The 55,570-nt window shown below is 42.9% G+C and carries 67 protein-coding genes, 3 tRNA genes and 1 riboswitch (2 of these 71 running past the window's edge); of the genes, 31 read left to right on the top strand and 39 right to left on the bottom strand.

The genetic code is table 11. From position 1 onward, the window contains the following. The 7 genes from AC58P7_RS07630 to AC58P7_RS07600 all read right to left on the bottom strand — a co-directional run. Positions 1–323, bottom strand: the start of a protein-coding gene (locus AC58P7_RS07630; protein WP_497341414.1) for a nickel pincer cofactor-dependent isomerase, group 22. It extends 949 nt beyond the left edge of the window; the window shows 323 of its 1,272 coding nt (coding positions 1–323); the start codon lies at positions 321–323; its stop codon lies beyond the left edge, outside the window. Between the two features lie 18 nt (positions 324–341). Continuing rightward, on the bottom strand, positions 342–1,346 hold the full coding sequence (locus AC58P7_RS07625) for a LacI family DNA-binding transcriptional regulator (protein WP_497341412.1): 1,005 nt from the start codon (positions 1,344–1,346) through the stop codon (positions 342–344). 99 nt (positions 1,347–1,445) lie between these two features. Continuing rightward, complete coding sequence (locus tag AC58P7_RS07620; RefSeq protein WP_497341410.1) at positions 1,446–2,750, bottom strand: 6-phospho-beta-glucosidase; 1,305 nt, start codon at positions 2,748–2,750, stop codon at positions 1,446–1,448. 18 nt (positions 2,751–2,768) lie between these two features. Continuing rightward, the gene (locus AC58P7_RS07615; RefSeq protein WP_497341408.1) at positions 2,769–3,752 is read right to left on the bottom strand and encodes an N-acetylglucosamine kinase; all 984 of its coding nucleotides are present in this window, start codon (positions 3,750–3,752) and stop codon (positions 2,769–2,771) included. Continuing rightward, positions 3,749–4,747: a LacI family DNA-binding transcriptional regulator gene (locus tag AC58P7_RS07610; RefSeq protein WP_497341406.1), complete on the bottom strand. Its 999-nt coding sequence runs from the start codon at positions 4,745–4,747 to the stop codon at positions 3,749–3,751. The genes AC58P7_RS07615 and AC58P7_RS07610 overlap by 4 nt, the downstream gene beginning before the upstream one ends. A gap of 175 nt (positions 4,748–4,922) precedes the next feature. Further along, on the bottom strand, positions 4,923–5,519 hold the full coding sequence (locus AC58P7_RS07605) for a YkzI domain-containing protein (RefSeq protein WP_497341404.1): 597 nt from the start codon (positions 5,517–5,519) through the stop codon (positions 4,923–4,925). A 191-nt stretch (positions 5,520–5,710) separates the two neighbouring features. Then, entirely contained in the window at positions 5,711–5,941 is a 231-nt protein-coding gene (locus tag AC58P7_RS07600) for a DUF6953 family protein (RefSeq protein ID WP_497341402.1), read from the bottom strand. 188 nt (positions 5,942–6,129) lie between these two features. Between AC58P7_RS07600 and AC58P7_RS07595 the strand changes: the two genes are divergently transcribed. Further along, positions 6,130–6,249: a YjcZ family sporulation protein gene (locus AC58P7_RS07595; RefSeq protein WP_497341400.1), complete on the top strand. Its 120-nt coding sequence runs from the start codon at positions 6,130–6,132 to the stop codon at positions 6,247–6,249. Between the two features lie 57 nt (positions 6,250–6,306). Here the strand turns inward: AC58P7_RS07595 and AC58P7_RS07590 are convergent, their stop codons facing one another. From AC58P7_RS07590 to AC58P7_RS07580, 3 genes are read right to left on the bottom strand one after another with little or no spacing between them, the layout of a single operon-like run. Continuing rightward, positions 6,307–7,461, bottom strand: a complete 1,155-nt coding sequence (locus AC58P7_RS07590; protein WP_497341398.1) for an ABC transporter permease — start codon at positions 7,459–7,461, stop codon at positions 6,307–6,309. Continuing rightward, a complete protein-coding gene (locus AC58P7_RS07585; RefSeq protein ID WP_497341396.1) occupies positions 7,454–8,641 on the bottom strand; it encodes an ABC transporter permease in 1,188 nt (395 codons plus the stop codon). The genes AC58P7_RS07590 and AC58P7_RS07585 overlap by 8 nt, the downstream gene beginning before the upstream one ends. A 12-nt stretch (positions 8,642–8,653) precedes the next feature. Further along, positions 8,654–9,589 (bottom strand): ABC transporter ATP-binding protein, encoded by a 936-nt coding sequence (locus tag AC58P7_RS07580; protein WP_497341394.1) that lies wholly within the window; start codon positions 9,587–9,589, stop codon positions 8,654–8,656. Positions 9,590–9,777: 188 nt separating this feature from the next. Here AC58P7_RS07580 and AC58P7_RS07575 point away from each other — a divergent pair, with 188 nt between their 5' ends. Together AC58P7_RS07575 and AC58P7_RS07570 are read left to right on the top strand one after the other, a co-directional pair. Next, a complete protein-coding gene (locus tag AC58P7_RS07575; protein ID WP_497341392.1) occupies positions 9,778–10,914 on the top strand; it encodes a sensor histidine kinase in 1,137 nt (378 codons plus the stop codon). Between the two features lie 16 nt (positions 10,915–10,930). Then, the gene (locus AC58P7_RS07570) at positions 10,931–11,593 is read left to right on the top strand and encodes a response regulator transcription factor (protein WP_497341390.1); all 663 of its coding nucleotides are present in this window, start codon (positions 10,931–10,933) and stop codon (positions 11,591–11,593) included. 4 nt (positions 11,594–11,597) lie between these two features. On the opposite strand, the gene AC58P7_RS07565 is transcribed toward AC58P7_RS07570, so the two are convergent. Then, positions 11,598–12,443 (bottom strand): stalk domain-containing protein, encoded by an 846-nt coding sequence (locus AC58P7_RS07565; RefSeq protein WP_497341388.1) that lies wholly within the window; start codon positions 12,441–12,443, stop codon positions 11,598–11,600. Positions 12,444–12,638: 195 nt separating this feature from the next. Here AC58P7_RS07565 and AC58P7_RS07560 point away from each other — a divergent pair, with 195 nt between their 5' ends. The 5 genes from AC58P7_RS07560 (at position 12,639) to AC58P7_RS07540 (ending at position 16,709) form a co-directional block, all read left to right on the top strand. Then, the gene (locus AC58P7_RS07560) at positions 12,639–13,277 is read left to right on the top strand and encodes a DUF1054 domain-containing protein (protein WP_497341386.1); all 639 of its coding nucleotides are present in this window, start codon (positions 12,639–12,641) and stop codon (positions 13,275–13,277) included. Positions 13,278–13,387: 110 nt separating this feature from the next. Next, entirely contained in the window at positions 13,388–14,065 is a 678-nt protein-coding gene (locus AC58P7_RS07555; protein WP_497341384.1) for a hypothetical protein, read from the top strand. A 174-nt stretch (positions 14,066–14,239) separates the two neighbouring features. Beyond that, complete coding sequence (locus AC58P7_RS07550; protein WP_497341382.1) at positions 14,240–14,968, top strand: ABC transporter ATP-binding protein; 729 nt, start codon at positions 14,240–14,242, stop codon at positions 14,966–14,968. Next, positions 14,965–16,011, top strand: a complete 1,047-nt coding sequence (locus AC58P7_RS07545) for an ABC transporter permease (RefSeq protein WP_497341380.1) — start codon at positions 14,965–14,967, stop codon at positions 16,009–16,011. The genes AC58P7_RS07550 and AC58P7_RS07545 overlap by 4 nt, the downstream gene beginning before the upstream one ends. Positions 16,012–16,049: 38 nt before the next feature. After that, positions 16,050–16,709 (top strand): TetR/AcrR family transcriptional regulator, encoded by a 660-nt coding sequence (locus AC58P7_RS07540; RefSeq protein WP_497341378.1) that lies wholly within the window; start codon positions 16,050–16,052, stop codon positions 16,707–16,709. Positions 16,710–16,782: 73 nt separating this feature from the next. Here the strand turns inward: AC58P7_RS07540 and AC58P7_RS07535 are convergent, their stop codons facing one another. Further along, on the bottom strand, positions 16,783–17,952 hold the full coding sequence (locus AC58P7_RS07535) for an MFS transporter (RefSeq protein WP_497341376.1): 1,170 nt from the start codon (positions 17,950–17,952) through the stop codon (positions 16,783–16,785). A 33-nt stretch (positions 17,953–17,985) separates the two neighbouring features. Then, the gene (locus tag AC58P7_RS07530) at positions 17,986–19,251 is read right to left on the bottom strand and encodes an MFS transporter (protein ID WP_497341374.1); all 1,266 of its coding nucleotides are present in this window, start codon (positions 19,249–19,251) and stop codon (positions 17,986–17,988) included. 171 nt (positions 19,252–19,422) lie between these two features. On the opposite strand from AC58P7_RS07530, the gene AC58P7_RS07525 reads away from it, so the two are divergent. Both AC58P7_RS07525 and AC58P7_RS07520 read left to right on the top strand, forming a co-directional pair. Then, positions 19,423–20,892, top strand: coding sequence for an aminotransferase class I/II-fold pyridoxal phosphate-dependent enzyme (locus AC58P7_RS07525; RefSeq protein ID WP_497341372.1), 1,470 nt, complete (start codon positions 19,423–19,425; stop codon positions 20,890–20,892). A gap of 85 nt (positions 20,893–20,977) precedes the next feature. Beyond that, positions 20,978–21,397, top strand: a complete 420-nt coding sequence (locus AC58P7_RS07520; protein ID WP_497341370.1) for a DUF1885 family protein — start codon at positions 20,978–20,980, stop codon at positions 21,395–21,397. A gap of 61 nt (positions 21,398–21,458) precedes the next feature. On the opposite strand, the gene AC58P7_RS07515 is transcribed toward AC58P7_RS07520, so the two are convergent. The 3 genes from AC58P7_RS07515 to AC58P7_RS07505 all read right to left on the bottom strand — a co-directional run bounded on the left by AC58P7_RS07515 (position 21,459) and on the right by AC58P7_RS07505 (position 23,461). Next, on the bottom strand, positions 21,459–21,773 hold the full coding sequence (locus AC58P7_RS07515) for a DUF1292 domain-containing protein (protein WP_056612546.1): 315 nt from the start codon (positions 21,771–21,773) through the stop codon (positions 21,459–21,461). 90 nt (positions 21,774–21,863) lie between these two features. Continuing rightward, positions 21,864–22,481, bottom strand: a complete 618-nt coding sequence (locus tag AC58P7_RS07510) for a stalk domain-containing protein (RefSeq protein WP_497341368.1) — start codon at positions 22,479–22,481, stop codon at positions 21,864–21,866. An 80-nt stretch (positions 22,482–22,561) separates the two neighbouring features. Then, positions 22,562–23,461, bottom strand: a complete 900-nt coding sequence (locus AC58P7_RS07505) for an alpha/beta hydrolase (RefSeq protein WP_497341366.1) — start codon at positions 23,459–23,461, stop codon at positions 22,562–22,564. 136 nt (positions 23,462–23,597) lie between these two features. On the opposite strand from AC58P7_RS07505, the gene AC58P7_RS07500 reads away from it, so the two are divergent. Together AC58P7_RS07500 and AC58P7_RS07495 are read left to right on the top strand one after the other, a co-directional pair. Next, on the top strand, positions 23,598–24,350 hold the full coding sequence (locus tag AC58P7_RS07500) for an MBL fold metallo-hydrolase (RefSeq protein ID WP_497341364.1): 753 nt from the start codon (positions 23,598–23,600) through the stop codon (positions 24,348–24,350). A 117-nt stretch (positions 24,351–24,467) separates the two neighbouring features. After that, positions 24,468–26,132 (top strand): ATP-binding protein, encoded by a 1,665-nt coding sequence (locus tag AC58P7_RS07495; RefSeq protein WP_497341362.1) that lies wholly within the window; start codon positions 24,468–24,470, stop codon positions 26,130–26,132. Here AC58P7_RS07495 and AC58P7_RS07490 read toward each other — a convergent pair. Continuing rightward, positions 26,129–26,605 (bottom strand): GNAT family N-acetyltransferase, encoded by a 477-nt coding sequence (locus tag AC58P7_RS07490; RefSeq protein WP_497341570.1) that lies wholly within the window; start codon positions 26,603–26,605, stop codon positions 26,129–26,131. The two genes, AC58P7_RS07495 and AC58P7_RS07490, sit on opposite strands and share 4 nt — an antisense overlap. Positions 26,606–26,645: 40 nt before the next feature. After that, entirely contained in the window at positions 26,646–27,155 is a 510-nt protein-coding gene (locus tag AC58P7_RS07485) for a divergent PAP2 family protein (protein WP_497341360.1), read from the bottom strand. Positions 27,156–27,202: 47 nt separating this feature from the next. On the opposite strand from AC58P7_RS07485, the gene AC58P7_RS07480 reads away from it, so the two are divergent. Then, positions 27,203–27,631, top strand: coding sequence for a CBS domain-containing protein (locus tag AC58P7_RS07480; protein ID WP_497341358.1), 429 nt, complete (start codon positions 27,203–27,205; stop codon positions 27,629–27,631). Positions 27,632–27,701: 70 nt separating this feature from the next. Here the strand turns inward: AC58P7_RS07480 and AC58P7_RS07475 are convergent, their stop codons facing one another. From AC58P7_RS07475 to AC58P7_RS07465, 3 genes are all read right to left on the bottom strand, one after another. Then, positions 27,702–28,217, bottom strand: a complete 516-nt coding sequence (locus AC58P7_RS07475; RefSeq protein ID WP_497341356.1) for a hypothetical protein — start codon at positions 28,215–28,217, stop codon at positions 27,702–27,704. Positions 28,218–28,239: 22 nt separating this feature from the next. Further along, complete coding sequence (locus AC58P7_RS07470) at positions 28,240–28,791, bottom strand: superoxide dismutase family protein (RefSeq protein ID WP_497341354.1); 552 nt, start codon at positions 28,789–28,791, stop codon at positions 28,240–28,242. A gap of 174 nt (positions 28,792–28,965) precedes the next feature. Next, a complete protein-coding gene (locus tag AC58P7_RS07465; protein WP_497341352.1) occupies positions 28,966–29,292 on the bottom strand; it encodes a hypothetical protein in 327 nt (108 codons plus the stop codon). Positions 29,293–29,580: 288 nt separating this feature from the next. Here AC58P7_RS07465 and AC58P7_RS07460 point away from each other — a divergent pair, with 288 nt between their 5' ends. From AC58P7_RS07460 to AC58P7_RS07450, 3 genes are all read left to right on the top strand, one after another. Then, positions 29,581–29,742: a hypothetical protein gene (locus tag AC58P7_RS07460; protein WP_497341350.1), complete on the top strand. Its 162-nt coding sequence runs from the start codon at positions 29,581–29,583 to the stop codon at positions 29,740–29,742. Positions 29,743–29,903: 161 nt separating this feature from the next. Next, on the top strand, positions 29,904–30,113 hold the full coding sequence (locus tag AC58P7_RS07455; RefSeq protein WP_497341348.1) for an alpha/beta-type small acid-soluble spore protein: 210 nt from the start codon (positions 29,904–29,906) through the stop codon (positions 30,111–30,113). Positions 30,114–30,313: 200 nt separating this feature from the next. Continuing rightward, the gene (locus tag AC58P7_RS07450; protein ID WP_497341346.1) at positions 30,314–30,604 is read left to right on the top strand and encodes a hypothetical protein; all 291 of its coding nucleotides are present in this window, start codon (positions 30,314–30,316) and stop codon (positions 30,602–30,604) included. Positions 30,605–30,661: 57 nt separating this feature from the next. Here the strand turns inward: AC58P7_RS07450 and AC58P7_RS07445 are convergent, their stop codons facing one another. Further along, positions 30,662–30,856, bottom strand: a complete 195-nt coding sequence (locus AC58P7_RS07445; protein ID WP_028558119.1) for a hypothetical protein — start codon at positions 30,854–30,856, stop codon at positions 30,662–30,664. Positions 30,857–31,103: 247 nt separating this feature from the next. On the opposite strand from AC58P7_RS07445, the gene AC58P7_RS07440 reads away from it, so the two are divergent. After that, a tRNA-Val gene (locus AC58P7_RS07440) sits at positions 31,104–31,176 on the top strand. 168 nt (positions 31,177–31,344) lie between these two features. On the opposite strand, the gene AC58P7_RS07435 is transcribed toward AC58P7_RS07440, so the two are convergent. Continuing rightward, positions 31,345–32,472 (bottom strand): tyrosine-type recombinase/integrase, encoded by a 1,128-nt coding sequence (locus AC58P7_RS07435; protein ID WP_497341568.1) that lies wholly within the window; start codon positions 32,470–32,472, stop codon positions 31,345–31,347. A gap of 119 nt (positions 32,473–32,591) precedes the next feature. Here AC58P7_RS07435 and AC58P7_RS07430 point away from each other — a divergent pair, with 119 nt between their 5' ends. The 3 genes from AC58P7_RS07430 to AC58P7_RS07420 all read left to right on the top strand — a co-directional run bounded on the left by AC58P7_RS07430 (position 32,592) and on the right by AC58P7_RS07420 (position 34,522). After that, positions 32,592–33,146 (top strand): helix-turn-helix transcriptional regulator, encoded by a 555-nt coding sequence (locus tag AC58P7_RS07430; protein WP_497341344.1) that lies wholly within the window; start codon positions 32,592–32,594, stop codon positions 33,144–33,146. Positions 33,147–33,189: 43 nt separating this feature from the next. Continuing rightward, positions 33,190–33,399, top strand: a complete 210-nt coding sequence (locus tag AC58P7_RS07425; protein WP_497341342.1) for a helix-turn-helix domain-containing protein — start codon at positions 33,190–33,192, stop codon at positions 33,397–33,399. A gap of 133 nt (positions 33,400–33,532) precedes the next feature. Beyond that, complete coding sequence (locus tag AC58P7_RS07420; protein WP_497341340.1) at positions 33,533–34,522, top strand: hypothetical protein; 990 nt, start codon at positions 33,533–33,535, stop codon at positions 34,520–34,522. A gap of 646 nt (positions 34,523–35,168) precedes the next feature. On the opposite strand, the gene AC58P7_RS07415 is transcribed toward AC58P7_RS07420, so the two are convergent. Then, entirely contained in the window at positions 35,169–35,507 is a 339-nt protein-coding gene (locus AC58P7_RS07415) for a hypothetical protein (protein WP_497341338.1), read from the bottom strand. Positions 35,508–35,557: 50 nt separating this feature from the next. Then, complete coding sequence (locus AC58P7_RS07410) at positions 35,558–36,124, bottom strand: recombinase family protein (protein WP_497341336.1); 567 nt, start codon at positions 36,122–36,124, stop codon at positions 35,558–35,560. Positions 36,125–36,458: 334 nt separating this feature from the next. Between AC58P7_RS07410 and AC58P7_RS07405 the strand changes: the two genes are divergently transcribed. After that, positions 36,459–37,922 carry a tyrosine-type recombinase/integrase gene (locus AC58P7_RS07405; protein WP_497341334.1) on the top strand — a complete coding sequence of 488 codons (1,464 nt, stop codon included), beginning with the start codon at positions 36,459–36,461 and terminating at the stop codon, positions 37,920–37,922. Positions 37,923–38,114: 192 nt separating this feature from the next. Here AC58P7_RS07405 and AC58P7_RS07400 read toward each other — a convergent pair whose 3' ends face one another. Continuing rightward, positions 38,115–38,372: a helix-turn-helix domain-containing protein gene (locus AC58P7_RS07400; RefSeq protein ID WP_497341332.1), complete on the bottom strand. Its 258-nt coding sequence runs from the start codon at positions 38,370–38,372 to the stop codon at positions 38,115–38,117. A 211-nt stretch (positions 38,373–38,583) separates the two neighbouring features. On the opposite strand from AC58P7_RS07400, the gene AC58P7_RS07395 reads away from it, so the two are divergent. From AC58P7_RS07395 to AC58P7_RS07385, 3 genes are all read left to right on the top strand, one after another. Continuing rightward, positions 38,584–39,444 (top strand): hypothetical protein, encoded by an 861-nt coding sequence (locus tag AC58P7_RS07395; RefSeq protein WP_497341330.1) that lies wholly within the window; start codon positions 38,584–38,586, stop codon positions 39,442–39,444. Between the two features lie 611 nt (positions 39,445–40,055). Beyond that, complete coding sequence (locus AC58P7_RS07390) at positions 40,056–40,352, top strand: hypothetical protein (RefSeq protein WP_497341328.1); 297 nt, start codon at positions 40,056–40,058, stop codon at positions 40,350–40,352. Positions 40,353–40,371: 19 nt separating this feature from the next. Beyond that, positions 40,372–40,830, top strand: a complete 459-nt coding sequence (locus tag AC58P7_RS07385; RefSeq protein ID WP_497341326.1) for a type II toxin-antitoxin system VapC family toxin — start codon at positions 40,372–40,374, stop codon at positions 40,828–40,830. Positions 40,831–41,049: 219 nt separating this feature from the next. Here the strand turns inward: AC58P7_RS07385 and AC58P7_RS07380 are convergent, their stop codons facing one another. Beyond that, positions 41,050–41,883 carry an alpha/beta hydrolase family protein gene (locus tag AC58P7_RS07380; protein ID WP_497341324.1) on the bottom strand — a complete coding sequence of 278 codons (834 nt, stop codon included), beginning with the start codon at positions 41,881–41,883 and terminating at the stop codon, positions 41,050–41,052. A gap of 160 nt (positions 41,884–42,043) precedes the next feature. On the opposite strand from AC58P7_RS07380, the gene AC58P7_RS07375 reads away from it, so the two are divergent. Beyond that, positions 42,044–43,183, top strand: a complete 1,140-nt coding sequence (locus AC58P7_RS07375; RefSeq protein WP_497341322.1) for a hypothetical protein — start codon at positions 42,044–42,046, stop codon at positions 43,181–43,183. A 44-nt stretch (positions 43,184–43,227) separates the two neighbouring features. Here AC58P7_RS07375 and AC58P7_RS07370 read toward each other — a convergent pair whose 3' ends face one another. Together AC58P7_RS07370 and AC58P7_RS07365 are read right to left on the bottom strand one after the other, a co-directional pair. After that, complete coding sequence (locus AC58P7_RS07370; RefSeq protein ID WP_497341320.1) at positions 43,228–43,971, bottom strand: DUF1906 domain-containing protein; 744 nt, start codon at positions 43,969–43,971, stop codon at positions 43,228–43,230. A 140-nt stretch (positions 43,972–44,111) separates the two neighbouring features. Beyond that, entirely contained in the window at positions 44,112–44,390 is a 279-nt protein-coding gene (locus AC58P7_RS07365; RefSeq protein WP_497341319.1) for a DUF2277 domain-containing protein, read from the bottom strand. 302 nt (positions 44,391–44,692) lie between these two features. On the opposite strand from AC58P7_RS07365, the gene AC58P7_RS07360 reads away from it, so the two are divergent. Next, positions 44,693–45,031, top strand: a complete 339-nt coding sequence (locus tag AC58P7_RS07360; protein WP_497341317.1) for a L,D-transpeptidase — start codon at positions 44,693–44,695, stop codon at positions 45,029–45,031. A 269-nt stretch (positions 45,032–45,300) separates the two neighbouring features. On the opposite strand, the gene AC58P7_RS07355 is transcribed toward AC58P7_RS07360, so the two are convergent. Continuing rightward, a complete protein-coding gene (locus AC58P7_RS07355) occupies positions 45,301–45,963 on the bottom strand; it encodes a FusB/FusC family EF-G-binding protein (protein WP_497341315.1) in 663 nt (220 codons plus the stop codon). 481 nt (positions 45,964–46,444) lie between these two features. Here AC58P7_RS07355 and AC58P7_RS07350 point away from each other — a divergent pair, with 481 nt between their 5' ends. Both AC58P7_RS07350 and AC58P7_RS07345 read left to right on the top strand, forming a co-directional pair. Beyond that, the gene (locus tag AC58P7_RS07350; protein WP_497341313.1) at positions 46,445–46,900 is read left to right on the top strand and encodes a hypothetical protein; all 456 of its coding nucleotides are present in this window, start codon (positions 46,445–46,447) and stop codon (positions 46,898–46,900) included. After that, complete coding sequence (locus AC58P7_RS07345; protein WP_497341311.1) at positions 46,897–47,415, top strand: hypothetical protein; 519 nt, start codon at positions 46,897–46,899, stop codon at positions 47,413–47,415. The genes AC58P7_RS07350 and AC58P7_RS07345 overlap by 4 nt, the downstream gene beginning before the upstream one ends. Before the next feature lie 180 nt (positions 47,416–47,595). Here AC58P7_RS07345 and AC58P7_RS07340 read toward each other — a convergent pair. From AC58P7_RS07340 to AC58P7_RS07330, 3 genes are all read right to left on the bottom strand, one after another. Further along, positions 47,596–47,669 (bottom strand) — tRNA-Ile (locus AC58P7_RS07340). Positions 47,670–47,680: 11 nt separating this feature from the next. After that, positions 47,681–47,757 (bottom strand) — tRNA-Met (locus tag AC58P7_RS07335). A gap of 89 nt (positions 47,758–47,846) precedes the next feature. Then, on the bottom strand, positions 47,847–48,011 hold the full coding sequence (locus tag AC58P7_RS07330) for a hypothetical protein (protein WP_167356966.1): 165 nt from the start codon (positions 48,009–48,011) through the stop codon (positions 47,847–47,849). A gap of 228 nt (positions 48,012–48,239) precedes the next feature. Here AC58P7_RS07330 and AC58P7_RS07325 point away from each other — a divergent pair, with 228 nt between their 5' ends. Together AC58P7_RS07325 and AC58P7_RS07320 are read left to right on the top strand one after the other, a co-directional pair. After that, the gene (locus AC58P7_RS07325) at positions 48,240–49,634 is read left to right on the top strand and encodes a dipeptidase (protein ID WP_497341309.1); all 1,395 of its coding nucleotides are present in this window, start codon (positions 48,240–48,242) and stop codon (positions 49,632–49,634) included. Between the two features lie 35 nt (positions 49,635–49,669). After that, complete coding sequence (locus tag AC58P7_RS07320) at positions 49,670–50,173, top strand: GNAT family N-acetyltransferase (protein ID WP_497341307.1); 504 nt, start codon at positions 49,670–49,672, stop codon at positions 50,171–50,173. A 134-nt stretch (positions 50,174–50,307) separates the two neighbouring features. On the opposite strand, the gene AC58P7_RS07315 is transcribed toward AC58P7_RS07320, so the two are convergent. Next, positions 50,308–50,700 carry a RidA family protein gene (locus AC58P7_RS07315; RefSeq protein WP_497341305.1) on the bottom strand — a complete coding sequence of 131 codons (393 nt, stop codon included), beginning with the start codon at positions 50,698–50,700 and terminating at the stop codon, positions 50,308–50,310. A 22-nt stretch (positions 50,701–50,722) separates the two neighbouring features. Continuing rightward, positions 50,723–51,607 carry a 4-hydroxy-tetrahydrodipicolinate synthase gene (dapA, locus tag AC58P7_RS07310; RefSeq protein ID WP_497341303.1) on the bottom strand — a complete coding sequence of 295 codons (885 nt, stop codon included), beginning with the start codon at positions 51,605–51,607 and terminating at the stop codon, positions 50,723–50,725. Between the two features lie 112 nt (positions 51,608–51,719). Here dapA and AC58P7_RS07305 point away from each other — a divergent pair, with 112 nt between their 5' ends. Beyond that, positions 51,720–52,595, top strand: coding sequence for a LysR family transcriptional regulator (locus tag AC58P7_RS07305; RefSeq protein WP_497341301.1), 876 nt, complete (start codon positions 51,720–51,722; stop codon positions 52,593–52,595). Between the two features lie 46 nt (positions 52,596–52,641). On the opposite strand, the gene AC58P7_RS07300 is transcribed toward AC58P7_RS07305, so the two are convergent. The 4 genes from AC58P7_RS07300 to carB form a co-directional block, all read right to left on the bottom strand. Then, the gene (locus tag AC58P7_RS07300; protein ID WP_497341299.1) at positions 52,642–52,842 is read right to left on the bottom strand and encodes a putative motility protein; all 201 of its coding nucleotides are present in this window, start codon (positions 52,840–52,842) and stop codon (positions 52,642–52,644) included. 20 nt (positions 52,843–52,862) lie between these two features. Beyond that, a riboswitch (cyclic di-GMP riboswitch) is annotated at positions 52,863–52,949 on the bottom strand. Positions 52,950–53,033: 84 nt separating this feature from the next. After that, positions 53,034–53,675 carry an orotate phosphoribosyltransferase gene (gene pyrE / locus AC58P7_RS07295; RefSeq protein ID WP_497341297.1) on the bottom strand — a complete coding sequence of 214 codons (642 nt, stop codon included), beginning with the start codon at positions 53,673–53,675 and terminating at the stop codon, positions 53,034–53,036. Between the two features lie 47 nt (positions 53,676–53,722). Further along, complete coding sequence (gene pyrF / locus AC58P7_RS07290; protein WP_497341566.1) at positions 53,723–54,412, bottom strand: orotidine-5'-phosphate decarboxylase; 690 nt, start codon at positions 54,410–54,412, stop codon at positions 53,723–53,725. A 54-nt stretch (positions 54,413–54,466) separates the two neighbouring features. Then, positions 54,467–55,570 carry the end of a carbamoyl-phosphate synthase large subunit gene (gene carB, locus AC58P7_RS07285; protein WP_497341295.1) on the bottom strand. The gene runs 2,106 nt beyond the window's last position, so the window shows 1,104 of its 3,210 coding nt (coding positions 2,107–3,210); the start codon falls outside the window, past its right edge; the stop codon is at positions 54,467–54,469.

The raw sequence follows: 55,570 nt of genomic DNA, 5'->3' as shown, positions 1-55,570 counted from the left end.
AAGTGTTGAAGCACCTCGGTTTGGCCTTCTGCCGTTGCGCCGCCATGGCTTCCCATGCACGGTACGATGAAAGGATGTGCACCTCTTGCCTTGATGGCATCCAAGGTTGTTTTTGTGAAGCCTGCGATATTAGCAATCCCTCTGCTTCCTACAGCAACTGCTACTTGCTGTCCAGGAAGGATGCTCGGCATAACGCCGCTGCTTTCCAGCTTATCCGCGAGTTCCTGCAAGGGATTTTCCAAGATGGAACGATCAAACTTCTGGCGAATTTTGACCATTTGCGGAATCGGAATATCATTTAACAACTCTCTTAGAATGCTCATCGACTTCTCCCACTTTCCTTATGCATGTAATGGTTGCACAGATTCACGAACGATCAGCTCTGTTCGTAACAGCAACTGCTCGGTTTCATTTAATTTGTTTTCTATATTACCTAGGAGACGCAGTGCGCCTTCTTTGCTAATTTGCTCAATGGGTCTACGAACCGTCGTTAATGCCGGGGTTACATACGCAGCAAAAACCGTATCGTCAAAGCCAACGACAGATATGTCTTGAGGGACCTTTAAACCCGCTTCAAACACCGCTTTAATCGCTCCTAATGCCATCTCATCGTTACAACAGAAAACAGCTGTCGGTCTCTCTGAGAGGGCCAAGAATTGCTGCATCGCTTTATGACCGCTTTCCAAATCGTACAGACCAGGCATACGATATTCCGGCGGAACCGAAATACGATAATGCCCCATCGCTCGTTCAAAACCATCCTTACGATTTTGTGCGGATTTGAATCCTTTACGTCCTTCGATCAAGGCAATCCGCTGATGCCCTTGATTGACGAGAAAAGCTCCTGCATGGAAGGCACCTTGCTCTTCGTCGGAAAGGACATTCAACACACCTGCGGTGTCTACTGGCCGATTCAATACAACGAGCGGAATTCCTTTCGCTGCAATATGCTCGATAATCGGTTGATCGTCATCGCTTTGACTGACAATGATAATACCGTCAAAGCTTTTCTTCGTAATGGAATGAAAGCTCGTGTAATCATCAATCCCTTTGACAATCAGCTGGTAGCGATCTCTAATTACGGAGTTGACGCCGCGAATCGCTTCGTAAAAGAAGCCCGCGGAAGTTCCATTGCTTAGTGTGGTAAAGAATAGCCCCAAGTTATACGAACGATCGAGCACCAAACTCTTCGCACTATAATTCGGTGTATAATCTAGCTCTTCTGCGATGATACGAATTCGCTCCTTGGTCTCCTCTTGGATGAGCGGACTGTTGTTCAGAGCTCTGGAAACCGTCGTGTGCGATACACCCGCTAGTTTCGCAATATCCTTAATGGTTACGCTCATGCCTTCACCTCTATCAGAAGCATATCACATCTATGCACACGTTAACAATAGTCTTTTTACTGCACAAAAAAGCTCCCCTTTCAGGGAGCTCGCCATGTATTATTCGTTGAAAAATGCCGGCAAATACGGACGATTCTGCTCTAACATCTCATCCATCAACGTCTTCGCTACGCCCACTGACGGCACTAAAGGATGATGGACGAGAGCCTGAAGAACCAAATCTCGACTTCCCGTGACAGCTGCTTCGATGGTCAAGCGCTCGTAAGATTTAACCGCGTGCATGAGTCCCTTCACATGTTCAGGAACCTTGGTCAATCCCATTGGCACTGGACCTTGGCCCGTAACCACACAATTGACCTCGATGCAAGCATCGTTGGGCAGGAAATCAATGATGCCGTTATTGCTGACATTCAGGGTCTGAATGTCTCGTCTGTCATTATAGAGCGAGATCATGAGATTCACTGCTGCTTCCGAATAATAAGCACCGCCGCGCTTTTCTAGTTGCTTTGGTTTCTCCTGCAAATCTGGATCTTGATACAATTTGAATAGCTCATCTTCAACTCGTTTTACCACTTCGGCTCGCGTTCCATTTTCTTTCATTGACGCCAACTGCTCCTCGAGCATCACGTCTGTCATATAGAAATATTTCAGATAGTACGAAGGCAGGGCTTGAAGAGAGCGCAGGAAATCCGCATCCCATTCGCTCGCGGGAACGTTTTTACCGCTGTATTCTTCTCTTTTATCCAGGAGTTCACTTAGTTTGTCCTCGCCATTTATCTCAGCACGCGTCACCCAATGAAGATGATTTAAGCCCACAAACTCGGTATAAATCTGCTCAGGTGCTACGTTATATTTATTCATCAACCATTTGTGCAACCCAATCGGGGCGTTACATAGCCCTATACTTTTTACGGTAGAGTATTTATGAATCGCTTCGGTCACCATACCCGCTGGATTCGTAAAATTCAACAACCAGGCATTCGGACTGAGCTCTTCGATATCTTTACAGATGTCCAATAAGACAGGAATCGTCCGCAATGCTTTCATCATCCCACCAGGACCCGTCGTTTCCTGACCAATCACACCATATTTATTCGGAATATGCTCATCCCATTTGCGAGCTTCCAATAAGCCTACTCGCATTTGTGTACTTACGAAGTCCGCATCTTTAATCGCTTCACGGCGATTTAAGGTTAAGTATACCTCGATTGGCAAGCCTGACTTTTCGATCATTCTTTTCGCGAGGTTACCAACGATTTCCAACTTATGTTTACCCGCTTCAACGTCAACAAACCAAAGCTCTTTGACAGGAAGCTGCTCGTAAGTCTTAATGAATCCTTCCACGATTTCCGGGGTATAGGATGAACCTCCACCGATAATTGCAATTTTTAGTGCACCTTTCATAACACTCACTTCCCGACTCTAGTTTGTAGGTATGGTCTCGTAATTTGAAACTATTTTAAGATTATCGTAAGCTTCTTGGCTTAGGGTTTGTCCCTCTGCTTCCATTGCCATCCAAACAGCGCCCACAACCGGTTCTAAGCTTAATTTAACAACTGTTGCCTTTGGCGCAGCATCCTTAACAGCTTGTTCGATGTATTTATGAATGAAGATACCTTCGCCTCTTGTTACCACACTGCCTGCAAGAACAACATCGAATTGTTCATCTTTCATGCCAAGCCGCCCAATCACTGCAGTCGCAGACTTGCCCAATTCTTCCCCTTGAAATTGCAGAATTCGAAGTGCCACTTCATCATCTTGCTTAGCGGCTACAAATAGAAGCTTTGTTAGATGCAGCGGAATCGGCTTCTCGTGATCCATGAAATCATTAAACATGTCATCCACTGTAGAATATCCAAGCTCCTTAAGCACGAGATCAGTTAGTATTGTGGGGCGCTCGCGTCCATCCCAAGCACGAATGACAGAACGGAACGCCTCGACAGCCAATGTCCCTCCTCCGCCAAAATCGCCGAATGGATAGGTAAAGCCCCCACATTGATAAAAGTCCCCTTCTCGATTCTTCCCAGCGCTATTCGTGCCGCTTCCACATATCAATACAACACCGAAAGGCTGTGATGTACCTGCACGAAGCGCAATCATCGTATCGCAGTCGATTGCATACTTAGCAAATCCAAGTTCCTTGATTAAGGGGCGAAGCACCTCATAATCGATAGGTCGATCTGCGCCTGCTAATCCGAAAAAAGCAAATGAAATGTCTTCACGTGTTAAACTTGCCGCTTGCAAGGCCATTTCGACTGAGCTGGTAATATTGCTTCGCGCACGATCTACACCTAATTGGTGATTGCCATTGCCACTATGCCCTTTGCCAACAATACGTCCCTCTGCATCAGTTACTAGGGTATATGTTTTGCTGCCGCCAGCATCTACGCCTAAATAATACGTCATCTATGATGTCTCCTTGCTGTAGATTGTCTAATAACAAGCTCTGGCGTCAATTTAATCGTTTGATGCGTCTCCGTGAGTCCGTCAATCCAACGCATTAATTCATCTACGGCAGAACGCCCAAGTTCGTTAGCTGGTTGACGGACAGTTGTTAAATGCGGACGGAATTCCGAGGCAAAAATTTGATCATCGAATCCTACGATTGAAATATCTTTTGGTATTTGGTAGCCTACCATTTTACAAGCATCCATCAAGCCAAGTGCAATAAAATCGTCGGCCGCGAATACAGCTGTAGGCATTTTCTCGCCACGGATCCATCCCTCTGCAATATCATAGCCGGAGGATATGCTAAACTCAGCTTGCTGAATCCACAAGTCGTTCAAGCCCGCCTCCTGCATCGCGTAAATGTAACCTCGTTCCCGTTCAGCACTACTTAAGTAAGGCTTCGGACCTCGAATGTGAGCAATTTCCGTATGTCCAAGCTCAATCAAATGCTTGGTTGCCTCATAGCCCCCTTGGAAGTTATCCACAATTACCGATGAGACAGAATCATGCGTATGCTGATTATCAAGCAAAACAAAGGGGATTTGCTTTTTACGCAATTCATTCACATAAGCATCCTCATTCGTTGGAGACACTACGATTAATCCATCAACGCGATCCTCTTGAAATAACGACTTCTCGAAAGAGGCGAACACATCCGTTGAGATCGATAAAGCTAAGAAATAGCCTCTCTCTGCCAGTTGATCGTTCATTTCCTTCACAACGGCATCAAAGAACGAATCATTGAGCGTTGAGATCGCCACGCCGATGATACCGGTCTTCCCTCTAGCTAAGCTGCGGGCAGCGGCATTAGGCTGATAATCCAGATCTTTCATCGCCTGCAGAACCTTCTGTCTGTTCCCTTCTCTCACTGTACCTGCTTGATTAATCACGCGCGAGACAGTGACAACAGAAAGACCGCTTTTCTTTGCTACATCAAAAATACTTACTTTCATGTATTCAGCTCCTGTGATTCTCGCAAAAGTTTAAGCGCTTTAACTTTTATAAATAAATTATAATCGAAGCTCCTAGAATACACAAGTCTCGATTTCCATGCCCCTATAAACACACAAAAGAGAGTCCCGTATACGTTCATACAGGCTCTCTTCTATCCCAGCACACTATTCATTCTCACATCTCCAATAGAAGCATTTCTTGTCTCATCTCAATCAATTTGACTTTACTTTCCATCGCCGCCTTCGTATCTCCGGATGCGAGTGCATCTTGCAGGGTAGCTAGTTCATAATCAAGCTCCATGCGCAGAATAGGGATGCGCTCATCCGTCCTCTTCGATCTTAGTGCTTGCATGACTTCTTCTACGGTCACAGCAGGCTCCTTCTGATACAGCACCTTATGCTCGATTCCGCTAATCTCCACCATACGGATAATTTCTCCGAACATAATATTCTCAATGAGAATTTGCCGATCCTTAAATCTTTTTACAACCGCATGACCTCGTGTATCGCCGATCAGCTTCTCCATCATTTCAGCGAGCTTCTCATCCTTAAATGAGTAATTCCCAACAATCTTATACTTCTCGCCAATTCGTTCGAATTTCAGCTTAATCAACTTGCGTCCAGTCCGAATTGAAATAATAAATTGAAGTTCACTTTCATTCCAGTACAGAGAATATCCTTCTTGAATGAGTGCTTTAATGAAGTTCCGGATTAGCCGGCGATCAAATCGTAACTCTAGGTTGCAATACTCCACTTCATGACTCTTACTCACGGCAATCCCCTCCATAATTGGTGCATAATCATTTATTTAAATATTCAGACAACTTATGTTCTTACAGTTATCTTATTATGAATTCTATGTTTTAGCAACTTGGATTATGGATATTTTTTAAAAAGAAAACGCACAAAAAAGCCGATGCCTGTTTGCCATCAGCTACAGCCCACGTTCAAACGAATCTATGATTAATGCCAGCCCCAGAAAAATCCATCGCGTTCCCAAGCTGCTCTACCGCCATGTAATTTTTTGAAGATTTTCTTAACCTCTTTGGAAATGGCTTGATTTCCATTGTCATTGACATAAATAAATGATTCCCCAAAATGTTTAAGAATATAGTCAACGGCATCCTTCTGATACAAAATACCCGCCGATTTCAACTGATTGATCATCCACTCTGCAACCTCGTTAGCTGTCATCTTATTACCATGCTCCCTTCTCTGTCCATTTCCTCATTGTACCACATATCCTTATAAAATCCGCACCTGACTAAGGGCATTCGCACAATCACCTATAATGTCCCGTATAGCCCATGCCTTCCCACACTTAAAGCCATATGCTATCTGGAAAGCCGATGAACAGGTCTTAGAAAGAGAGGGTGAATCAAATGGGTTATGGCGTAGCAGGTGTTGGCGGTGCTTGTGGAGTTGGTGTTGGACATTCTTCTGCAGCAATCTTGGTTCTTTTCATCTTACTGGTTATTATAACTAGCGCTTTCGTTATTTAATACTCATCCGATACGAAAGGGCAGCCCATTCAGCTTGGGCTGCCCTTTTAGTTGAATTTAACTTATATCACCCTCCGCAGGCTTGAGAATGACTGATCCAACACTCATTAGAATCAGTGCGAACAACGAAAGCACCCCCATATTCATCCACATATGGGACAGTGGTTGACCTGACGCCATGCGCACTATCGCATCAATCGCCCACTTTTGCGGAACAAAGTTGGCGAGCTTCTGCATCCATTCCGGCATCAAGCTAACAGGCCAGAAGCATCCCCCCAGCATGCATGTCGGGGTAACAATGAGCGAGTTAATCACGTTCAAATTGGTCGCATTTTTGACCAAACTCGCGACAGCACTTGCAATCCCCATACTTGCAAGCAAGAAGAATTCTAAGATGACAAACTGGGAAACGAATGGTAGACCGTACTCATACCCCGTGACATACCTCGTAATCAAGAGGATAACAAGCACTTGAAGCGTTCCTACAACAAAGCTTCCCAAGAAATTTCCAAGTACGATTTCAAAGGCACGAACAGGTGCCGTGTATGTTCTTGCCAACGTACGAAGTCTTCGATCTTCCATAATGAGGGAAACGGAGTGATTGATTAATCCCATCATAAAGATCAGCATGAATCCAACAACGAGATGACTGTTAGGATTCGTATACAAATTCATGTCCGTGATTTCAAGCTTCACTTGATGCTTTTGAATTTGTGCGATTGTATGCTCGACTGCATGTCGTAAATCAGCCTCTTTCAGTCCTTGTTTACTATATAAGGCAATCGTATTTTGGTAGCCCGATAAGATATCATCTAGATTCAATTTGAGCGTAATTGTCGCTTCATTCTTATTCAGTTGATACATATCAACCTGCGGCAAAGAGCCCGTCAGTAACGCCTCACTAAAGCCTGCAGGAATGATGAATCCGGCATTGACTTTCTGCTTAATAATATCGTTTTTGAGCTCAGCTTCAGATTCGGTCACTTGCAACCGATAATCCGGAAGCGCACGAAGTTCTTGCTCCACTTGTGTGCCAATTGTTCCTTGGTCCAAATTCAGATAGGCAATGTCGACTCGGTTCTCGCTTTGTTTACCAAGGACACCAATGATCAACGAGACCGCTGCAGCAGGAATCACCAAATACATGAGGAACCCTTTTCTTTGAAAGAGTGAACGGCGCAGCATGTTGAGCGCGATCGTTAAACTATTCATGATATCCCCCTTTTCGGTAAATAAGTAGAGCCATAAGCAACATACCCACACTGATACAGCCTAGAATTAAAAGATGATGCCCTATAATCGCGGAATCACTTCCCAGCATGAGATGAAACATACTTTGCATCCCCCAATAATTCAGTGTAAATGAGCCGAGTTGCTTCAGAAAACCGTCCGGTAGCGGTGTGAAGCCTCCACTTAAGAAGGTCATGATCAGAATAACCATTTGAAAGGTTGTCGAGATCGTTTTATCCGATTTGGAAATGAGCATAACTACGATCGCTAAGCTCATAGAAGCGACGATGATACATAAACAAATAAGAAATAGCATCAGTAAGTGCGATCCCCAATCAACACCGTAGAATAGCATCGTAGCTCCTACAATGACCGCAGCCTGGCCGATGGAGATCAAGATATTACCGATAATTTTACCCAGAATAATTTGGTATTCCTGAAGAGGCATCGCGTTTAAACGGGATAACGTGTGATTCTCCTTTTCACGCTGTAAGCTATTTGCCGCCATCATCCCCGAATATAATAAAAACATGATTAACATCGACGCCGCGTAGTATTGCATGGCTGTATAATTGGCATTTGATGCTATCAGTTGGCCGATATGAACAAAGGAAGAGCTTGCAGCAGCCGTTTGAGCGGCCACTCCGGTTTCTTGCTTCTTCGTTTCTTCCAAAGCTCCCGCACTTGCTGTAAGTTGAAAAGCTTGGTTCTGATTCACTTTGTCTAAGAAAGATCGAAATACCATTTGAGCCGTTAGATTTTGCAAATAATCATGACCTAATATCATTTCCCATTGGGCTGAATTTCCTGCCATTACCTGAGCGCTGAAATCGCTTGGGATCAATAAAGCAAATTCCGAATCACCGTCTTTTAACCGTTGAACAGCTTCAACACGTGATGAAATAACATTCGTTCGAAGGAGCTTATTCATCTCTGGCGCTGCTAAGAAGCTTTGAAAGCTATCACGGAGGACCCCCGTATCCAATTGAACGATATCTACCTCCACTGGTTTTAACGTTTTATCCTCTATCTTGAACGCGTCTGAGAGCGCCGAACCCAAAATGAAAATTAACAGGAGCGGCATTACAAACTGAATCAGTAATACGTAGCGCATCCGAAGCTTTCTCAGAATTTCATACTTGGCAATGGTCCACATTGGCATGCTGATCTCCTCCTAATCTCTCAAGGTTCTTCCGGTCAAAGACAGGAACAATGCCTCTAGATCAGGCTCCACCTGCGTGAGCGTTTGAATCTTCACATGATGCTTAGACAGAATGAAGAGAATATCTTGTAAATAACTTTGCGATGCCCCCACGATAAGTTCCAGAGTCTGTTCACTTACAGTCACCTGATTTATCCACGGATGCTCTCTTAACTCTTTGACCGCTTGGTCAGCGAGGTTCGTTACTTGAAGTACAACTTTATTGTCTTGTGCAACCTTACTGCGCAGCTCCTCTTGCGTGCCGCAAGCGATGAGATGACCGTGGTCCATAATGCCAACTCTCGTCGAAATTGCCGATACTTCCTCCATATAATGGGAGGTATAAATGATCGTCGAACCCATGCGATTCAATTCTCGTACCGATTCCAGAATATGATTACGTGATTGAGGATCAATCCCGACCGTAGGTTCATCCATGATAATGAGCTTCGGGTGATGCATGATCGCGCAGGCGATATTTAGTCTTCGCTTCATGCCACCGGAGAAGGAGCTTGGTTTATCATTTGCACGATCCAGCAATCCAACAAAGGACAGTGACTCCTCAACTCTTTCCTTTAGCAGCTTGCCTCTCAATCCATACAACTTAGCGAAAAATGTTACATTCTCCCTTGCGGTGAGGTTTTCGAATATCGCTAATTCTTGGGGCACCAACCCCAGATTACGTTTGACTTCCAAGGGATCCTTTGCAACCGATCTGCCCTCCACAAGGACCTCACCCTGATCGATTTTCAGCAACCCGCTCAACATTTTGATTGTTGTGCTTTTCCCCGCTCCATTAGGCCCTAACAGACCGAAAACTTCCCCTTCTCGAATCGTCAGATTCAAATGATCGACAGAAATGCGATCGTCATATTTCTTAACCACATTTTTCAATTGAACAAAGCTCATCCGTTCCTCTCCCTCTCTCCAATGCACTTATTACCGTAATTGTACGCATTTGCAAACACTATGACAGGTAGAAGAAGTCATTTTGCAAGGTGACTAAAGTCATTTTCTTTCACCTACACGTGTTAAGCACCTTAAAACGTATGCTATACTTTCTTAAACAACTGCCAGATAAAGGATGGGAACCACGCTTGACACGACAACTCATTCTCACTCGCAATATACTCATTCTCATCCCCGCGATCGCCTCCATGTATTTGGAAACCTACACATCGAATGAGACCTACGTACTTTTCGTTCTCCTGTTCCTTGCAATGACAGAATGGCGACGAACACGCTTCTCTAACACGATGTGGCTTCTTCTTTTAGAAATCGGATGCACGGGTTGGATGAGCTATCATTATCATGGAATATGGTTTATTTCTTTCTTTTCAACACTCATGACTTTTCTAATAAACAAACATCAGCAGTTGGAAATCCGTGTACTGATCTTACAGCTTCTTGTACTGAATCTGTCTTTATACAGTCAGCCCTACAGCACTTACATCATTGCTAATGTGATCTTTGTCGCGTTCGCTTTAGTCCTTTTTCAACTACAGCGGACAAAGCAAACGAAAGAGGATGTCGAGCTTCTCTATGATCAGCTCCGGAAACAGCACTATGCGTTGGATGATGCCCGCCTCCAATTAATGGATTATGCCCGAAAGGTAGAGAACATCGCTCAAACGGAAGAACGCAACCGCATTTCACATGATCTACATGATGATTTGGGGCATAAGCTCATTCGTCTCAAAATGATGATGGAAGCCTCACTCTCGATCCTTCCAACTCAGCCAAGGAAAGGAATCGAAATGTTAGGAACTGTTCGTGACCAGCTTGGGGAAAGTATGGAACTCCTCCGTTCAACTGTGCGGCGATTGAAGCCTAATGAACTTGCCTTGCAAAGTTATTCCTTACATAAGTTGATTGATGGTCTTACGCGAGAGAACGGCATTCACATTGAGATCGATATCCAAGGAATGCCATATGATCTGTACCCCAGCCTTGAGTTCATTCTCTATCGCAATGCACAGGAAGCCATATCGAATGCGATTCGACACGGTGCTGCGACTCACATTTATATCACTTTATTGTACTCGCCTAATCAAGTGACAATGGATATTGCGAACAATGGGCAAAGACCAACCGGACCGACGTCGAAGGGTTTAGGACTTTCTGGCATGGAAGAACGAAGTAAGGTTATCGGGGGTCAACTTTATATAACCATTGAGAATCAATACACGATTACCACGGTATTGCCAACATTTCGCCATAAAGATGCTAACTAGAGAGGATTGACTGTTGATGATTCATGTACTTATAACGGACGATGATCCTTTTATTCGTGAAAGCTTGCAATTAATTATTGGACTTGATCCTGAAATAACCGTCGTCGGTACCTGCACAAACGGAGATGAAGCCCTCTCTTTTATTCAAAATGGGGCGCATGTAGATGTAGTTCTCATGGATATTCGAATGCCGCAATGTGATGGTGTCCAAGGTACGAAACAGATCAAAGAAGCGTTTCCCGATATCGCGATACTGATTCTGACAACCTTTGATGATGATGCGTATATCATTCAAGCTTTGCGAAATGGAGCAAGTGGTTATTTATTAAAAAATATTTCTCCAGATCGTATTATCCAAGGTATCAAGACGATTAAGCAAGGAAATTTGCTGATTCATCCCGAAATTGCGAAGAAACTGACCACTTTCATTCAAGCTGCGCCTGCCCAGTCTGAACCTTCTTCCAATCCACTTACGGGTTATGGTTTAACTACTAATGAATTAACGGTTATTACGAAAATCTCCGAGGGCTTATCGAATAAAGAAATCGCCCAGGAACTATTCCTGAGCGAAGGTACAGTGAAGAACTATATAACTGAAATTTTAGGTAAACTAAATCTACGTGATCGAACGCAAATTGCTATTTTATATTTGAAAAGCCAAACAAGGTCGGGCAATTAGTTGCTTACTTCCCAGCCTGGATATCTTCTTTGGAAGAGCTTCCTACCGAGTAATCCAACGTCGAATCGGTTTTGGTAGTTTGATTTAACTTGATGGTCGTTCGATAGAAATGGCCATTATCAGAGAGCAAATAGCTGTATGTATTTTCTTCCGTCAATTTATCTAGGATAATGGGACTCGAAGTAAAAATGACATCATTAATTTTCAAATAGCGGAATTGCTCCACAAACTCTTTCAATACTTTCAGCTTAATCGGATCTTTCTCCCCAGTTACAACGAGTGGTTCGAAATTCGAATAAGACATTTGCGGGGGCTCGTTCCCCCAAGCATTCTTCAATTCTGCCTCGCTCACATACAATTGCCCTGTATACTTCTCCTTCGCTTTCCGCAAGCCTTCCGTACGAATGCCCATCCGCTCAATATCAACTAACCGATAATACGTTTGATCCGCCATATTGATCAGCACGGGATAGGTAGCCCCGCGATAATCCATAAATTGCGCATACGGAAATTGCAAAACAATTTCGGAATAGTTCGTTTGATTACCCTCCGTTGGCTGCGTTGGATTCACCCTGGAATTCACATAGATGGTTTTGGTGCTCTCCGTCCAATTAACAATTGCGCCCAGATAACCAGCCAGTTCTTTCACAGGCAAATAGCTCGAATTATTATAAATCAATGGCGGATTTGCAAGCTGAACGGCTTGTCCATTGACGACGACCTTATAATCACTTCGAAGATACGCGTCGACACGCTGCAGCACATCTTGTGCATACACACCTGCGCCAAAGCAAGTCCCCATTAGTGTCCCGATGATTGCAACTTTTGACCATTTCGGCATCTTCTTCATTCGTTGTCCTCCTGTACCTTACATAGTTCGCTGTATGAAACATTCGACAAATCCCTGAATTCCCCTGCTTCATCCGACAAAATCAGCTTTATGACCTATGGAACCATGTCAACGAAACTCGCAATCAATTGCGGGAAGGGATAATATGCTTTAGAATAGTTGAAAAACAAGCATGTGAAATGAGGACCTCCTACAATGAGTTTTACTGGATTTACACAACACGATTTCGATACCTTCGCCATCGAAGGCTTAGACGGACGTATGGCAGCCATTCGCGAGCGAATTCAACCTAAATTTAAAGCGTTGGGCGATCGGTTAGCCGCAGAATTATCCGTGCAAGCTGGAACTGAAATGTTCCTTCATATTGCCAAGCATTTGCGTCGTAAAATCAATCCACCTGTTGACACTTGGATGGCTATTTGCCCTAATAAACGCGGCTACAAGCAGGTGCCTCACTTCCAAGTTGGACTCTTCGATGATCGTGTATTTATATGGCTTGCACTTATTTACGAGCTTCCGAACAAAGGCAATATCGCAACGACCTATATGAACAATTTAAAAAAGATTCGAAGTGAAATCCCTGCTGATTTCCTACTCTCTTTTGATCATATGAAAAAAGAGGCTACCCCCGTGTCTACGCTCGGCACAAAGGGCTGGAACGAAGCTCTTATTCGCTTCCGTGATGTCAAAAAAGCCGAGCTTCTCATCGGCAGAAATCTCAGCTTCGATGACCCTGTTTTGACAAATCCCGCTGAGTTGGAGCTCTTAATCGAACAGACCTTCCAAAAGCTGCTTCCTCTGTACAAGCTTGCTGTGGATACCCCATCGCTCTAATTCAGCAAAAATTTATATTAAATTAAGGTTAATTTCAACTAAAATGAGGCTTTCCTGCACAGACTATGTCCTGTAATTCCCAATAAACAGGAAAGGAGGCCTCGAAACGAATGAAAACAACAAACATGCGAAAGCTACTTATCAGCTCTATCGCTCTATCTTGTATCTTGGGAGGAAGTCTTACTGCTTTCGCCCAAAACCCGGATTCCGACGAGCAGCCAACTTTACAATTACAAGCTGACGAGAAAGGACATGACGGTCAACACAAGCGTAAGTGGCCGATCATTGAAGAGTCCGCCACAGTTATCGGTGTGGACAAAGAAGTCCTCTTCAAATCACTGAAGAGCGGTAAAAGCATTGTTGAAGCTGCCGCAGAGAAAGGAATCTCGGAAGCCGATTTAACCGCTAAGCTCCAACAGCTGCGAACAACCAAGATTGAAGCTGCCGTGAAAGACGGCAAGCTGACAGCAGATCAAGGCGAGCATATGAAGCAAAAGCTCGGCGAGCATTTGAAGTTCATTCTCAATGAGAAGAACCTGTTAGCTCATCATCCTGGACACGGCAAGCACAAATTCGGCTTGAAACCAGACACGGAGAAGCTCGCAAAGTCGCTTGGTATGAGTAAGGATGAACTTCGCACGCAGCTGCATGCTGGGAAGTCATTAACAGAGATTGCGCAGGCGAAGGGCATTTCGAAGGACAAGCTCGTGGTATCCATCAAGGATCAATTAACACCTTCCATTGAGAAATGGGTTGATCACAAAATGGAACCGAAATCGAAGAAGTAAGTTTCATGAGAGTAACAGGAGGGGCATTCTACGGAATGCCTCTTTGTTTGCATAATTATTATATAAAATGAGTGATTACTCACTTCTTAATGGCATAGAAATGTCGTAAGATGAGTTTAGTATCATCAGTGAGTGATTACTCACTTTATTATTATATTGAGAGAGGTGCCCGCTATGACCACCGCCACATCGATTCAAGTCCAAGGGGTCAGCAAGCAATTTGGTGAAAAAGTTGTATTGAAGGATATCACGCTTGCTGTACCAGGTGCACAAATTTTCGGACTCCTTGGGCCATCTGGTTCGGGTAAAACAACACTCGTACGCATGATCGCAGGTATTGATGCCCCCACATCCGGTGAGGTAACCGTGCTCGGGCAGAAGATGCCACAGCTTGCAATGCTTTCCCAAATTGGCTATATGGCGCAGTCAGATGCCTTATATACCGAGTTAACTGCGCAAGAGAACCTCGCATTCTTCGCAGCCTTATACGGGCTCAAAGGAACCAAATGTAAACAGCGCATTCAAGCTGTCATGGAGCTCGTTGATTTAGGCGACCATTTGAAGAAGCAAGTTAGCCACTATTCTGGGGGCATGAAGCGGCGTTTATCTCTTGCCATTTCCTTGCTGCATGAACCCAGCATACTTATTCTTGATGAGCCTACCGTTGGGATAGACCCTGTTTTACGTAAATCAATTTGGCAAGAGTTAGCAAATCTGAGCCTTAAGGGAACGACCATCCTCTTGACGACACATGTCATGGATGAAGCGGACAAATGTCATCAGCTAGGCATGATTCGAGACGGGAGACTCACCGCTATAGGTACGCCTGAGGAGTTAAAAAGCGCCACCTCTTCCTCCACGATTGAAGAAGCATTCTTAGTATATGGAGGTGCTGGGGCATGAGAATTCGCGCTATTGTTATTCGCATACTTCGCCAATTTTTCCATGATAAACGCACCCTCATGATGATGTTGGTTGCCCCAATGCTTATTCTGTTCATGATGTCATTAGTATTCAATGGCAACACCTATGTCCCTATGCTTGGAGCTGTGAATGTCCCAGCTCCACTCATTCAGAAGCTGCAGGATCTGAACGCAGAGGTTACAGTCTACTCCGCCGTAGAAGCCCAAACGGAGTTAGACAATGTCAAGCTAGACGCTGTGCTCGTTATGAATGGAACAACACCGCAATTGACTCTCGAAGGCAGTGATCCTAGCAAGAACAAAGCTGTGCTCTTCTTGCTGCAAAAAGCTTTACAAAGCGCTGCCCCTGCTGGCGCTGCCCCTGCTGGCGCTGTCACAGCTCTCGCGCCAACCATTACGTATTTGCACGGTGCAGCTGATATGGCCGCTTTTGATAATTTCGGACCGGTCCTTATTGGATTCTTCGTCTTCTTTTTCGTCTTCCTGCTTTCAGGTGTGTCCTTCCTTCGTGAACGTACTGGCGGCACCTTGGAACGACTTCTCGCTACACCATTGCGACGGTGGGAGATCGTCGTTGGGTACATCCTTGGCTTCGGGATCTTCACTACCTTGCAGGCTACACTCATTGCTTGGTTTGCAACAAGCGTACTCGGTCTTATGATGGTTGGCTCGTTCTGGTATGTGTTGATAATCACACTGTTACTTGCCCTTGCTGCGCTTTCCTTGGGAACGCTGATTTCTGCCTTTGCTAATAATGAGTTCCAAATGATTCAGTTCATTCCTCTCATCATCGTGCCGCAAGTTTTCTTCTCCGGCTTGTTCAGCTTGGATACGATGTCAGTGTACCTACGTTGGATCGGTCATTTGATGCCGCTGTATTATGGCGCTGATGCCCTGCGAAATATTATGATTCGCGGCGCAGGCTGGGACCGTATTTGGCTTGATGTGCTCGTCCTTACTTCATTCACTCTCGTCTTTATGATCTTGAATATTGTGGCATTGAAGAAGCATCGTAAGATATAATGGATGGATGTCTCTGAGAAGAAAAAGAGGTGAATGCAATGTCCGATATCGAGCCATGGTTAACTGAACTGCTGCGTCTGAACGACGAAGAAGAGAAAATGACCGATAAACAGATTAAGATTGTTCAAGCGGCCGTGGAGATTTTCTCTGAAAAAGGTTTTGCAGGCTCCTCAACGAGCGAGATTGCCCAGAAGGCTGGCGTCGCGGAAGGCACGATCTTTCGTCATTACAAAACGAAAAAAGAGCTGCTCCTCTCGATCGTAGCTCCCATGATGACCAAGCTCATTGCTCCGTTCGCGGTTAAAGATTTTACAAAGGTCTTGGAAGCTGAATATCCAAGTGTTGAACAATTCTTACGCGCGATTACCGTTAATCGGTTAGAATTTGCTCGCAAGCATTTTCCTGTGATCAAAATCTTCCTGCATGAAATCCCGTTCCACACCGAGCTGCGTGAACAATTTAAAGAAACGGTGGCTGTTCTTGTGCTGGAAAAAGCATATAAAGCGATTCGACATTTCCAGAAGCAGGGTCAAATCATTGATCTCCCCACGCCCACTACGATGCGGCTGATCGTTTCCACGATTTTTGGGTTTCTCATTACCCGTTTTCTACTTGTTCCCGATGCCGAGTGGGATGAAGAGAAAGAAATCGACTATACCGTCAAATTCATTATGTACGGTTTATCACCTCGTGTATAACAAGTTGCATGGTCAAAAAAAAGCTGCACACCGTTCTCCCTTGGAGAAACCGGTGTGCAGCTTTTTCAACGTCCTAGACCGCTCGCTGCGCGGTAGTTTGGCGATCAACCATAATGAAGCGCTGCAGCAGTAAGATCGCAGCTAGGCAGAGCACGCCGCCGATGATGAACGGCAGCGAGTGCGCGATCGCGAACACCGCTCCGCCAAGGAGTGGGCCCGCGATGCGGCCCAGGCTGTCCATGGAGGAGCTGAGCCCTGTCGCGACGCCTTGCCCCACCTTCGTACGCTGTGTAATCAGCGACGTCACACACGGTCTGATCAGCGCATTCCCTGCGCCGAAGACCGATAAGTAAATTGCAGCTGTGACCACGCTGCTTGAGTACAGCAGCAGGAAGAAGCCTGCTGCGGAGAGCGCTAGCCCGACGCCGATGACGAACTGCTCGGCGCCTTGCTTGACTAGGCGGCGAACGACGCCGCCCTGGATCAGGGCGCCGACGATGCCGCTCGCCAGGAACATCATCCCAATGTCAAACGGCGTGGCGCCGATTTTGTCCATTTGAAAATACTGAAGCGTGGCTTCAAGTCCTGCCAAAGTGAACGAGACGAAAAACGATAATACGTACAGATATTTAGAAGCACCGTCAAATGCGGTCCAGCGCGAAGGAGCTTTTTCCTTCGCGGATCTCCGCTTGTCCACCGTCAAGGATTCTTTTAGAATCGCAGCTGCAAATAAGAAGGAAGCAAATGCAAGCGCGGCAGCCACGAAGAAAGGCGTGTAAGTTCCCCATTTGCTAACAATACCGCCGACTGCCGGTCCGAAGATAAAGCCTAAGCCAATCGACATCCCCACCATGCCCATACCCTTGGTCCGATTCTCTGCCGTCGTAATATCCGCTACATAAGCAACTGCACAAGCCGTCGCCGCGCCTGAGAATAAGCCGCCTAGAATACGGGACACATACATGATCCATAAATGATCATTGGCAAAGCCGAAAATTAAAAAGCTTACACTGAAGCCTAGTAGTCCGATTAGGATAATCGGTCTACGGCCTATTCGATCCGATAAGCTTCCCCAGATCGGAGACATCAAGAATGAAGCTGCAGAATACACCGATAAGAGTAATGCGTTATGAAACTTCGCTCCTACTCCACTCACGACTTCTGGCAGCACAGGAATGATAATTCCGAATCCGATAAAGATCGTCATCAGCAACAGCATGATGATTCCAATCTGTTTATTCATGATGCGTTAAGCCTCCAAACCAATTCTTTTCCCTTATCGTACCATACCTTTTTTGGGGATGGAAATGAACATTTGAAGAACAAGCAGCCCTATGAGTACAAATCCGCTCATTAAGAATGGCGCATGATATCCATAAACGTCCCACAGTTTGCCAGATACGATAGGACCTACGATCATCCCAAGTCCTTCAATCGTGAGGAAAAAGCCCCATACTGCCCCTCTCTTCTCCGGTGGAATAGCCGAAGCAATCAGTGCATTCCATGATGGAATAATGAATGCATAGCCTATACCAAGCGCGGCTACAAGGAAGTACAATATCCCCATTGATTTCGCATAGGTAAACAGCAACAAAGAGGCCGAACTAAGCGAGAATCCAATCAGCAGAAAGGGACGAATGCCAACTCGGTCCACCATTTTGCCCATCGGAATAAGAAATATGACAGTCACCGCACCTCCAGCGATTAAGAACAAACTGTACTGAAAGGAAGATAGGTGCAGTACTTCTCTGGCATACAGCGTTAGAATGGGTGTTAGGATGCCTAAAGCGAACGTCTGTGCAAACATGGCGGGAAACATCAAAGGACTAACCGACATCGATTTACGAACCTCGGTTAGATAGGTAGATACTTTTTGTAACCGTGTTTGCCCTTTTTCCACTTGCGACCGTATTGCCGCCTTCTCCCCTACACGACCACCATTCGGCACGCTCACTCCCTGCTTTCGTGGTAGCATAAGAGCGACAAGGACGACCAGCGTCATACAGCCAATTAGCATCTTGAATGCAAAGGCATAGTTATTTTCATCTACGAAGAAATTAATCGCCACTGGACCTAGCCCAACGCCTGACAACCACGCCATATAAACCACGCTCATGATCGTAGCTTTACCCTCATCGCCTGCAACCTCTGTCGTTCCCGTGATCACACAGGGCCACAAAGGTGCGGTTCCGAATCCAAGCAGTGCACAGCCGATAATCATCCATATATATTGGGACGTTATTGCCATGATAATGACCGATAAGAAGGTCAACAAAACGCCTGTAAGCATGGTTACTCGATAACCCAGCTTATCAATGATCCATCCCACAGGTGTGCGTAATACATTATCGCCAATATACTGGGCAGCAAGCGTCCAGCCAATAATAAAAGCCGAGGCACCGAGGGTTGTTTTCATATATACCGGTAAAATCGTTAAAAGCAAAGCACCCTTTACAAATTCGACAACAAACATAATAATTAACAATTCCATCACAAATGGGGAAAATAACCGACTTTTTCGCCATTTTTGCATCCAAATCATCCAATTTCTCCTTTTATTTGCCTATTTACACGCCATGCTGTTAGTTTGACCCCATTTGGAGCAAACTATTTTGAAAAAATTAACTTGCATGAAATCTCTAGTTTGATATACTCATTTTGTTTGTTGCAACATTTGACAAGCACTCTACGATAGAAGGGAAGCGATAATCAGGTGGATCATACCCGTACACCCCTGTTCTCTGCATTGCTTGCGCATGCGGAAAGAAATCCAATTCAGTTCCATATTCCTGGCCATAAAAAAGGAGTCGGCATGGACCCAGAGTTTCGTGCTTTCATTGGCGACAACGCGCTGTCCATCGATCTTATCAATATAGCACCGCTCGATGACCTACACCAACCGATGGGCGTCATCGAAGAAGCTCAGAAGCTGGCTGCACATGCGTTTGGCGCGGATCATACGTTCTTCTCCGTGCAAGGCACGAGCGGCGCGATCATGACCATGATCATGACGGTTTGTTCCGAAGGCGATAAAATTATCGTTCCTCGGAATGTGCACAAATCCGTGCTAGCCGCGATTATTTTCGTTGGTGCTAAACCTGTCTTTATTCAGCCTGCACGTGATAAAAATCTAGGTATTGATCACGGCATTCCAACCCGCTCGGTTCGCCGTGCCCTTGAGAAGCATCCAGATGCCAAGGCAGTGCTTGTCATCAATCCAACTTACTATGGCGTGTGTACCAATCTCAAAGAGATCGTTGATCTTGTACATAGCTACAACATGCCGGTACTTGTTGATGAAGCACATGGTGTACTCATTCATTTCCATGAGAAACTGCCTATGTCCGCCATGGAAGCAGGGGCTGACATGGCTGCTACCAGTGTACATAAACTTGGTGGTTCCATGACACAAAGCTCGGTCCTCAATGTCAAAGGAAATCGCGTGAATCCGAAACGTATTCAGACGATCATTTCGATGCTGACAACGACTTCGACTTCGTACATTTTACTCGCTTCATTAGATACGTCGCGCCGCCATCTCGCTATCAATGGACGCGACATGGCAGAACGCACAATTGAGCTTGCTCACTATGCGAGAAAACAAATCAACGAAATTCCTAACCTCTATTGCTTTGGTGAAGAAATTCTCGGTGATGAAGCCACTTATGCCTATGATCCTACCAAAATCTGTGTACACGTCCGTAAGCTAGGTGTCACAGGCTTTGAAGTAGAGAACTGGCTGCGCGATCACTACAATATCGAGGTCGAGATGAGTGACATGTACAACATCCTCTGTCTCTTCACACCAGGGGATACGCAAGAGAATGTTGACATTTTACTAACGGCTTTACAAGAGTTATCCCACATCAATGATGATGTTGTTGAGGTCAAAGAAGTAGTAATCAAGGTTCCAGCAATCCCGCAATTGACGTTGACACCGCGTGATGCTTTCTATGGAGAAACGGAGATTCTGCCATTCAAAGACTCTGCTGATCGTATCATTGCTGAGTTCATTTATGTCTACCCGCCTGGCATTCCGATATTGCTACCTGGTGAAGTCATTACGCAAGAGTTGATCGACTATATTGTTGAGCATGTGGAAGTCGGATTACCTGTCAAAGGGCCTGAGGATCGCAATGTGCAACAAGTAAAGGTTATCGTGGAAACGCAGGCCATCTTCTAATCTCTCTATCACAAGGGATATATTGTAAAACCGTTTACATGATGCTATGATATGGGTGATGTTTTGCGAATGAGGTGATCAAGGAATGGCTCAAAGCGCTTATATTAAATTCGTAACAGGATCAACTGTCGCCGCACTTACCTTGGATGAACTCAAGGAAAAGCTGCTGCATTATCGCGATCAACTCAGCCAGACAGCCAAACAGCTTGGTTGGGAGTATGACGAAGCCGGATTCCCTTACACGATTGAGACGAAACCGGAAGGCGAAGGCAAATGGTTTTATCTGAAAGGCATCAATCCCTTATATCATGCGATTGTAGTTGGCGTCGGTTCTGAACAAAACCAGGAGCAGGAGCGCCAGTTCGTGCAATTCGTATTACCCGACAATGCCACACATGGTGACAAGAGCAAGGGCAATGAATTCTGCAAATATCTGAGTAAACTTCTGAAAGCTGAACTCCATCTATTTAACGGTAGAATCATGTATTTCAATCCTAGAAAATGAATAACCACAAACAGAAACCCCCTAACAGATCACTCTGCTAGGGGGTTCTTATGTATAGCTCTTATTCTTCGCCTTCTTGAGCCACGATTTCATTGTAAATCGTTACCACACGTTCCCACTCTTCTTCATCTTCAATGTTGACGAGGAAAGCATCTTCGTCCTCTTCTTCAACACGGAAAATCACGCCATCTGCTTCAGGATCATTCCGATCCAGTAAAACAGCATACGCTTGCTCCTGAGATTGGAAGGTATATACCATGACCATTTCATGTTCTACACCGTTCTCGTCCGTTACGATAAAAACATCTTCCCCTTGCTCGTCGTGATCGTGGTCACAGTCCGGGCCGTGCACATGATCATGCTTCTCATCGCTCACAGGCAGAACCTCATTTCATCAAGTAATAAGTTACTTAAATATCCTAACATTTTCATATTAAGAGGTCAAACCAGTTATGCTTTTATTGACTTACTCTGATTGAATTTGCTTTTCTGAAACGACCGAGTAATCGCTGCTTCCATCTTGCTGCATAGCGAATTTAACAACATATGTGCCTGATTCATCAAATGAAACACCGTACAAAGGAACTTTCAACCAAAACGACTCTTTGGAATCTGAAATTGATTTAACAACGGGTGTAATCACATTGCTACCGCTAGGTGAAACAATGGAAACACGAACGGAATTAATGCTTGTTTTCAAGTTATCTACCTGCGCGAATACGATAAAGTCCGCTTGCTTGCCGCGTTCAACGACTCCGAAAGGGACGATAGCTGAATCTTTACGAACTTCCGTTGTAAAGAACATATGTACATTCGGCTTATACAAGTAAGCCGTTTTACTTGAATCCTCCCACCTCAACAATGCTTGTAATGCATCGCTCATGGCGCGTAACGGCAACACCGTCTTGCCATCCACGATAAGTGGTGGAACATCGGAATCTCCGAATTCTTTGGTTTGATTGTTTACGACTAATCTCGCGATATTATATCCTTTATATTCCCCCCATATCGATGAGGCTACCACCGCAGCCGTACTCAAAACAAAGAACACAACCATCAACGTAAAAATGCGTTGAACTTTCATCTCATTTAACCTCCAACCTCGTTAGTCATCTGTCTGTCTGCATCTTTATACGCCGATGTTTATGAAGAGTTGCGATGAATTTATAATTTTGCAATAAAATTAAGAACACGCTGAATATAAGCATCCGATTGCACTTGGAACGACCCTACATGACCCGCTTCGCGTGTGATCCATAGCTCAAAAACATTGGGATGACGCTTGTACATTTGGACACTATTATCAAACGGAATAGCAGGATCGTCCTGACTATGAATGAATAGCACAGGTCTTGGTGCGATCCGATCGACAGCAGCTAATGCGTCAACAGCATGAGGGTTTACGCCGATCAACTTCGGCAGAATGAATAAAATAAGCGGAGTAAAGGGAATCCTTGGGAGTTTGGACCACACAGGCAGATTCTCCTTCAAATAAGGGTAAAGCTGACTAAAAGCACTGTCAGTAATCACACCTGAGACGTCTTTCTCTTCTGCAGCTGCCAATATAGATGCGGTGCCTCCCATTGAGAAGCCAAGTAAAGTGATTTTAGTAGGCGTATTCGTATGTGACTTCACCCAATCGATCGCGCCAAGGATATCTTCTTTTTCCAAAAAACCAATCGTTGTCGTTTTCCCTTCAGAAAGGCCTGAATTACGGAAATCAAACATAAGAACATGATACCCTGCTTGCACAAGTGCTTGCGCTAACGACAAGGCGGGAAGCCCCTTCTCCAGTCGAGTTCCTGCATAACCATGGGACATGACAACCGTCATGGTAGAAGTAGCTGAAGGCGCATTTAGAGATTCTAGGTACCAGCCATCTAGCATGACATCCTGTCTTCGGCTTGGAAATTTGACATCCATGCGTTGCATGAGATAGTTTTCGGGTGTATCGTCCACTAACTTCCGCTTCGGATGCGTTAACTGCCAACCCACAAATATCGAAAGCCCAATCAAACACAATAATACTAACAAAAAGACGATGGATACGAGAATCCAATTCATAGTGAAATCAACACCTTCTATTCGAATACTTAATGGATACTGTTTCTCTAATTCTGCATATATGGGTTGAAAGTCAGCAACCTCCCATGTTACATTAGAAAAAGATGGATTTTTGTCGAAAAATGGAGGCTGCTGAATGAGTTTGCAAATTCAAATGTTGGGAACCGGCAGTGCCTTTGCCAAATTATATTACAATACAAGTGCATTAATCCGTTCGAAGTCATTGAACTTTCTAATAGATTGTGGAGCTACTACACCTAAATCACTTCTTGAAATCGGATTAGAACTGGACCAAATAGATGGTATCTTTATTTCACATATTCACGCCGATCATGTAGCCGGCCTTGAAGAAATAGCCTTTCGGTTATTCTATCAGTATAAACGGAAACGAACGAAGCTTTATGTCACCGAGGCATTAGCACATATTCTATGGGAGAATACCTTGAAAGGCGGTCTATATAATCCAGAGGAAGGTTTCAACCAGCTTCAAGATTATTTCGAACTAGTCTTTCTGCAAGAAAACACACCCACCCTCATCACTCCTGAACTTACGATTGAAATCATTCCTACTTTACATATCGCCCAGAAGCTTAACTATTCATTCTTTATTAATCATCACACATTCTATAGCGCGGATATCCAATTCGATAAAGAGTTGCTGATCAACGAGGTTGTGCGCACTAGAAATTGTCACACCATTTTTCACGATTGTCAATTAAGCGGTTCCGGATTTGTTCACGCCACATTAGAGGAGTTGCTCACACTCCCTGCTGAGATTCAGGAAATCATCTATTTGATGCATTATGATGACTTTATGCCGAACTATATTGGCAAGACAGGTCTAATGACCTTTATTCACCAGCATGACATCATCGAAATCTCCGACTAAACTAAATTTCGACGCCAGCCTTGAGAATTTATTTTCTTAAGGCTTTTTTCGATAATTTCCACGTACTTTCTCATTTTTTTTTCGCGAACAGCAGGGATTTTATGACAAGTATAGAACTTGTCACAAGAGTGTGTGAACGGAGGAAATATCCATTCGGGAGATGATACGGTGATTATCAATGGGGTTTATTATGTTTATGTCATTCTATACGGCCTATATTCTACCTATCTACATGCAGTACTGAACATCCCTTTGTTTCTGTTCGCTGTTTTTCTTTACATCCTGTCGGTTCGTTATCAAACTTCACTTCCTGCCAGACCATGGCTTCAACTGCTCATTATCGGTTTCCTTCACGCGATTGGCCAATCCAGTCTATGCTATCCCTTATATTTAATAACACTGGCACGCTATACATACAAAGAAGAAAACCTAATGAAATCATGGTCACTTTCAGCTGGTTTTATCACCATTTACTTATTAAATGTTAATTTCATTACACATTCCGCAAGCCGAGAATCCATGTACGGTTTAATGAGTATCGTTGATTTTACAGCGGTTACATTATTAAATAGAGCAGCTTTTTTACGAAGCGGTAAAATAGATCGCTTGCGCAATGAACGCGATTTACTAACGCAAAAAGATTCGCTTACAGGTTTATACAATTATGAGGAGTGCCACAGAAGACTTGAACAACAAATCAAACATCACCAGTCACTCGTGCTGTTTCTAATTGATTGCACAGATTTGAAAGCGATGAATACCTCGGGAGGCTTTCAAGCAGGTAACTTTGTCCTGAAGCAAATGGCTGATCTCCTCCAGATTTTATTCAAAGATGCGCTCTTTATTGCCAGATACGGCGGAGATGAGTTCGCAGTCGTGATGCCGCTTTATAAGGATTTTCTAGCAACCGCTTCCTTCCAGCAGAAGTTAGATTCTGAGCTTCCTAAGCTTACGGGGATTCAAAACACGTACGGTATTGCCATCTTTCCGCAAGATGCCTTGACGAAAGATGATCTTATTTTGCATGCCGAGCATAATCTATTTATAAAGAAACGTGAATCTTGGTTAAAACGTGAAGAACAAATGCAAAGATCAGAAAAGCTGCGTGTTGTTGGAGAACTTGCTTCAGGAATGGCCCATGAAATTCGTAATCCTTTAACAACGGTCAAAGGTTTTTTGCAACTGTCAAAAGCAAGCGATTACAATATTGAAAATTGGTATGAATTGATCATGGACGAGATCGATCGGATGAGTGATTTGACAGGCGAATTCCTCCAATTCTCCAAGCCTCATCAAACGATCTATGAAACCCATTCATTGAATGAATGTGTCCTTAAAGTCATTTCACTCATTGAATCTGAAGCAACAAGCTCTGGGCATGAAATCCATTTCCATGAATCCACCCATGCCGTTCTTATGCTCATGGATCAGGACAAAATGATCCAGTTACTCCTAAACATGATGAAAAATGCTTGTGAAGCAATGGAAGAGAGTGGCTCCATCCACATGAAAATAAGCCGCGATCAGAAGAACGCGACTTTAATCATTGCCGACACCGGGCCTGGCATTCCGAGTGATCAGTTAGAGAAAATTTTCCATCCCTTCTTCACAACGAAAGAAACCGGTACCGGTCTAGGTTTATCGATTTGCTACAAAATCGTTCAGGATCATCAAGGTACTTTGGAAGTTGAAAGTGAGCTCGGAATAGGAACACGCTTTATCCTAACTTTCCCTCTTACGAATACCATGACAACTGACATTGATAATGCCGCTGTAAGCTAAAGCGGCTTCTTCATTCTGACATGAAGAATGCCAGCATCATAGAATGGCTCTTCGGAGATCACTGTATAGCCTAATTGACTGTAAAAGCCTTCGGCTTGGCATTGCGCATCGAGAATGGCGTATTGACAGCCTAGCTCAAGAGCCTGCTGTTCCATGGCAAGTATAAGTTGTTTCCCAAGAGATCGCCCTCTATAGTCCTTTAAAACGGCAACACGCTGTAATTTGGCTGTTGCTTCTTGATATTCATACCATCTAGATGTAGCGACAGGGCGTTCACCATCTAGGATTAGAAAATGATGGCAAGCTTCCGGCGACTCATCCTTCTCATCCATCTCTAAGTGTGCGGGTACTTGTTGTTCATCCACAAATACGTTAAAGCGGACAGCAAAACAAGCTTTCAGTTGTTCCATCGTAGTTACACGAATCGTTTCCATGCGGCCATCTTCCTCTCTAAGATCGTTTCTTGATCTTATCTCATTCCGGAAATGTTGTCCACATGTACCAATTGCCGTGTTATTTCCTTTCTAGTAGGTAGCTGCATGCGCCGATGGCAAATCCTAAGAGGGCGCCAGCAGCTACCTCTCGCGGCAAATGACCCAGACGTTCCTTCAAAGCTTTACGTCTTCTAGCATGGTATAACCCAGGGTGTTGCCGGGCAATTCGTTCGACTTGCTCATCTAAATCATTCACTTCAACTGCAATCTCTCCAGCTGATCTGCGAATCCCCATTGCGTCATACATGACAACAGCTCCGAATACGGAGCTCACCGCAAAATCTATCGCAGAAAAGCCTCTCTTCATCCCAATATACGTGGCCATTGCCGTAACACCAGAAGAATGTGAACTCGGCATCCCACCCGTTTGAATCAATTGTGACCAATCCCATTTTTTACTGAACACATACGTTAAAGGCACTTTGATGGCTTGCGCGGCACCAATACCGATCACCGCCGCAGTCAATGCTCGATTCATTTCTTTCACCTCACTACTAGCATCCATCACAGGTTTAGATTCTATGCGCAAAGTTTGATATACTAAATGCATTGATTCTTTTGTAAGGAGTGTAACTAATGAATATCGCTTTTTTCCTTTTGCCTAAATCCGAAGTTATTACTACAACTCCACAAGCAACACTTCGACAAACGTTGGAACGTATGGAGTATCATCGTTATACCGCTGTACCGATTCTCTCCGATGATGGACATTATGTCGGTACAGTTACCGAAGGGGATTTACTCTGGTTCCTCAAAAATTCGGAGCATATCGGTTTTGAGAACGCACACCGTCATGTGCTTGAAGAGGTTCCGCTGCGTGTCAAAAATAAGCCCGTTCACATTCATGCCGACATGGTGGATCTGATTGACTTGGCTAAAGTACAAAACTTCGTTCCTGTTGTCGATGATTCCGATAAATTCATTGGTATTGTTCGGAGAAGTGAAATTATTGAATATTGTGCGAAGCAAATGAACTTTAAATCCAAATCAGCCGTACAGCCCTAATTCATATATGTATAAGAAAGACAAAAAAGGCTGATAAACTCAGCCTTTTTTGTCTTTCAGAATCATTTTCTTATTGGACCTGACCATTCGATGAGGCTTTAGAAGATACAAACTCACTGGCCCAGTCAACCATGCCATTCATTAAGGTCAGAACGAGATTAACTGCATCTTTTTCGGTTAACGAGCCATTCGACTGAGAGCTGACGTACTGCGACGTCTTTTGTTCCAGCTTAACGACTAAATCTTTTATTTTCAAAAGTTCATTCGCTAAATCTGTCACTTGCTGATTATTCGAATCCCCTTGACCTGTCTTCATGTTCTGACTTTGACTTTGATTTTGATTTTGTCCTCGGCCTTGATCTTGACCTTGGTTCTGGTTCTGATCTTGATTTTGAGCGGTATTCTTCGCTGACTCATTTTGCCCTGTATCATTGTTACTTGAAGATGACTGCTGCCCTTGACTGTCTTGCGAGCCTTGAGTACTTGAGATCAACATCTTTTTGACCGACTCCAACTCAATCAGAACCATATCATTTTGTTTGGTTAATTCATCCATTTGCAACTTGAGATCCTGTGTTTTAATCATGTTGTCGAAACCCTTCCTTCCCTTATTTCACAGCACCGCAAGCAATCCGCTTACCCGAGTTGCCGGATGGATCCGTCTTTAGATCATCTGCCTTCTCATGAACAATCAAACTAGTTCCCCCCGGTTTAAATAAGGAATTCGGCTTGTCTGGGGTCATGACCACTGACTTCGTAACCGCGCTGAACTTCCCATTTCCTTGCGCATCGACGATAAGATTAGGAAGATCTCCTGCGTGCGCGCCTTTGGGATTTAAGAAGCCATGCTCCTTGTGATACGGATTAAAATGCGCTCCTGCTGAATCAAACGTTGGCGCTTCACACATCGCTTTCTCATGTATGTGGAAACCATGTACACCTGGAGGAAGTCCGCTAACTTGTACATCCAACTGCACACCATCCTGGACAGCGGTTAATTGCGCAGACCCTACAGATTGGTTGTTGGATCCTATGAGCGCAACAGTGATTGTTGATGGAGGCGCAGCAGCCTCTGATACGGATGTACTTCTAGTAGCTTGGCAACCTGTCAACATAAGGAGACTCAAGCTGGCCGTTATCATCATTTGAACTGATTTCATCTTGTATAATCCTCCTGTACAACCTCACATTGGTATATTCTACCCTTAGGATGCACAACTGCGCTTCACGGTAATCGCTTTTATCTATAAAATTTTCTAAATCACCTGATTTCAGCACAAAAAACCTGCAATCTTTCGATCGCAGGCGCATTTTATTGTTAATCTCCCCAACATTCAAAAAATTGTCATGAGTTTTGCGATGATTTGAAGATTTTCTAATTTCCGTTTATAGAAATGAAACTCAACCTTCGTATGTTCAACTGCATCCTCCATCTGTAAAACCTGCTTCTGTAAGTCTTTCGTATAAGGCCACAACTCCGCTTGACGTTGAAGCTCGTTTTTACCGGTGACCAAACCTTCACCAATGACTTCATATTCCTTCGTAAGAAGCATATGCTTAGCCCAATTCAATTCAGATACCGCGTCAACATAGATGGCTTCTGCTTGTTTCAATAATTCTGGTACAAGTTGTAGCTCCAAAATAACATCCGACCGATTCATTCGGATTCCTCCTACGAGTTTTCATAGAAACTCAGCATAGTAAATTAGTGAAATATTGTTGCTTAGCCTCATGTATATTCATAGAAAAACAAAACATGCACAATCGCTGAAACCGGCGGAAATACCAGGTTTTCTTTCCTATTCCGAGTTCTTTCGCACTACCTTTCCCTTAAGAAATGACAAACGAATCAAGATTACATTAAATCTCTTCTATTGGCTCCCGGCCTACTTGTATAACCTAGTAAAACTGATACAATGTTACTATACGTATCAGAGGAGGTGACAAATATGAGCCAAGAGGAAGAAGTAGTATCACAAAATGAACAAGAAGAAATCTCTGCTGAATCCACTGAAGAAGTGGTGAATCAAGAGGCTGAAGAAGAAATCGCTGAAGCGATTGAAGAAGCGGCTGCTGCAGAGGAAGAAAGCGAACAATCCGATGAAGAATAATGAAACCGTTATCATAATATGATCAAATATCCCCCTCAACTTAACCGTTGGGGGTTTATTGATTTTACATAAAAATAATTTATTTTTTTTTAATTTCCACGAATAAATATTCTGAACATTCAAATAATACTGGTGTACCAAAAAAAAGGAGATGATTTTGAATGGCTAGATCTAACACTTTAGTCGTACAACAAGCAAAGGCAGCACTTGATCAAATGAAGTATGAAGTCGCTCAGGAAATTGGTGTCCCTCTCTCCCCTTCTGGTTACAACGGTAATTTAGCTACACGTGATGCTGGCTCAATCGGTGGCAACATCACAAAACGATTAGTGCAAATGGCTGAACAATCTCTCGGCGGCTACAAACGCTAATCCTTTGATGTAGGAGCAAGCTCGAAAAGACTGAATCACTCGATCCTCCTTAGAGTGACCTTCAGTCTTTTTCTTTTTTTCTTGAATATCCTCCGATTTCCCTTCAATTTCCTAACCAGTTTCCCCAAACATCTATAATTGGACTCTTACATTTAGTATGATTACCTTGCCCCATACCCGAAAAAAGGAGTGTTGAACCGATGACCACGCAATATGAAATTTTCCGCGATCCTTACCGCATGTTAATTCTATTGGCCACGCTAGTTAGCGAAAAACAAAACGAACCTGCACTTCAATTTGACAAGGTCCCTTTTTTCGAAAATGAAGCCTTCCTCATTCAGCATGACAAGTTTGTTTACAAAAAAAATCAAACGGAAATTACCTGGTTTCAATTTTTAGGAAGAGACATTTCGTGCAGCAAAGATCTTTCCCGCGAAGAGTATAACAAAATGTTTGTTGATTGCCTTGCCTCCTTATATAATCTTACTTAACAAAAAATGAAGGAGCAGATCATGAGATCTGCTCCTTCACTACTTCCATTACTTCCACTACTTCTTCTTAACTTCTTCTACAAAAACATCACTTGCATCACGCGTACTACCTAGCTCAAGGATCGTATATTTCTTCTCACCGATCATGATCACATCTTCCACTTCTGGAAGAGGATCTCCCAGATACACTGTGCCTAAATACACATTACTACTCTTCAATCGCAAATTCCAACGATGCTGTTGTTTCGTCATAACCTTTTTCCTCCCAAACTCTAATGATCTCAAGTTACCATAAATTCACGCAAGATGAAAGCTATACTAGGAAACATCGCATGAATGTAGTACATTTACTTCACAATCTTTACCAGAGGGGCTGACATCTTACTATGACATCACATGGTATAACCAACGAAGAGCATTCCCTTTTGCTCCCAAAAATGATGCCCATCAATTGACATTCTCTCGAATTCTTGGTATATTACTAACTGTATCCATAAACGACTTGTTAGCTCAGCTGGGAGAGCACTATCTTGACAGGGTAGGGGTCAGTGGTTCGAGCCCACTACAGGTCATACAGAGAAACCCTTACTACGTAAGGGTTTTTTGTTTGTTTTACACCCCGACACTCTCAACATAATCTCTCCTATTTGCTCTTTGGCAACATTTTGGCAACCTTTACTATACTAAAGCAATTTCGAATACTGAATTGGCATCATCCTTATCGTAGTGATTTGTAACGCTTAACCAAAAATCATCTTACCAAATGCTTCTGCTGTCTCTTTTTGCATACTCGGCATAATGTGGCTGTAAGTATCTAACGTTATTCTTACATCAGCATGACCAAGTCTCTCTGACACAATTTTCGGGTTAACATTTTGCTTCAGAAGTAGTGAAGCATGTGTATGCCGCAAATCATGAAATCGAATCTTTGGAACTTTTGCTTGACTTATCAGGCTGTTGAATGTTCTCCTGATATTACTTGAATTAGTTGGAGTTCCTATTTCAGTACAAACTACAAGATCAAAATCCCTATACATAACTTCATTTTCTTTCTTCTCACTAAATATGCGCTTTTTATGTATCCTTAGTACGCTAATTGTTTCCACTGGCAATGCAATGTTTCTCTTACCTGCTTTGTTCTTAGTATCCGCAACTAGTTCTTTACCGTCATGGCTAAGTGTTTGGATTACACATAATGAATTACCTTCAAAGTTAATATCATTCCATCGTAAGCCTAGTATTTCACCTTGACGCATTCCAGTTGTAAGTGCAAGCATGAACGCAATATGATACCTGCTACTTTTAGAAATATTTAGGAATTGTCTGACTTCATCTACGTCCCATACTTTAACTTCTGTTTTTCTAGCCATTGGTCTATCTACTAATGAAGCTACATTCTTTTTGACTAGTTCCCACCGTACGGCTTTCTTTAGAGAATCATTGATTAACGTATGAACTTTTTGAATGTTCTCGTCAGAAAGCTTCTTTTGTTTCTTTAATTCATTGTAAGTATCTTGTATCATCATTGGAGTTATCTTTTGTAACGTAATACCTCCTAAGTAAGGAATGATATGATTGTTTACGAGAAATGAATAAGTTTCCAAGGTCGATTTTTTCACTCTCGTTTGCTTATCCTCTAACCATCTAATTAAATAATCCTTATACAATAACTTCGATTCCTCAACATATTCATCTTTATTAAATGCGTTTTGTGCTTCCACTAAAGCTTTTTCAGCTTCTTTCTTCGTTTTAAATCCCCGTTTCTTCTTATTCTTCCTTTTCCCATTTCCATCTTTTCCTAACTCTAGAACGTAGAACCACGGGTTTTTCTTAGCCTTTTCATCTTTAAACACTGCCATTTTTTTCAGCATCTCCTTTGCTTGTATTTCTACTTTACCTTACTACAAGTAAAGTAGAAATACAATACTTGACCACAAGTAAAGTAGATGCTATGATTTGTCCAATCACATCTACACGGAGGTATCACATGAAGAATAATCTGAAGCAGATACGTAAGCTAAAGAACATCTCCCAAAAACAAGTTGCAGAATATCTAGGAATAACGAAACAAGTTGTAAGCCTATGGGAAAACAATCCTAATGAAAAGATACCCGAACAAAGGATAAAACAAATTGCTGAATTCCTTAATGTAAGCGTTGATGATATATTTTCAACTGAACTTGATAGCAACAAGATTGAACTGCAAGTTGTTCAAGAAAAATTTCAAATACTAGGTCAAATGCTCATTGAATCATCAGAAAATGACAAAAGGGAAGCTATTGTCTCCAAGTTAAACAAATTAGCCTATGATGAAGATACTCTTATACTTAATGAACTTGTAACGCGAATGATTTCAGACCAAAAAAACAAAAAAAAGAACAACCCACTTGGATTGTTAGTTCGCTTTGGATTGATTATTGATGAATCCAATAATCATGAAATAAGAGAACTACAAAAAATGTTAAGAATTATCGAGAAAAACAAAAGTAATAATAAGGGTTTATTTGCAGATATTGTTTTAAATGAAGATTACAACGAATAACTTTGACACCAAGAACTCAAAACTACTAAAGGAGATGGCAAATATGACGAATCAGTTACTAGAAAAAATTGCATTGAAGAATCTGGATGAATTGCCTGCGGTTTTAACCGTTAAACAAATTCAGGACACGTTGGGAATTGGCAGACAACAGTCTTATGAGTTAGTTAATTCTAATCAGTTCCACGTTGTTAGAATGTCAAAAAAGATATTAGTCTCCAAAGAAGTATTCGTTAAGTGGTTAAATGGAAGTTGAAAATAAGGCTCTGATAAGGATGCCTTACTCCAATCCTGATTCAAATTGATGCTTAAAAGAATACTGAAACCTTCTCAAACTCTTGTGAGGGCTATTCAGTGTGTAGTTTTTCAAAAAACAAGGAGGAATTATTATGAAACTACTGGAAAAAAAACAATTAAACGAACTTTTATTTTATAATGAAAAACAAGCTGTTTTGCAATTACCAAATGAAATATTTGAAGATTTAATTAAATGTAAAGAATTGGTGGATAGTAAACATATTGCATTTGCCTACTCATTCTACTATCTAATAACATGGATGTATAGAAATACAAAATATGTTGACAATCGCCTATTAAAAGTTTCCATTTTAAAAACTATTTTAGGATATTCCTCTACTAACAAAACAATAGATTATATTATCAAACAAGGCGGCATTTTAGATCGGCTTGGATACACGGAAACGACAAAAAATTATCCTGTCGAGTGGTATCACGGAGATTATAATGAACCAACATTTATTACTATTAATGAAATTTTGGAGAACGCAAAATTTAATCCTAACGATGATTTGGAAACTAGAGTTGGGAAAAGCATGCAAATTGAATTTCTGAAACAAGGAACTGGTTTGAATTCAAAGATCAAGTTTCCAGTAAAGGCTTTTAAGCGTAATAGTGATTCTGAAGAAATCGACGGAACTTTTTATAATTTTGATAACACTCATAAAGCTTTTTTTGACGTATTTTCATTTTGTATGTCAAACAAGAAGTTAGGTTGTATTGGCTTTTACCTTTACTCATTTCTTAGGCATAAGAATGACATGTACAATGGAGTTGATATTTCTCATGAAGCATTGTCCGAACAAACAGGAATATTAGCAACTAGTCTTAATAAGTATTTAAATGAATTAAAATACTATAATATGGTTAGTTGCAAGCCTAGCGATTTTGTCATAAACATATCAGATCATGAAAAAAAAGCAAGCAAATATAAGACCAATGAATTTAACAAGTTTTCAGACGGAAATACGAAATATCGTATAAGACGAGTTTTAACTATTGAACAACACATTGAACGCAAAAAAGAAGCGGCTTCTATTGACGATACGGACACAAGCGACCCTTTTTTAGCAATCAATTGAGTCTTTGTTAAAGGTACGATATTCGGTGTATATATAATACAACCTAATATTCCTTGTATTATATTATCACTTCTATATATTATACTAACTAAAAAAAATGGATTATTTAGAATGTATTATATATACCCCTAATATCATACCTTTTTAGAATACCCTGTAGTTAATGGCTTTTCACCCCTTTGAATCCCTAGATTTCTTGTTCAAAAGTCATAAAACAACTCTAATAACCCCAATTCGTTATGATTTCAAGTTATATTAATCAATAGCCATTTGTATAGAATTTGAGTTTATTTAAAGCATTCACCGTAAGACGCTTCAGTACGCTCTTTGAGCCATATTTCATCCTCCACTATAATTAAGGCATGAAAGAGGGAGCGAGAGCGCAGAGCCAGTGCTAGAGGTATCCTACAGCCTTTAAATTGAGTCTCCAATCGCTCCAACTATGTTACTAGCTACGATACGGAATCATCAGAAGCAGTCAATGCCAATGTAGAAATAGGATTATCAATGTAAATTATTGGAGAGGTTTGTCCAAATAGAAAAACCAAGTAAGTAACTATAACTCACTTGGTTTTGTGAACATGTATTCGATGGATTAACTATTCAAACCAGTTTAAATGTTACGGAAACATGTATTCTCATGATCTTAACCAGTCATATCATTCAAGGTCATTACTTTTAGTATGTCCCTAGTTATAGTTTCTACCTTTTCTGTGAGGTATACTTCAATTTTCATATTGCCCTTGTCATTTGAAAAAACGTAATGGACAACTTTATTCATATCTGGGTTAAACCCATGTTCTATAATATCTTTGTTCATTAATTCTAAGCTTTGAACATCTTCTAAACCAATTGCGTAAGCAAAAGCAATATCATGAACCAAGTTGCTGTCTATTGGGTCATTATAAATAAGTTCATTTCTAACTCTAAGTGTTTCATTGTGCATGATTTTTACTTTAATAATTGTAGATAGTGGAATACTCAATGTGTTCCCTCCAATGTACATTAAATTACTAAACATCTCAATTATTACTATTACCCAATTTTGCTTTCGTATTCCTTGACTAGCCTATAGAATGTGGGCTTGGTTAGCTTGGATAACGCCATTGCTTTTACAGCGGTTATTGTGCCTTCCTTCCATTGCTTGTACGCCTTTTTGAAATCCTCTGTAATCATAACTTTAGGTCTACCTAATTGCTTGTTGTTCGCCTTTGCAACAGCTATCCCCTCTTTTTGCCTTTCCTTGATTAAATCACGTTCAAACTCGTACAATGCGCCAAAAACTGTAAGCATTAGCTTTCCTGAAGGAGTAGATGTATCTATGCGTTCCTTCAATGAAACAAGGGCTATACCTTTATCTGATAATTCTTTGACAAGAGAAAGCAAATCCATTGTATTCCTAGCCAAACGTGAAAATGATTCAATATAGATCGTATCACTTTCTCTAACAAATGATAGCATTTCAATGAGTTTAGGTCTTTCCTTTGTTGCTCCGCTTATCTTTTCAATGTATGACTTCTCAATTCCATGTTCCTTCATCATTTCAACTTGTCTTTGCTCGTTTTGATCTTGGGAACTTACCCTTATGTATGCAACTTTCATATTTCCACGCCTTTCCGATGGATTTGGTTAAGGCTATTATCTATCGAATTGTATCAAAAAGTCAACTTTATTTTTGATACGTTTCTAAAATATTATAGGACTTATAGATACACCTTAAACCCTCATTGTACCGATGCATGAAAAGCGTTAAGGAAAGTGTACTTTTTGAAACATAGAAGTAACTTCTATTAAGACTTGAATCTTGTCAACCTAGCCTTATCTGTGAAAAAACTGAAAAATTGCTATCATTAAATTTCCACCGCAGGATAATAAGGGGGAAATGGAGAATGATTATTAGAGTTTTCAATGGCTACACAGTCTGTGGGGTGTAAAAGTGACTTTAGAAATTACTGCGGAAATTAAAAAAATACAGGAAAGGTATATCTCACTTCAAAATAGTAAATATGAAGATGATTTAAATGAAGCGAATACAAGTGATAAATTAGTAAAGCCATTTTTAAAATTATTGGGATTTAAAGAAGATTGGCAGTTTTCACAGAATCACGCTATTAAAGGTAAAGCTATCGTGGATATAACTATAAGAAAAGATGATAAGCAAATTCTTTTCGTAGAGGTAAAAAAGGCTTTAATAAATAAGATTAGTCCGAAGGATTTACACCAATTGACAAGTTACCTCAATTCAAAGAACTTAGAGTGGGGAATATTGACAAACGGTAAAGATTACGTACTTGTCAATAATGAGATTAAGGGAGAGTATAAAGATAAAGAAGTATTAAGGTTCAACATTTTCAATGAATTTGATATTGATATTTTTAATTATTTTACATTCAACTATTTGTTTAAAAATAAATATTCTTATTACAAAAAACTACTAAAACAGTACCAAGTTTTTAAGTTGAAAGAAAGAGATAATTTCAATTCTTGGACAAGATATAACGAAACACTTGATAAATATTTTAACTATATAGAAAATAATGTAGGATTTAGAGAACTAAAACATTTGAGTTTAGAAGACTTCGAAGAGTTCAATAAATATGATATTTTGGAAAGTAAGAGAAATAAAGATAGAAAAAATATATCTTCTATAGTAACAATAAAAAATAGATATGCACACATAAAGAACTTCTATGATCTATTTGTAAAGAATAAGCTTTTAACAGAAAACCCGTTTAATTTTAATACTTCCGATGAAGAATTAGTTCAGATATACGGATTGCAGAATACTGAAGATTCACTTTCATTAACAATCGAAGATATTGATTGCATATTGGATGGATATGACAAACCTAGAGAGTCTGAAAGAAACAAGTTAATGTTTCTACTATGTCTTTACTGTGGACTAAAAAGGGAACATCTAGCAAATATGAAATTAAGTGATATAAACTACGATAGCCGTACAATTAAGTTTGAAGATAAAATATTCGTATTCCCAAAAGAGTTTATGAACAGGATAAAAAATTATATCGATAACAAAAGGGATGAAAATTTTAACAGTGATTACTTTTTTGCAAGAAAGTATGCAGGGTATTCAGAGCAACCAATAGAAATATCACAAATTAATTTTATAATTAATAAAGCATCCAAATCTTTAACAGGAGAATCTAACACAAACAAGATACAAGTCAATCCTGAAAAGTTAAAAGGTATGCTTGCTAAAAAATTGTTTGAGGTAGGTTTCACAGTAGAGGAAATAATCGCTATAACAGGGTTATCACTATCTTCCTTATCCACTTATATTACTACCGAAAGCATTTTAGAAAGAACCGAAGTAAAGAAGCTTGATGAAAGGCATCCATATATTGAATTGTTCACAAGAGAATTAGGTAGTTTGTTGTAACCAATTCATAACACTATAAAAAGCAAAAACCTGTCGCTAGTGGACAGGTTTTTTAAGTTTAATGAACCCACGGGGGGTACTTTTTACCGTTTTGAGTAACTTGAAGATCACAAAACCCTACTGCACTTCAGGAACGCCAGCAAATAGCAAAAAAAACGAAACGATCACGATTTGATTTTTGTAAGATTACCCTTAATTACTACTATCCTTCATTTTCTGATACTCCAACTCCACCAAGCGCATAAACTCGGAAGGCTTCATTTTTAAACCGTCACACAACTCAAATAACTTGCTGACGGAAGGCTCATTCAAACCTCTTTCCAACTGACTGATGTAGCTTCGATCAACTTCGCAGATTCCAGCCAAGTCCTCTTGGCTCAAACCCTGTTTCATTCTGCGAGTCTTTATGATCTTACCCATTATAGACTTAATGATAATGATTTTCCGCAAAGGTACAACCTCTTTTTGAATCATTATCAGATCACCGAGTCTAAAATCAACAGAAGAAGTATCCTACAAAATGGTTTAAATTAACAAACTTCTGTGCTATATTTGAAAATAGTTCTTTTGGCGGAGGTCTTAGGTATGATTTTTGCGGTGTAAACAAGTTAGGGGATTGGGAAATTAGTATATGCAATACTATAGAGGAGGACATTTCACGTTGAGGAAGCCTAGCGGGATTTTAATTGGTTTATGTTTTGTGGCTATTTTGAGTGGTTGTCAATCTAATGTGTCAAATGGTAACAATACAATGGTTTCAAGTAGTAAAGTTGATACTCCACCAATAACTAAGACAGAAATCAAAGAAGTTGAAAAACCAAAGGAAGAAACGATTCCACCACCGTACAAACTAGCTGTAGATGAACTAGCTAATGGAAACTATAATCGGGCAATTGATTTTCTTGATCTAACTATTAATGATTTTCCTGACAGCAAGTATGTTTATAACGTGTATATTATTAAATCAATTATTTATTCTTCAAAGGTTAATTCTACTTTTACAACAGCCCTTTCTCTGTACACAGGATTAAATAAAGGTACAGTTCTTGGAAGTAAAGCGGAGTCCCAAGCAACACTAGTCAAAGCAGATGAACTAAAAGCGCAAAATAAAGATTATACTTCAAAACTGAAAGAAGTATTATCCTATATAGATAGCCATTTTAACGAAGATACAGCGGCTAGAGATTTTGGGCAAGTATCGTTTAACGGAAGTTCCACATCAAAGGACTTAAAATTTTTTGAAGATGTTGGGTATCCAATGCCAAAGGATGATGAAATTGTAGAAGTGGAAGCAAATCAAGCAAACTATGTAATGGGTTGGCAAGTCAAGAATTTCATTGTAAATTCCAAAATTGTGTATCCCCAATATTTTCTAGGCATGGCTTATTATTTCGGGAAAGAAGATATGAATTTGACGCATTCACTCTTAGATAAAATTTACAAACTTACAGATAATGATAAATACAACAAGAGCCGTTTAGACGCACAAGATTATGAAAAGAAGCTTCAAGAAGTGAAATGATTAGGGAATAGTGATTTCATTTTGATTCTAGAATTGGCATCATTTCTGGCAACATATTAGAAATAACAACTCATGTACTAAAGAACACAAGAAGGTAATGAAAACCCGAGAAACCTTGATACAGAAGGCTTCTCGGGTTTTCTCAATAATTAGAAATCATTTGCAATTGATCTTGACAGGGTAGGGGTCAGTGGTTCGAGCCCACTACAGGTCATATGTAACAGAAACCCGTGAAGCCTTGCGCTACACGGTTTTTTTGTATTTGATACAGCAGTTAAAATATACATGTAACAGATGTTTATTTTAGTGGTTTGAGTACGAGAAAGATACCAAATAGAAATTATTAGTTCAAATTGATCTTTCCTATGAAATAACACTTCCTATTCCACCTACAGATTCAAGATAGTTCAATAAAACTGCGGCTGTTTAGGACTGTTTTCTCGTCCATGGCAGCCGCTGTTTCTATTTTTCGAGTCAGTCTAATACTTATTTCCCCAAGACACCCATCACCTTGGAGGAAGCCAGAATCTGGTTTTCCGCCGATAGCACCCCCTGAAAACGACAAAATTCGACGAATCCTTATAAAAGCTATGCATAAGGAGTGAATCACGATGGCCAATAATTACAAACGCTTCATTCAAAATCAATTCGAAAAAGCGAAGTCTACCGCTTCTGAATTCATTTCTTCAAGAACTGAAGAACAAGAAGAAGGCACTATTGAACTCAATCCGCAATATTATGTTGAGCTGAAAGCAATCGCCGATATGCAGCATACGACCGTGCAAGCAATCGTCAATGGAATCATTGTCCAATACCTGGCAAGCGCCCCATACGAATCAACCCCCATCTCAGTGGATCAAAAGGAAGATAACCCGCTTCTGTATTTGGATGGTATTTGCAAACTATAGGATGAAGGAGTGCTGATATATGGATAACAACTTGCATATTCGGGATGCAATTTTTCTGGATGAAACAGCTTTAGCCGCTTTAATGAACCCTGAAGACCCCCGCTATGCGAAAGCCCGTTCCCTGTTTTTGGATTTGCAAGATCTTGAACGTAATTACATGACAACCAACTCCATTATATTTGATCTTCACGATTGGCTTCGTAATGAATACAGCTATGAGCAGGCGGAATATTTTCTGAATGCAATTGAAAAAGCAGTGAATAAAGGCAAGTTGGCTGTCATCTCCAGCGCCCCCGAATTTGAGGGGGAATCGCGTAGACTGCTTATGGACAGGCCCGAGCTCCGTTTCTCGCTCAGCGAAGCATTCACTGCTGTGACCATGTCCTATTATCAGGTAAAACGCATATTTACTTTCAATCGCAATTTCATGATGCTTGCCAATTTGGATAAGGATATTCGAATCATTCCATCCAATTAATAGCCTTTAACGTTAAAATGCCGTAAAGTGCTTTTTCCGTCATAAACGACGAGTGAGCCCCTAACGTAACGCCGAAGAGAATGTGATAACATATAACTAACGCAAACCTTTAGTTCAACAACAAGGGAGCAGTTCTGCCGCGGCAGCTGCTCCTTGTTTTATTGATCGGTCCCTCCAAAAGTAGTTTCATCTACTTCTAGAAAGCTCCATTGGAAACCCCTATTCCATTTTCAACATACACCGTATCGCTCGTTTCGTTTCTTTGATGGCTTCTTTCAACGGCTTCGTTTCTCCTTGATAAGGATGAACGCTACCGAAGGTATGGTTCCCTTCCGGAATCCTTACCCACCTAATCGCAGGGTTGTTCGCAACTAGCTTTTCTGAACCTCGAATCCCACGTTCCCCATCCTGTGTACCTTGTATGAGTGTTACTGGGAAGGTTGCGCCACTGATTCTGCTGATGATATCGAAACGCTCTTGGTTCTGTTCCATATCTTCAAGGATCTCAAGATCAAGCGGCATCATCTGCTTTGTTCGTCCATTCAGTGTGTAGGATCTGCCGGCAGCCCGCATTTCTGCTTTGTTGTCCTCCGTTAATAAATCCACATTAGCAATGCCATTCCAACTGATGACACCAGCAATATCCTCTGGGTGATCTAAAGCATAGATTAAACTCACGCCAGCCCCTCTGCTATGCCCCAGCAAGAGTATCGGTTTATCAGCCGTAGCTTGTTTGTGAATATCTGCAATTACAGCCTCGATGTCCTCCAGATCTCTGGAGTAGGTATCACGTGCAAACTTTTCAAGCTCTGTGAATTCAAGCAGGGTCTCACCCACGCCATTATGGGAAAAATTCAATGCAATAACATCCACAACTTCAGCCAACTCACTCCCCACATGCGGGAACATGCCCCAGTCTTTGAAGCCTTTATAGCCGTGACATAAGAGTAATGTACCTTTACTGGGTTCAATTTTGGCTTTGTAAACATCGCCTCGTACAACCCGTTGGTCAGTAATATGTAATTCAAATGGTATTCCTTTAGATGTATTCATGTGAGTTTCGTTCCTTTCGTTCCAATCACTCGTATACTTTTGTTATTTTATCACAATCTAACTCGGACAAGGGAATCGGCTAAAAGCTTTATAAATTTTTGTGAAAAAGCAAACACTTAACTATGGCAGTAACCCCTAAACGAATAAGGAGGAAGCCCTTATGTTTTCAAGCCGAAATCGCAGCAGACTGCGACAACTACTTGCCACCTTCCTTCTAGCTCAACTTTTGAGTCAAGGAATGAGCAACAGCGCTCTGGCACAGCCTGTCGAGCCGATGCAGCAAGCGGCTGTAACTGATACCGCAAGCATTCTTTTGCAAGTCAAAACATCTCCCAGAGCTATTTATCTAACGGAAACGACATTTGTTGATAAATCATTACAACGAGCATTAGAGGAGGCTAAGCCAGGTGTTGCTTATATAGAGCCACTTCTACCAGATACGACCCTCTCTTATCACAAAAGGGATCAAACCCTACTTCTGGGTGTCACCCCAAATGGTGATGCCATTGATTTAGCTGCAAGGCAAACTTTCCAGCTTCCCAGCAAAGTGCAGGAAACGCTTCGAGAGCAAGTTCAGGCTCTTCGCGCCAAGCATTATGGCGAATTGCTCACTTGGGAGGAAGCCTCCATCGTTCTTCCCAAATATAGTAGTTTCACCATCCTTGATGTGGAGACTGGCCTTCACTTCGAAGGACAGCGTCGCGCCGGCTCCCACCATGCAGACGTCCAGCCGCTTACGAAAACGGACTCTGCGACGCTCAAAAGCATTTATGGCGGCAAATGGAGCTGGGATCGCCGTGCAGTCCTAGTGAAGCTGAATGGCCGCACGCTGGCCGCTTCCATGCATGGCATGCCGCATGGCGGCGATGGGATACCGGGAAATGACTTCAACGGTCATTTCTGCATTCACTTCCTGGGGAGCGTAACCCACGGCTCCCGCTCCATGGACCCGGCGCACCAAGTCATGGTGCACCGAGCCGCCGGCTTGCTGAACGACTATGTCAGCAAGCTCTCGCCCTATGCGCTGATCGACGTATGGATCAGCGGCGCACACCAAGGTGACCTGCAGCTGCTGCATGTCACCACAGGTCAAGAACAGGCAATGCATGTGCGCAGCATGCGACGCCTGTCCAAGTTCCAGGAGCGGGACGTGTCCCAGCTCCTGGAACTCAACACCGCTGTCGACGTGACGACAACGGCAGCAAGAGCATCCGCGGTGTCGAACCGCCGCGTTCTCTTTCATCTCGAACGTGCCTCCCTGCAAGATCGGTGGTACATTCGCAGTGCGATTATCCAATGAAGAAGCCCGGCACTCTCGGATTATCCAGAGTAGCCGGGCTTTACTCATGTCAGAGGTTGACCAGAAGCCTTACGTAATTCATTCGCAAGTCGATGAAATTCGTCTTGCGCAGGCTTAGAGGATGTCGCTGCATGTCCTGCCGACAGAAAAGGAATTATCGCATTAGCATCGTGAACAGAAAGCGTGTAAACGGGATGAACTGGCGTCACTTTCGTATTCCACCAACCTTCATTCCCATAAGATTCATCATAATCAATAGCAATACCATTCACCGTTACATCGTTTAGATATTGATAAATCTGGATAATCGTTGATCTTTTCCCTGCACTCCACGCATAGGTTTGCCAAAAATGAGAGCAAGCACCTGCAGCATAAACAGCTTCCATGACGGCATAAGAGCCATACACCCCCGTTGTATATGCAGGCGTTGCTTCACTAGCAGCTTTGATATATGCAATGATCGTTGGCATTTGGGCAGATGACACATCAAAATCAACCGCAAAATAAATACAGCTTCCCTCCGGTTGACCTACTTGCAAAGCAACTTGAGCAGCAGTTGCCCCATCTGCCAATCCCGCACTTCTGCCGCCAAGCGCGCGATTTGCTGTTGTTTCAAACACCGAAACCAGTTGTAAACCAGCCTCACTAACTGCATCTGCCTCTGACTTCGTTAAAGCCTTTGCCCCACTTGGCACCAAATATCTGGCAACAAACGAATATCCTTGTCCGACGAAAGCAGCCGCTTTTTGTGCCGTCAGCGGTGTTGAACAATCAAACCCTTGCGTCACTTGCCATCACCTACTTTCCATTAGTTCCTAACAGCTTATGCGGAAAAAGAAACAAGCGACACCACCGAACATCTGGCCTCATGGCTTCGGGCACGAAAAAAGGCTTCTCTCCGGAGAGAAAAGCCCATTCATTCTATCTGTTAAACCTCTTTCGTACCAAATCGAATCGCATTTCGCTCCCGAGCTCGCTGCGCTTCTACCTCACGATTGCGAGGCTCAGCGTTGGTCACTAACGAATCCATTAGTTTCTGAGCGACCACAGCTACATCTCGAACTGCCTGCTCAAATGCAGCTTCATTCGCTTTGGAAGGCTCCGTGAATCCGGTAATCTTACGTACAAATTGCAGCGACGCCGCCCTTATTTCTTCTTCCGTTGCAATCGGTTCATAGTTGAAAAGTGGTTTAATATTTCGGCACATCGCGTACTCCTTCGGGCTTTACAGCCCTATAAAATAATAAAAACCCTTAAAACTCTATTTATCCTGTTTAACTATAGAAGATGTATAGTGTTTTTACAAGTTCGTTCAGTGGTCAATGCATCCAAATACACTACTTACGAATTTTATTCCAATCTATAAATTCTGTAGGTTACTTCCATTAATGCCAGATGAAAATAAGATTTAAATCATGTAACAATTACTTAACTCTCGTTTCGCCATAAAGCTCCTCCTATCACTTCCGAAACTAGGCATGCATAGCATGGTTCTTAGGAGGCGAAAAAATGCCAAACTATCGAATTATCGTCGATTTGGCAGACCGGAGACTGTATTTGCTTGATGGGAATACCGTTGTCCGATCTTTCCCGGTAGGAATCGGCAAGATGGTTACTAAGACGCCAAAAGGCGAATATACGATCATTAATAAACAAGCCAACCCCGGGGGTCCCTTCGGAGCCTTATGGATGGGCTTATCTAAACCCCATTACGGCATCCACGGAACGAACGATCCTTCCTCGATTGGTAGGGAAGTCAGTCACGGTTGTATCCGAATGTACAATGAGGATGTCCTGCAGCTCTCAAAGCTCGTTCCCATCAGTACCCGGGTCACGATTCGACCTTAAGCAACCGGATGACGTTAATCGTGAGGTTGAATAACTGGCATTCGGCCTGTTCCAGACTCGGCTATCGGCATCTACCTAGGCAGTACCACCTCGCTAAACTGCCCCTTTACTTGAATGAGCAAAAAAGGAGCTGCTGTGAGGCAAGTTCCTTCTCTTTCGTTCTCCATTAGTTGAGAAAACGTCAGCCATTATGCCGGCTGCGTTTCTTTGTGTTTATTAAGCTATCATTCCTCCGGAATAACTCTCTTTATGGTCAGGTTTCGTGGCCATTACGGACCGACAAACACGCCATGAATGAATTTCTCCAATACGTCGACATCCGTTATGTTCTTGTTGCAAACCTCGCTGTTCACGCACAAATAATTACCGATGGCTCTATAATAATCTGGCGATGCACCTACCGGTTTCCACTTGGTCACCGCAGTGAATAACGCGACCTCAGCATGCCGATTGCACACGAAGCAAACGCCATTCTTATTCATCGGCGTATACTTCCCTTCAATGCCGACGAGTTTTCCGTTCAGATCATAAACAATGAACAATTTATTCGCTGAAATATCGGTCCAGCCCAGATATGTCGCGAATCTATGAGTGATACCTTTAAGATCGGGTATTTTCAGTTTCTTGTGCTTAGGGAAAAGTTTCTTTAGCTGATTGTCCGTCACATGCGCATATTCCTCCGCTAAATAAGGCTCCAAGGAAAGTAAATAGCGCTGAAAGTCCGCAGTGGTTTGCAGCTGTTCCAGGTTCCCAAGCAATTGCTTTTGCCGATCGGTTGCATTCGAAAACAATCCACTTAGCTTTGCTTCTGTATCATTGCGAACTGCTTCGACTACTTTCAAATTGGAAACGGAGTTACAGGCACTTTGTAAATGACTGATCTGCTTCTTAATCTCATTGTATTGATGGTTTCTAATGAATGGTTGACTCATAGGTTTCAGCCCCTTATTTTTAGTTGAAAATAAGTTGCAAAGCCCCATGATTAGAAACGATCACATTTTCTCGGGCGATCACCACAAACGAATCACCCCATGCAAAGTTCGCCCTAATGAAAGGCTCTGCATGAGTCGCTTCTTATTCCGGCAAAATGATTTGCCATATTTACCGCCTCACTTATAAATTTAAATTATAAGGGAGGTCCTACTCTACCCGCAAGTGTGGAGCCCGATGGGATTAAACCCAAAAGAAATCGTTTTGAATCTTGGTTCAAGGAACGGTTACTCACTACTTTCGTTTTCAGAAAAACGAAACAAACCATTGCCCGGTACGTTACCAAGCTTTGGCTGCTTAAAGCTGCTTCGATGTAAGGCTTTTGCTTTTCAATGCATAATCCGAATGTATATGGGGAAAACCAGAAGACAAATATATACATGGAAGGGAAGACATCTTACATTGGTAGTCGTCATTTTTCTCATGTTCGCTTGGTTATGTATCCTCATCCAGATTATTCTCCCAAGTAAGCTGCCGTTGTTTGTCAACTTCCTTTTGTTTATGGCAATAGAAATTATTCTAACAAACAAATTGACGATTGTCGGTTTCAATCTAAGGCTATTCCAAATCAACACAAAAAGCATCCCCCACTTCTTATCCATGATCATCCACAATGACTTCACCGTTACTTTCGTCCTCCTAACTTTTGCGAATGTATTCCTAACTACTAACAAATCCAGCATCCGTTGGGGAATATCGGTCTATACGTTTCTCTTCCAAATATTCATCGGATCAATGCTCCGATGGAACCACGTGCTTACCGATAGTGGCTGGAATTTCGTAATGGAGTCAATAATGATCATCGTTGTAATGATTTATACTTTGTTAATGGGGCGTCTTTTTCAACGAATGGCATCTAAGGAAGGGTGGATACGTTGATCGAAAATATCGTTTATGACAATCATTTTAATGCGAATGAGTGGTTCGTCATCGGGATAATTGTACTTAGTTTGGGACCGATTTGGTTGTTTCCCCGTCCATTTTCGCCTACCCAAATAACCTTTAATATGCTGATTGGCATCGCATTCGGACTCGTTTTTGATCATACAATCGCGATACCGCCATTTGACCTTTATGATTTAGGAGACCAATCAAAATATGAGTTGTTTGACCTGTTCTCTTATTTTATGTATGCATCGTCCGGGTATTGGTTTATTTATTGGTACGAACGCGCACGGATGTTCGAAATAATGACAATTGTTTATATTCTCTTTTGGGTGGGAATGGCAGTCGGGCTCGAATGGCTCGGCGTAAAGACTGGAGAATTCCATTATAAAAACGGCTATCAATTGTTATACTCCTGCCCCATTTACTTGTTTCTGTTGAGTATTCATCTTTTACTGTATCGTATGGCGTTCGCATCGGATCGATATCAGAAGAATAGTATCAGTTAAATCAACAAAAAACGATTTCATTACAAGTATCTGCAATCGATCTATTTTCACTGAACAAAAAGCACTGTGCACAAAATGTGCACAGTGCTTTTTGTTCTCATCATAATTATGATGAGAACGAGAGGCTTGTTATGTCCCTAAAAAAATAAAAACCCTTATCTTCCAAGGGTTTACGTGCTATGGGCCCAGAGGGACTCGAACCCCCGACCAATCGGTTATGAGCCGACCGCTCTAACCAACTGAGCTATAGGCCCTAATGAAAATTTGGTTGCGGGGGCAGGATTTGAACCTGCGGCCTTCGGGTTATGAGCCCGACGAGCTACCGAGCTGCTCCACCCCGCGTCATGTATGCCGCTCAACAGCGACAAAACTAAATATACACTAACGGCGCAGGCTTAGTCAAGCGTTAATTTTTTGCTTTTTGTTTGCAATTACGTATTATATCTCACACCAAATCGACCCTTTTTGGACTTATATACCTCAACTTCTTGCGGGCATTCATACCCATAGATCCACCAATCTTCTTCCATTCTTTTGGCTAAACAGCCTGCTTGAAACTTCGAATCATACAACTTCGCCCAATAAATCCAGTTCATATGCATCACTCCATTATATTCAGATCGTTACTTCTAGCTTATCCATAAATAGGCTCTCTTATTAGCACTTGCCATCCTTGCTTACCTGTTTTAAGGTACGAGCCATCACGTTATTGACCAAATGACAAATAAAATGTGACGGTTTTCTTGAATAGCAGGAATTTTCCTGCTTTTGGGGAAGTTAATGGATGTAGACTAATTGGCTGTAGGAAAAAGGAGATAACGTGCATGATTGAAACGATTACAAGCTACTTACAAAAGCATAGAGAAGAACACATAGAGGAGCTCATGGAATTCCTGCGAATTCCAAGCATTAGTGCGGTTGCACAGCACCAACCGGATATATTGCGATGCGCGGAATGGACAGCTCAATCTTTGAAGCGAGCAGGTCTCGAAAATATCGAAATCATGCCAACGAACGGGCATCCCGTGGTTTATGCAGACTGGTTGCATGCGCCAGGCAAACCGACGGTTCTGATTTATGGTCATTATGATGTTCAACCCGCTGAACCTTTAGAGTTGTGGGAAACGCCACCTTTTGAGCCCATAATCCGTGATAATAAGCTTTTTGGCCGTGGCAGTACAGATGATAAAGGCCAACTGCTGCTCTATGTGAAGGTAATTGAAGCTTTTCTTCAAACACAAGGGACGCTACCAGTAAACGTAAAATTCTGCATCGAAGGTGAAGAGGAAATTGCGAGTAAGAACCTCCCTGCTTTTGTCGAAGTTCACTCCGCTAAATTACAAGCCGATTCCATCGTCTTATCCGACACGCAAATGCATGGTCCTGGCAAACCAGCGCTTATGTACGGACTCCGCGGTTTAGCCGGTTTCGAAATCACCATAGATGGAGCTAATAGTGATCTGCACTCGGGACTTTTCGGTGGAGCGGTGCATAACCCGATTCATGCCTTGTCAAAACTACTTAGCTCCTTCCATGACGAGAACGGTCGTGTCGCCGTAGAAGGTTTCTATGATCGTGTTATTGCACTTTCAGACAAAGAGCGCGAAGCATTTAAGCAAGTGGAGCCCGATGAGAACGAGGTTCGCTCGAATCTAGACGTGTCGGCTTTCTACGGTGAGAAAGGTTTCTCCTTCTATGAGCAAACGACTTCCCGGCCTACACTCGAAATCACGTCAGTTAGTGGCGGCTTCCAAGGCGAGGGAATCAAACCAATCATTCCAAATCGTGCTACAGCTAAAATCGCATGTCGACTAGTCGCTGCGCAAGTGCCTGAGGAAATCATGGATTTGGTTGAAGCTTATATTCATGCACAGTCTCTTCCTGGGGTGAAGATTACGCTTGAACGCCAGCTGCGTGGCAACCCTTTTATTACACCGATCGATGAACCCGTTATGGTTGCTGCTGCAGAAGCTTTTCAAGAAACGTTCGGTGAATGGCCGGTATACACGCGCAGTGGCGGGTCGATTCCAATTGTTGAGGTATTAGGTCGCGTATTGGACGCATCTGTCGTATTGATGGGCTTTGGATTGCCCGGAGAGAACCTTCATGCGCCGAATGAACATTTCCATTTGATGAATTGGGATAATGGAACAGAGACGATCAGCCGATACTGGTTGAAGCTTGCTGCCATGTCCGAAAATGCAACAGAATCAACCTAATTTGAATCCAATCAATTTTTAGAGGAGTAACGTCAATGGGGAAGCACTTACATATCCGCGATGCACAACTAGAGGATTTAGCCGAAATCGTACGCATCTACAACTCTACTGTCGCAGGTCGCATGGTCACGGCAGATACGGAACCGGTAACAATAGCCAGCCGTGAGTGCTGGTTTCATGAGCACTCTGCTGATTTCCGTCCCCTATGGGTTCTTGAAAATGAGAGCGGTATTAGTGGATGGTTGAGCTTTCAGTCCTTCTATGGGCGTCCTGCCTACAACGCAACCGCCGAAGTCAGTATTTACGTCGATGAAGCCTATCGTGGCCAAGGGTTCGGACGGTTCTTGATGGAACATGCCCTTGAAGTAAGTCCCCAACTTGGGCTGAAGTCGCTGTTAGGCTTTATATTCGGCCACAATGAGCCGAGTCTACAGCTTTTCCGCAAATTCGGCTTTATGAATTGGGCTCATTTACCGGGAGTAGCCGAGTTAGATGGTATTGAGCGAGATTTGATTATTTTGGGCAAACGTATAGGTTAACTCCAGCTAACACCCGTTAGGTTTCGAAACATGACAAAAGCGCTACTCCTCTCAAACAAGCGAGTTCGACCTCGCGAGCTTAGGGATGTAGCGCTTTTTTTTGATCATGCAGATAAAATTGCGAAAATCTATAGTTATATCCTGCGAGACCAAACAGCCTCTACCTCTATCTCAATCAACAATTGCGGATCGATCAGCGCCTTCACTTCAACCATCGTCGAGACAGGCTGTACATCTCGAAAATACTCCCCATGCGCCCGACCGAACTCTTCCCACAACGAAATATCGGTCACGAACATTCGAGTTCGAATCACATCTGACAGCTGTGCACCAAGCTCTTGAAGCGCCGCTTCAATCGTTTGGAGAATAAACCGAGCTTGCTCATAAGCATTGCCCACACCAATAACCTTGCCATCCTTCATAGCAGTTGTCCCGGCAACCTCAACTCGGTCCCCTACGCGAATCGCTCGGCAATAACCAACCACAGGTTCCCAAGGGGAACCCGTAAATACCCTCGTTCGATTCATTTCCTCCAACAACTCCTTGCTTTTATAAATAAGCAGCTAATTGCGCTTGTAAGTTCTCCGATATCGGTAAAAGCGGCAGCCGTAATGCTCCCGAAGCAATGACGCCTTGTTGGTGCAGCAACCATTTAATTGGAGCCGGATTAGGCTCTTGGAAAAGCAGACGAATCAACGGTAGCAACTCCTCGAATTCGTTCCTGCTTTGCTCATGCGACCCTACTGCAAAATTACGTATAAACGCAACAAAACGCTCCGTCTCCACATTCGCTGAAGCACTCATCACCCCTGTTGCCCCTGACTGAAGTGTTGCATAGAGCAATGTATCTTCACCGCAAAGGACAGGCTTAGAGCCTAAGAGAGTTAATTCCGTGACCAGCCCTGTGTTGGGTGTGCTGTCTTTCATGCCAATAACGCCGTCGATCTCGAGTATGGTACGCACCGTATCTAACTCTAATGTCACACCAGTACGATGCGGTACATCATATAGAATGACGGGCACACCAACGCGCGCTACCCGGCGGAAATGTTCAATAATCCCCTGCTGACTAGGCCGATTGTAGTAAGGAACCACAACGAGCGCAGCTTCTGCTCCAAGTTTGCCTGCTTCTTCTGTTTTTCTAACCGTAGATAACGTATCGTTTGTTCCTGTCCCCACAATGAGCGGTACTTCGGTATGCGCTGCGTCACGTGCCGCTTGTGCGGTAGCGAACAAGACGCCCAGCTCGTCTTTCGTAATGGTTGGCGATTCTCCTGTTGTCCCATTGACAACTAATCCATCTATTTCATCTTGAAACAAGTTATAAGCCTGATTGTAAAAGGATGCCGCGTCCACTTCAAACTCTTCATCAAAAGGAGTGATGATTGGTACATAAATCCCCTGTAGGTCTTTTTCTCTTAGCAAAATAACCATCTCCCTGCCTCATTTGTTTGTACATTTACTTTAGCATGGAACTCTGTATCATAGTTAGCTATAATAAATGATAGAACTCATCAAAAATTTTGATATTAAAGTGAGGCCATACATGGATCTGACTTATTTCCGAACCTTTCGAGAGGTTGCACGCAGGAAAAGCTTCACACGTGCAGCAGAAGAATTGGGCTATGCACAATCAAGTATTACGATGCAAATTCAGAAACTGGAACGTGAATATGGTGTTCCGCTATTCGAGCGATATGGTCGACAACTGCGCCTTACACCACCTGGAGAAAGCTTGTTAGTTCTGACTCTGCAAATGCTGGAGCTCTATGATCAATCCAAAGAAATGATCGCAAGCCAAGTAAGCGGTACGTTGACTATTGGTACGATCAATTCGCTGGCAGCGTATTATTTGCCGCCTTTTCTCCATGAACTGAAACAGCTTTATCCCGAACTAAGTATCCAGCTTTTCCCTGACAGCGAAACATCAATTCTCACCAAGGTAAAAGAAGGGGACTATGATATCGGTCTTTTACTAGATCAGTATCCAGCGGATCCCTCTCTCAGCTGTACAACTGTCAGAGAAGAACAACTCGTGCTCATTGCTCCATTGGAACACCCATTAGCTCAGCAAACGCAAATTCAGCTCTCCGACCTTGGGAATACGGAATTCATCGTCACCGAAGAGGGGTGCATCTACCGAGCAAAGTTTGAACGGTTACTCAAGGACAATGCTGTCGCCCTGCAAATCGGCTTCGAATTAGGCAATGTAGAAACGATTAAACACTGTGTCATGAGCGGCCTGGGGCTCGCCTTACTGCCACGTATCACCGTAGCTAGTGAGCTGGATATGGGCAAGCTCATAGAGCTGCCATTTAAGCATTCGCAGCTTACCATGGACTTACAATTAGTGCTTCATCCGAAAAAATGGATGTCCCAGCCCCTGCAAGCGTTCATTCAAATGTTAACAAAGCAACCATAGACGAAAAAAGAAGCTCACCTTTGCGAAAAGGTAGAGCTTCTTCTTATTAGACGCGAATGTCAAGATTAGCACCTACGTGTGGGGCCGCTGGAGCGGTAACCTGCGCTTGGCTTTTCGCGAAATCTTGTATTAATGTAGTCGTTAGGCTTACTTGCGTGTCGTTCGTTTTACTTAACAACTGAATGCCTATAGCTTGCTTCAACCCATCACCACTATTAATAGCAGTAAGCATACTATTGATGTTCACGTTATTTCCTCCTCTATGCGTTCGGTAGCTGGCAAGCGTCCGGCCGAAGCCGATTAGCCCCTATAGCTTTGCGTCTGTCGCTTTCGCGTCATTTGCCATTTCGCTGCTGGCAGGATACAACCAAGCACATTTCTAGTATAGAGGCATCCTACATATTTCGTCAATTTTCATCTTTATTTATCTTTAAACGTTTATACCCCGTATGCGGAAGGATTGACTCTCCATGAACGTAGTAGTTCCATATCGGATTCCTGAATCTTCCCTTTTTCCAATGCAACTTCAAGCAAGATTGAATAGTTAGAAAGTGTGTGTAGGGGCATGTCAGCCGCCGCGAATGCATCCGTTGCTTTATCCAATTGATAAGAGAAAATCGCAAGTACGCCTAGCGCAACAGCTCCCGCATCTTTAACGGCAACTGCCGCTTTCAGTGAGCTGCCTCCAGTGGAAATCAGATCTTCGATCACGATGACCTTCTGACCTGGCTTCACGGAACCTTCGATCAGGTTCTCTTTACCGTGGCCTTTCGCTTTATCGCGGATGTAGATCATCGGAAGACCAAGCTTCTGAGCAACCCAAGCTGCATGGGGAATCCCAGCTGTAGCTGTTCCAGCAACAACCTCAGCTTCAGGGAATTTCTCTTTGATCAATGCGACGAACCCATCGGCAATTGCTTCGCGAATGGCTGGGTGAGACATTGTCAAACGATTATCACAATAAATCGGAGATTTAAGTCCGGATGTCCATGTAAAAGGCTGCTGTGGACGAAGCGCCACTGCTTCTATATCTAATAACGACGCGGCAATATGCTCCGCGATTGTTTCGAGCTTACTCATATGCTCACCGTTCCTTTCATTTTCACATCGAAAAGCTCCTGCAAAACCTACACGATTGAATCAATAATCGCTTCAATCGCAGCTCTCGGGTCCGCTGCGCCTGTGATCGGACGTCCGATCACGACGTAGTCCGTCCCTTGCGCGAATGCCTCAGCCGGCGTCATGATGCGCGACTGGTCACCCACGTCGGCCCCCGCGGGGCGGATGCCTGGCGTCACGGTGACGAAGCCGTCACCGCACGCCGCCTTAATCGCTGTCACCTCAAGCGGTGACGCGACAACCCCTTGAAGCCCCGCAGCATGCGCCAATCGAGCGTAACGGATGACAGCCTGCTCGGTCGTACCGACGAGGCCGATCTCGTCATTGAGCACCTGCTGCGAGGTGCTGGTTAATTGCGTCACGCCGATCACAATCGGGCGTGCTGCTCCTAATGCTAGCCCCTTGTCGACACCCTCCAAGGCGGCTTCCATCATGTGCTTACCTCCAGCTGCATGCACATTGAACACATCAACCCCAAGGCGCGTCACGCTCTCCGCGCCGCCCTTGACCGTGTTCGGAATGTCATGCATCTTCACATCGAGGAAAACCTTATAGCCGCGATCCTTCAGACTCGCGACAAAGGTAGGACCTGCAGCATAAAACAGCTGCATTCCTACCTTTACATAACAGGGGATGCCTTCGAGCTGCTTAAGCAGCCCTTCAGCACCTTCTGCGTTCGCGTAATCTAAGGCAACCATAATGCGTCCAGTAACATCTGTGCGTGTTAATGTACTCAAGCTTGGCACCATCCCTTAGACATGAATTGGCATTGCACGTGAGGAGAAGTTAATTGCTTCAAGCATATTCACTAGCGCTCTAACCGTATCGAGGGATGTCATACACACGACACCGTTCTCTACCGCTTCACGACGAATGCGGAAGCCGTCACGCTCAGGCGTTTTACCCTTAGTCAATGTATTAACCACGAACTGAGCATCACCGCTGCGGATGAGGTCAAGAATGTTCGGTGAGCCTTCGCTAAGCTTGTTAACTGTCGTTACAGGAAGACCAGCTTGTTCGATCGCTATCGCTGTTCCGCCAGTTGCAATGATTTTGTAGCCTAGGCGATAGAAGCCTTTCAAGATTTCAATCGCTTCTTCTTTATCTTTATCCGCTACAGTAACCACGACGGATCCTGCTGCTGGAATTTTCATGCCTGCACCAATCAAGCCTTTGTATAATGCTTTTGCGAAATTGATGTCGCGTCCCATTACCTCACCCGTGGACTTCATTTCAGGTCCGAGTGTTGTATCTACACGGCGAAGTTTCGCGAAGGAGAATACCGGCACTTTGACGGATACGTATTTATCTTCTGGCCATAAGCCACCTTGGTACCCCATGTCTGCAAGTGTTTGACCCATGATAACACGTGTTGCCACGTTCGCCATCGGGATGTTGGTCACTTTGCTTAAGAATGGTACGGTTCTGGAAGAACGCGGGTTAACCTCGATCACATACACTTGATCGTTATGAATAACGAACTGGATGTTCACGAGACCAACTACATTCAGCTCTAAGCCAATTTTCGTCGTAATTTCGATAATTTGTTGCTTGATCTCCTCGGAGATCGATTGCGGCGGATATACGGCGATCGAGTCACCGGAGTGAACCCCAGCGCGCTCAACGTGTTCCATAATCCCCGGGATTAGAACCGTTTCTCTATCACAAATCGCGTCAACCTCTACCTCTTTACCAAGCATGTAACGATCGATTAGGACCGGATGCTCAGGGTTGATTTTCACCGCATATTCCATGTAGCTCAAGAGCTCTTCATCCGAGTAGACGATTTCCATAGCGCGTCCACCTAGTACGTAGGAAGGACGAACGATAACCGGATAACCGAATTTCGCTGCTGT

This window comes from Paenibacillus sp. J22FR5 (assembly GCF_059691975.1).
The sequence above is the reverse complement of the archived record's forward strand: the minus strand, read 5'-3'. Positions and strand labels throughout refer to the sequence as shown.

Excerpts from the sequence above, each read along its gene's own strand:
- AC58P7_RS07350 (WP_497341313.1), top strand. The coding sequence starts at position 46,445 with ATGTTCGCTTGGTTATGTATCCTCATCCAGATTATTCTCCCAAGTAAG.
- AC58P7_RS07465 (WP_497341352.1), bottom strand. The coding sequence starts at position 29,292 with ATGAATCGGTCGGATGTTATTTTGGAGCTACAACTTGTACCAGAATTA.
- AC58P7_RS07565 (WP_497341388.1), bottom strand. The coding sequence starts at position 12,443 with ATGAAGAAGATGCCGAAATGGTCAAAAGTTGCAATCATCGGGACACTA.
- AC58P7_RS07360 (WP_497341317.1), top strand. The coding sequence starts at position 44,693 with ATGCCAAACTATCGAATTATCGTCGATTTGGCAGACCGGAGACTGTAT.
- AC58P7_RS07530 (WP_497341374.1), bottom strand. The coding sequence starts at position 19,251 with ATGATTTGGATGCAAAAATGGCGAAAAAGTCGGTTATTTTCCCCATTT.
- AC58P7_RS07315 (WP_497341305.1), bottom strand. The coding sequence starts at position 50,700 with ATGAATCGAACGAGGGTATTTACGGGTTCCCCTTGGGAACCTGTGGTT.
- AC58P7_RS07625 (WP_497341412.1), bottom strand. The coding sequence starts at position 1,346 with ATGAGCGTAACCATTAAGGATATTGCGAAACTAGCGGGTGTATCGCAC.
- AC58P7_RS07455 (WP_497341348.1), top strand. The coding sequence starts at position 29,904 with ATGGCTAGATCTAACACTTTAGTCGTACAACAAGCAAAGGCAGCACTT.
- AC58P7_RS07570 (WP_497341390.1), top strand. The coding sequence starts at position 10,931 with ATGATTCATGTACTTATAACGGACGATGATCCTTTTATTCGTGAAAGC.
- AC58P7_RS07510 (WP_497341368.1), bottom strand. The coding sequence starts at position 22,481 with ATGAAAGTTCAACGCATTTTTACGTTGATGGTTGTGTTCTTTGTTTTG.
- AC58P7_RS07365 (WP_497341319.1), bottom strand. The coding sequence starts at position 44,390 with ATGTGCCGAAATATTAAACCACTTTTCAACTATGAACCGATTGCAACG.
- AC58P7_RS07545 (WP_497341380.1), top strand. The coding sequence starts at position 14,965 with ATGAGAATTCGCGCTATTGTTATTCGCATACTTCGCCAATTTTTCCAT.
- AC58P7_RS07620 (WP_497341410.1), bottom strand. The coding sequence starts at position 2,750 with ATGAAAGGTGCACTAAAAATTGCAATTATCGGTGGAGGTTCATCCTAT.
- AC58P7_RS07595 (WP_497341400.1), top strand. The coding sequence starts at position 6,130 with ATGGGTTATGGCGTAGCAGGTGTTGGCGGTGCTTGTGGAGTTGGTGTT.
- AC58P7_RS07500 (WP_497341364.1), top strand. The coding sequence starts at position 23,598 with ATGAGTTTGCAAATTCAAATGTTGGGAACCGGCAGTGCCTTTGCCAAA.
- AC58P7_RS07445 (WP_028558119.1), bottom strand. The coding sequence starts at position 30,856 with ATGACGAAACAACAGCATCGTTGGAATTTGCGATTGAAGAGTAGTAAT.
- AC58P7_RS07390 (WP_497341328.1), top strand. The coding sequence starts at position 40,056 with ATGGCCAATAATTACAAACGCTTCATTCAAAATCAATTCGAAAAAGCG.
- AC58P7_RS07535 (WP_497341376.1), bottom strand. The coding sequence starts at position 17,952 with ATGAATAAACAGATTGGAATCATCATGCTGTTGCTGATGACGATCTTT.
- AC58P7_RS07580 (WP_497341394.1), bottom strand. The coding sequence starts at position 9,589 with ATGAGCTTTGTTCAATTGAAAAATGTGGTTAAGAAATATGACGATCGC.
- AC58P7_RS07560 (WP_497341386.1), top strand. The coding sequence starts at position 12,639 with ATGAGTTTTACTGGATTTACACAACACGATTTCGATACCTTCGCCATC.
- AC58P7_RS07380 (WP_497341324.1), bottom strand. The coding sequence starts at position 41,883 with ATGAATACATCTAAAGGAATACCATTTGAATTACATATTACTGACCAA.
- AC58P7_RS07385 (WP_497341326.1), top strand. The coding sequence starts at position 40,372 with ATGGATAACAACTTGCATATTCGGGATGCAATTTTTCTGGATGAAACA.
- AC58P7_RS07330 (WP_167356966.1), bottom strand. The coding sequence starts at position 48,011 with ATGAACTGGATTTATTGGGCGAAGTTGTATGATTCGAAGTTTCAAGCA.
- AC58P7_RS07355 (WP_497341315.1), bottom strand. The coding sequence starts at position 45,963 with ATGAGTCAACCATTCATTAGAAACCATCAATACAATGAGATTAAGAAG.
- AC58P7_RS07555 (WP_497341384.1), top strand. The coding sequence starts at position 13,388 with ATGAAAACAACAAACATGCGAAAGCTACTTATCAGCTCTATCGCTCTA.
- AC58P7_RS07475 (WP_497341356.1), bottom strand. The coding sequence starts at position 28,217 with ATGATTAAAACACAGGATCTCAAGTTGCAAATGGATGAATTAACCAAA.
- AC58P7_RS07550 (WP_497341382.1), top strand. The coding sequence starts at position 14,240 with ATGACCACCGCCACATCGATTCAAGTCCAAGGGGTCAGCAAGCAATTT.
- pyrE (WP_497341297.1), bottom strand. The coding sequence starts at position 53,675 with ATGAGTAAGCTCGAAACAATCGCGGAGCATATTGCCGCGTCGTTATTA.
- AC58P7_RS07600 (WP_497341402.1), bottom strand. The coding sequence starts at position 5,941 with ATGACAGCTAACGAGGTTGCAGAGTGGATGATCAATCAGTTGAAATCG.
- AC58P7_RS07305 (WP_497341301.1), top strand. The coding sequence starts at position 51,720 with ATGGATCTGACTTATTTCCGAACCTTTCGAGAGGTTGCACGCAGGAAA.
- AC58P7_RS07460 (WP_497341350.1), top strand. The coding sequence starts at position 29,581 with ATGAGCCAAGAGGAAGAAGTAGTATCACAAAATGAACAAGAAGAAATC.
- AC58P7_RS07540 (WP_497341378.1), top strand. The coding sequence starts at position 16,050 with ATGTCCGATATCGAGCCATGGTTAACTGAACTGCTGCGTCTGAACGAC.
- pyrF (WP_497341566.1), bottom strand. The coding sequence starts at position 54,412 with ATGGTTGCCTTAGATTACGCGAACGCAGAAGGTGCTGAAGGGCTGCTT.
- AC58P7_RS07410 (WP_497341336.1), bottom strand. The coding sequence starts at position 36,124 with ATGAAAGTTGCATACATAAGGGTAAGTTCCCAAGATCAAAACGAGCAA.
- AC58P7_RS07505 (WP_497341366.1), bottom strand. The coding sequence starts at position 23,461 with ATGAATTGGATTCTCGTATCCATCGTCTTTTTGTTAGTATTATTGTGT.
- AC58P7_RS07615 (WP_497341408.1), bottom strand. The coding sequence starts at position 3,752 with ATGACGTATTATTTAGGCGTAGATGCTGGCGGCAGCAAAACATATACC.
- AC58P7_RS07610 (WP_497341406.1), bottom strand. The coding sequence starts at position 4,747 with ATGAAAGTAAGTATTTTTGATGTAGCAAAGAAAAGCGGTCTTTCTGTT.
- AC58P7_RS07430 (WP_497341344.1), top strand. The coding sequence starts at position 32,592 with ATGAAGAATAATCTGAAGCAGATACGTAAGCTAAAGAACATCTCCCAA.
- AC58P7_RS07480 (WP_497341358.1), top strand. The coding sequence starts at position 27,203 with ATGAATATCGCTTTTTTCCTTTTGCCTAAATCCGAAGTTATTACTACA.
- AC58P7_RS07450 (WP_497341346.1), top strand. The coding sequence starts at position 30,314 with ATGACCACGCAATATGAAATTTTCCGCGATCCTTACCGCATGTTAATT.
- AC58P7_RS07520 (WP_497341370.1), top strand. The coding sequence starts at position 20,978 with ATGGCTCAAAGCGCTTATATTAAATTCGTAACAGGATCAACTGTCGCC.
- AC58P7_RS07325 (WP_497341309.1), top strand. The coding sequence starts at position 48,240 with ATGATTGAAACGATTACAAGCTACTTACAAAAGCATAGAGAAGAACAC.
- AC58P7_RS07375 (WP_497341322.1), top strand. The coding sequence starts at position 42,044 with ATGTTTTCAAGCCGAAATCGCAGCAGACTGCGACAACTACTTGCCACC.
- AC58P7_RS07320 (WP_497341307.1), top strand. The coding sequence starts at position 49,670 with ATGGGGAAGCACTTACATATCCGCGATGCACAACTAGAGGATTTAGCC.
- AC58P7_RS07425 (WP_497341342.1), top strand. The coding sequence starts at position 33,190 with ATGACGAATCAGTTACTAGAAAAAATTGCATTGAAGAATCTGGATGAA.
- dapA (WP_497341303.1), bottom strand. The coding sequence starts at position 51,607 with ATGGTTATTTTGCTAAGAGAAAAAGACCTACAGGGGATTTATGTACCA.
- AC58P7_RS07420 (WP_497341340.1), top strand. The coding sequence starts at position 33,533 with ATGAAACTACTGGAAAAAAAACAATTAAACGAACTTTTATTTTATAAT.
- AC58P7_RS07470 (WP_497341354.1), bottom strand. The coding sequence starts at position 28,791 with ATGAAATCAGTTCAAATGATGATAACGGCCAGCTTGAGTCTCCTTATG.
- AC58P7_RS07585 (WP_497341396.1), bottom strand. The coding sequence starts at position 8,641 with ATGCCAATGTGGACCATTGCCAAGTATGAAATTCTGAGAAAGCTTCGG.
- AC58P7_RS07590 (WP_497341398.1), bottom strand. The coding sequence starts at position 7,461 with ATGAATAGTTTAACGATCGCGCTCAACATGCTGCGCCGTTCACTCTTT.